Raw genomic sequence first — 56,984 nt, 5'->3', positions numbered from 1 at the left:
AGCGGCTTGCTCGGCCGTAGTGCCTGGCAGAGGGTACAAGCCGCCTACGAGCAATACCGCACAGCCGCCGGCCTGCCGGCGCGTTACGACGTCATTCTTGCCTACGCCAGGAAGTGAGAGAGAACATGCAAGCTGATTCCACGCAGCACAAGCCCGCCTGGTTCATCACCGGTACCGACACGGAAATTGGCAAGACCTTCGTCTCCTGCGCCCTGTTGCATGCACTGCGCCGTGCCGGCTTGAGCGCGGTAGCAATGAAACCGGTTGCTGCCGGTTTCGACGATAAGGGACGCAACGACGACGTCGACCGCCTGCTCGCTGCATCGTCGCTGCAGCCGCCGCTGGAACTGGTCAATCCTTACGGTTTCAAGGCGGCAATCGCACCGCACATTGCCGCCGAGGAGGAAGGCCGGCGCATCGAATTGCCGCACATCATGGCCACTTTTGCGCAACTGCAGGCGCTCGCCGACGCGGTGCTGGTCGAGGGTGTCGGTGGTTTCTGCGTTCCGCTGGGGCGCACATGTGACGCCGCCGATCTGGCGGCCGCACTGCAGCTACCTGTGATCCTGGTCGTCGGCATGCGCCTTGGCTGCATCAATCACGCGCTGCTCACCCAACAGGCGATCGCCGCCCGTGGTCTGACTCTCGCCGGCTGGGTAGCGAACCGCATCGACCCGGCCATGTCGCGCTTCAGCGAAAATCTGGCGGCCCTGCAAGAGCGAATCGCAGCGCCCCTGCTCGGCGTCGTCGAACACGGCACGACACCGGAAAAGGCGGCCCTGGGGCTGCGGCTGCCCGGTCACTCGGAGTAAGGGGCGAGAATCGCCCCGAATGCAAGAAAAAAAAGCCCGACCGCAAAACGGTCGGGCTTTTCTGTTTTCGGAAGCGCTACATCACACAACCATCAGGCACGCTCGAAAATAACCGCGATGCCCTGGCCGCCACCGATACACATGGTGACCAGCGCGTACTTGCCACCGGTGCGCTGCAACTCGTAGATCGCCTTGGTGGCGATGAAAGCGCCCGAGCAGCCGACCGGGTGGCCGAGGGCAATGGCGCCACCATTCGGGTTGGTCTTGACCGGGTCAAGGCCAAGCCCCTTGTTGACCGCGATGGCCTGTGCCGCAAAGGCTTCGTTGGACTCGACGACGTCCATCTGATCGAGCGTCAGGCCCGCCTTCTTGAGGACCAGCTTGCTCGCCGGGATCGGGCCTTCACCCATGATCTCGTTCGGCACACCGGCAACGGCGTAGGCAACCAGACGTGCAATCGGCTTCTGCCCGGCGGCAGCGGCGACATCGGCAGCGGCGAGCACCATGAATGCGGCGCCATCGTTGATACCCGATGCGTTGCCGGCAGTCACCGTGCCGTCCTTGATGAAAGCGGGCTTCATCTTGGCCAGCGACTCCATGCTGGTCGCCGGCTTGATGTGCTCGTCGGTATCGAAAATCACGTCGCCCTTGCGGGTCTTCATCACGATCGGCACGATTTGCGACTTGAAACGCCCCTCGGCGACGGCCGCCGCGGCGCGGCGATGCGACTCGACAGCAAGCGCATCCTGCTCGTCACGGCTGATATCCCACTTCTTGGCGAGATTCTCGGCAGTGACCCCCATGTGACCGACACCGAAGGGATCGTTGAGGGTTGCCACCATCATGTCGATCGCCTTGACGTCACCCATGCGTGCGCCCGAGCGCATCGCCGGCAGCATATAGGAACCACGCGACATGACCTCGACACCACCGCCGACGCCATAATCGGAGTCACCGAGCAAGATGTTCTGCGCGCTGCTCACGATGCCCTGCAGACCCGATGCGCACAGACGGTTAACCGCCATGGCCACTGAATCCATCGGCAGTCCGGCCTGAATCGCCGCCACCCGAGCAACATAGGCGAAGCGCGCATCGGTCGGAATGACGTTGCCAACCGCCACGTAGTTGATCTGCTGCGGATCAACACCCGAACGGACGATTGACTCTTTCATTACCGTGCCAGCCAGCTCATGCGGCTCCATGTTGGCCAGGGAACCGCCGAAAGTGCCAATGGCCGAACGGACCGCGCTTAGTACAACGACTTCTCTGCTCATGAAGAAACTCCTGTAAATAATCGATCAACCGCCTACCGGATTGGCAAGCCCAAACAACAACAGCCACAGTGGCAGTGCACGCCAAATCAGACCGACGCCACTCTCCATGAAATCCACCTCTGCTTCGTCACCGACGCCGCTGTCGGCCTGGCCGGCAGCATCGCCGCATTCGCCGAGCGGCAGGCCAAGACGCAGCCTGAGTACACCCGCAGCGCTGGCCATCAGGAACCCCACCAAATCAGCATCGGCTTTCTGCTTGGCCTGCGCTCGCCAACAGGATAACGCAGGCTCGAAATTGCCGACAATGGCGAAAGCAACAGCAGTGCCCCGCAAAGCCTAGCCAGTCAATAATACCAAAGCTTCGCCGTGCGAAGCTTTCTAAGTCGCCGATTTCTCGATCACGGCTCCTCGCCGCGGCAACGGAAAAGAAAGCGCTCGCCCGCTCGCGGATCGCCCTCCAGGGAGCGCTGAGCGGCGGGAAAGAACGAAGCAAGCGAAAAAACGACCGCTGTAGCGCGCAAATCGCATCTTCTTGCCTCTTCGCTGGCCTGCCGGGCGATCTCGGTGGCCAACAAGCGAGCGCTGGGCGTCGCGCCACTCGACAAGCCGCGTGCGCGCCAGCACCAGCTTACCCATGCCAAGCGCCTGCCGAATGCCCGTATAATAGTGCGCGGACTGCCAAAATCCCATCGTCACATTGCGCACGAGGCTCAGCCCGGGAGGCTCGTGCCGATAGATTGCGTGAGCGGCATCACGTACGCCAGCCAGCTGGCGACGACGGAGTAGTCAAACGAGGACACTACCACAGGTATGGGAGGGCTTGCAGAAGCGCGGCCCTTCTCGCAAAATCGCTCCAGCGCTTCCAAAAGGCTTTTCAGGATGGAACTATCGTCTGTATTCAGCAAGACAGCGAAGGGCCAGGATGAGATATCCACCCGCGCTCATCGCTTGCCGTCACGAGTACGAGCAATGCTGATCATGATCGACGGGCAACGTACGGGACAGCAGTTGCTGGCCCTGTGCACCTCATCCGCGGAGGGCCAGCGGCACCTCGCACAATTGCTGAACGGTGGCTTCGTGCAGCAACTGTCAGCGACCACCGGCGCCCCCCTTTCGGCGGCACTGCCCGACGAGGACATCAGCCTCGCCAAGAGCTACGTCATTCGCACCTTGCACGAATTGCTGGGTAAGGATGCGCTCGTTCTGGCAGCAGAAATCGAGAAAACGGAAACCCTGGACGAACTGCGGCGCCACTTCGGTCAACTCCATCTGGCGCTCGGCATGGTCCCTGACCGGCGGAAGGTGGAGCAATTCCTCGAGAAAGTCGCCCTGGTTCTGGATTAGCGTCCAGCGACCTCAAGGGCCCGGTAGAGGGACATGATGATCCCTGCCGTAGCGCCCCAAATGAAGTAATCGCCAAAGGGCATCGCGTAGTAGTGGCGCAGCTTGCCCCAGTAGTGAAGCGAATGCCGCTGGTGATTGGCGGGATCCATCAGGAATGACAAAGGCACTTCGAAGGCTTCCGCCACCTCGAAGGCATCGAGCTGCAAATCGAAAGGTGGCGTCACCATCGCCACCACCGGCGTGACACGGAAACCCGTCGCAGTGCGGTACTCGGGTAGATAGCCAATGATTTCGACATGGGCCGACGACAAACCAATTTCCTCGCTGGTCTCGCGCAGCGCGGTATCGGCCGGCGATGGATCGCTCGCTTCGCAACGCCCCCCCCGGAAAGCTGACCTGCCCCGGATGATCGCGCAAATGGGCCGTGCGCTGAGTCAGCAAAACCGTCGGCTCGCCATTACGTCGAACAATCGGAAACAGTACGGCTGCCGGCAGCAGTTCTTCGTCGCCAACGCCGTCTTCAAGAACACAGGGAGAGCTCGCAGGCTCGACAGACAAGACCTGCCGCAATTGATCCAGGTCGACGGCGTTGCCGTTGGCCTCTGTCGTAGAACCCGGCAAGACCTCAATGGCTGCCGACACGCTCGCCTTCTCGTGCACCGCCCGCATCGTTCTCTTCCTCGATTTCTGCGCGCACGGCGGCAAGGGCGTCGCGCAAAGTCTCTTCCGACAAAGCGTTTATTGTCCTTGCCACCAGATCTGCCGACTTGACGGCAGTCGGCGGCAGCGCCCGGCTGTCGAGCGAAGCGATCAGCGCTGCGGCGGCACCGACGACTTCCAGCAGCGTTTGCCGCTCGCCCATCAGAATATCGAGCTCACCGCTCAACATGCTTGCTTCGTCCTCGTGCTGACCCATCATCGACTCCTCTTAATAGCGCTTTCTGAGGGTCATCGTCTGACCGTCACGCTGCATTTCCATACGGTTCAAGAAAGTCATGCCGAGCAACACGAACGGCATGTCCTGTTGATGTACCAGTGCGTCGATACCGTGCAGGACGATCTCGCCAACACGTACACTATCCAGCTGAACACGAGAAACTCGGGCTTCGCCATTGGCCGTACTCACCATCGCCGACTGGCCCTTGCTGGCGTCAATGCCGATCCGCCGCGCGTCACTGGCACCGAGCGAGACCATCGTGGCCCCGGTATCGACCAGAAAACGAACGCTCGTTCCGTTGATGTTCCCCGTGGTCAGGAAATGGCCGTTGCCGTCAGCCGTCAATACCGCCCTGTCACCGCCCTGCGACGAAGAGCTGGACACCACGTTCTGCCCAACGCGCAGGATACGCTTCTTTCCGTCACTCTCGATGGTTGCCGTTTCACGGTCAACGGCCAGTACCCGAATGCCCTCGCTGGTTTCCGTGCCGACAGCCACCGTTCTTGGGGCGCCGCCGCCGATGGTCAGTAGTGCCTTGCCCGGAAATACGCCGGCCAAGCCGACATCAACCGCCTCGACAGCAGTACAACTGGCGGCCAGGCCGAACGCCAGAAGCGTCTCCCGGCAACGCCAGCCAACAACTTTCGTGAAGCGTTGCATGCGCATTACACCTTTTCCATCGCCAGCCATATTTAGCCAGCGGACGCCCAAGCGTCCAAGGCATTTTTCCACACTTCGCCAGCGGCGCTCGCCGTGGACCAGGGCAGCACTGCCAGGCGTGCCTGCGAGCCTCCCTCCCAACGCCAGGAAGCCCCCCGGCGATCAGCGATAGACGAGAACGGGAATGGTCGAGTGCGTGAGCACCTTGTGCGTCTCGCTGCCGAGCAACAAGGCGCTGATTCCGCGGCGGCCATGCGACGCCATGAAGATCAGGTCGCAGCCTGCTTGCGTCGCCGCATCGATGATCGCCTCGTACGGAATGTCACTGGTCAGCGACAACTTTTCAACCGGGACGCCAGCCTCCTTGCCCAAATCAACGACGAAGTCGAGAACCTGTTGTGCTTGCTGCTCGGCAAATTCATCGAATTTCTCTGGTGTCGTCGGATCGATCAGAGCCCCTTCGCCGTAGTAGCTGACAGGGTACTCCGGCTTGGCAAAAAATGCCGTAATGCGCGCGCCTGCTTCCTTGGCGAACGAAACCGCGCGCCGGGCCGTTGCCTTTGAAAGATCGGATCCATCCGCAGGAACAAGGATGTGCTTGAACATGGCGCTTCCTCCACAGTGACGTCAATTGGCAATTGACTATAGGTAACAAAGGTCACACCAATTTTGACGGAAGTCAAACGATGGGCCGGCTTTCCGCCCAGATCGATGCCCGGACACGGTCAACATCCTGGCATCGAAACAGACTTTCGGCGATACAGTCAGCCAAGAGCAAGGGAAACCGAGAACTTTTCCGCCCTATCGCCGTCAAAGCGCCGGCCAGGAAATCTGCTGCTGCGAGCCGACACCCGTCGTTGCCGGCCCCCGGGAAAATCAGCTCGTGTGCCAATGCACGACCAGTTCAAAACTATTGCAAAACTATTGTTTGATGTCGATCAACGCTAGCGATGCCGCCGCCGCCGACAATGGCAAGCTTAACTCTACGAGGCGCCTCATGCACGAGATCAGCGAATTGATGACCAAAGATCATCGCTCTTGCGACGATTTTCTGGCGGTCGTCGAGAAGGCCGTGACCGACCAGAACTGGCAACTGGCGCAAAGCGCATTTCCGCGCTTGCGAGGCGCTCTACTGAATCATTTCGAGGCCGAAGAAAGCATTCTCTTTCCGCTCTTTGAAAAGCGCACCGGCATGTACCAGGGGCCAACGCAGGTCATGCGCGGCGAGCATGTGCAGATGCGGCAGCTGTTGGCCGCGGCCGAAGCCGCCCTGGCCGAGCGCGATGCCGACGACTACAACGGCAACGCCGAGACCCTGTTGATCATGATGCAACAGCACAATGTCAAGGAAGAGAACATCCTGTATCCGATGTGTGACCAGCAATTGGCTGACCAAGTCGATGCTCTGCTGCCGGAACTGCAACAGCAACTTGCTGGCGACGTGCAAGCGCCAGCCTGATACCGATAAAGCCGATCGCCCATGAAACCCTCTATCGTTCTTGATGCCCGCGACCTGGAGCCACCGGAACCGATGGTGCGCACCATGGAAGCGCTCGACAAGCTCGCGATGTCGGAGAAACTGTTGGTACTCCTGCCGCGAGAGCCTTACCCGCTGTACAGGGCGCTCGAACTCAACGGGTTCACCTGGCAGACCAAGCGCCAAGCCGACGGCACGGTGGAAGTCCTGATCCAACATCAAGAGCCCTGATGCAGGCGCTGCTGTCGTTCGACCAGGCTCCCCCGCTTGCCGCACCGCTTCGTTTTTTTTCTGACTGCACCGCTGTTTGCCATCCTCGCCGCCCTGCTCCTGCTGTGGAGTGGTCCGGATCTGTTCGCCTCACGCTGGACCGGCGCAGCCCTGGCACTGACGCACCTGATCACCGTTGGCTTCATGCTGCAGGTGATGCTCGGGGCGATGCTCCAGATTCTTCCGGTGGTCGCCGGAGCGAACATCTCGCGACCACAGCTGCTAGCCACCCTGGTTAACGCGGCAGTCGCCACTGGCGCGCTGCTCTTGGCGAGCGGCTTCCTGAGCTACCAGCCGCTGCTGTTCGAACTGGCCGCCGTGTTGATCGGCGGCGGTGTCGCGCTGTTCATTGCTGGCGCTGGGCACGCCTTGTATGGCGTGCCTTCGACGAACGCGACCATTCGCGGCCTGAAGCTGTCCTTGCTCGGCTTGACGGTGACGGTCTGCCTCGGCGTGCTCCTGGCCGTGGCCATCGACGGATCGCTGGCACTGCCGCTGCTGCAGCTGACATCGATCCATCTCGGTTGGGGCTTCGTCGGCTGGAGCGTTGTCCTGCTGGCTGCCGTCGCTTTCGTGGTCGTCCCGATGTTCCAGATGACGCCAGCCTACCCGGAGTGGTTCGCAGGCCGTTTTTCGTGGACGCTGCTCGCGCTGCTGATCTTGTGGAGTGTCGCCGATAGCGCTGGCTGGCAATGGCTGTCGCCCTGGCTCGCGGCAACGGCGGTGCTCGCGGTCGCCGCTTTTGCAGCGCTGACGCTGCAGCTGCAAAGCCGCAGCAAGCGAACCCGTTTCGATGCCACGCAACACTTTTGGCGCCTGGCGATGCTGAGCACTCTCGCCGCTTGCGCGCTATGGCTTGCGGCAAGCAGCTGGCCAACCCTGGGCGAGCGCAGCGAGTGGCCCCTGCTGTGCGGCATCCTGGCGCTGTTCGGCGGCTTCATGTCGGTAATGATCGGCATGCTCTACAAGATCGTGCCTTTTCTGGTCTGGTCACACTTGCAGAATCTCGGCCGCGGGCGAGTGCTTCCTCCGAACATGAACAAGGTCATCGCCGGGCAACAGCTCAACCGGCAGATGCACGCGCACTTCGTCGCCCTGGCGCTACTGCTGGCAGCCGTGCTCTGGCCTGAGTGGTTCACTTATCCGGCTGGACTGGCGCTGTTGGTGGCCAATGCCTGGCTGCTGCGCAACCTGCTGGCCGCCGTCGCCTTCTACCGCCAACAGCGACTGACTATCGAAGAAACCCTGACGCTCGTTTCAGCTGCGCCTGCGGAGACCCGGTAATGACCTATCTGACGCTGAAATACCTGCATGTCGGCTGCGTCGTGCTGAGCGGTAGCGGCTTCTTCGTGCGTGGACTCTGGATGCTCGGCAAGTCGCCGCGGCTGCAGCAACCGCTGGCACGAGTCCTGCCCCACATCGTCGATACCGTCCTGCTGGCCAGTGCCGTGGCCATGGCCGTGATCAGCGCTCAATACCCCTTCGCCGTCGGCTGGCTGACCGCGAAACTGATCGGCCTGCTGATCTACATCGGCTGCGGGACGATGGCCTTGAAGCGCGGGCGCAGCCAAGGGCAGCGGGCGTTTTTCTTCGTCGCCGCGCTACTGGCCTTTGCCTACATCGTCACCGTCGCCGTCAGCCGCAGCGCGCTCGGCCCGCTGGCGTGGATCGCTTGAAACAGCAAGCAACACAAGCGCCTTCTTGCGCAGCATCAAAGGCGCTGGTGAGACATCAGTTGCTTCAAGCGTGACGTGTTGAGAATACGGATCTTTCTCTGGTGAACGGACAACAGGCCTTCGTCCTGAAAGCGCGAGAACGCGCGGCTGACGGTTTCCAGTTTGAGGCCGAGATAGCTGCCGATTTCGTCACGCGACATGCGCAGGTTGAATTCGGCCGGCGAGTAGCCACGCGCCTTGAAGCGCTGCGAAAGGTTGAGCAGGAAGGCCGCCAGGCGTTCCTCGGCGCGCATGGTGCCGAGCAACATCATCACCCCGTGATCACGAACGATCTCGCGGCTCATCACCTGGTGAAAGTGGTGCTGCAGGGTATGGATTTGCCGCGACAAACCTTCGAGATGCGAAAAGGGAATGGCGCAGACTTCGCTATCTTCGAGAGCGATGGCGTTACAGGTATGCATTTCGCTGCTGATCCCGTCCAGGCCGAGCAACTCGCCGGTCATCTGGAAGCCGGTGACCTGATCGCGACCGTCCTCGATCAGCACGTCGGTCTTGAAGAAACCGCTGCGCACCGCGTAGATCGACTCGAAGCCTTGACCCGCACGGTACAGGTAATCGCCACGCTTGAGGCGCCTGCGCGTCGAAACCAACTCGTCGAGTTTCTTCAGTTCGTCCGCCTCGAGGCCGATAGGCAGACAGAGCTCGCGCAGGTTACAGTTCGAACAGGCGGTCTTCACCACCTCAAACGCGAGTCTCGCGGTCGCATCTCTGGTCGACATCGACATCCTTTTCACTAAACTCTGCGTTTGATCCACGTCAACCCGCTTACTTCAGGGCAATCCGATAATGCACGCAACCAACAATGAAGTGGAAACATGAACGCTGGCGCTGAAAACCTCGTGTTTGATCCGCAGATCATCCGCCGCTTCGACATCAACGGCCCCCGCTACACGTCCTACCCGACAGCGGATCGCTTCGTTGAGGCCTTTGGCCCGGATGCATACCAACTATGGCTCGGCAAGCGCAACATTGGTGCCGTCAGCCGGCAGTTGTCATTGTACTTCCACATTCCCTTCTGCAACACCATCTGTTACTACTGCGCCTGCAACAAGATCATTACCAAAGACCATGGTCGTTCAGCCAAGTACCTGAAGTATCTGGCCCGCGAACTAGCGCTGCAGAGCAGCCATCTCGAAGGGGGCGATCAGGAAGTGGCGCAACTGCACTGGGGTGGCGGTACGCCGACCTTCCTCGCGCACGATGAAATGCGCCAACTGATGGCGGCCACACGCCAGCACTTCAAGTTGATCGAAGACGGCGAATACTCGATCGAAGTCGACCCCCGCAAGGTCGATCGCGCAACCGTCGAACTACTGGCAGAATTGGGCTTCAACCGCATGAGTGTCGGCGTCCAGGATTTCGACCCGGCAGTCCAGCAGGCCGTAAATCGTGTTCAGAGCGAGGAAGAAACGCTGGCGGTAATGGACGCAGCGCGCGCCAGCGGCTTCAAGTCGATCAGTGTCGACCTGATCTACGGTCTTCCCAAACAGACGGTGATCGGCTTCAGCCGCACGCTGGACCGAGTCATTGCCGCCAGCCCGGACCGCGTATCGATCTACAACTACGCGCATTTGCCGAGCCTGTTCAAGCCGCAACGGCGCATCCTCGACGTGGATATGCCGAGCGCCGATGCACGCCTGCAGATTCTTTCACTGGCCATCCGCAAGATGACGGAAGCCGGCTATGTCTATATCGGCATGGACCATTTCGCCAAGCCCGACGATGAACTGGCAACGGCTCAGCGGCAGGGGCGCCTGCATCGCAACTTCCAGGGCTATTCGACGCATTCGGACTGTGACCTGCTGGCCTTCGGCATCTCGTCGATCGGCAAGGTCGGACCGACCTACAGTCAGAACGTGAAGACCCTCGACGAGTACTATGACCTGCTTGACAGCGGCACCCTACCCGTCTATCGCGGGATCGAACTGAACGCCGACGACCTGCTGCGGCGGTCGATCATTCAGTCACTGATGTGTCACTTCGAGTTGTCCATCGAGTCGATTGAAATTGCTCACCTGATCGACTTCAAGAGGCATTTCGCCACCGAGCTCGAAGATCTGCACGAGTTGGTCGATGCCGGACTGGTGCGCATCGACGACCGCTGGATCACCATTCTCCCGAAAGGACGGATGCTGGTACGCGCAATTTCGATGGTTTTCGACCGCTACCTGCGCGCCGACCGACAGCGTACCCGCTACTCGAAGGTGATCTGAAACCAAGGCGCAGCCGGGCGCCGAGGAGGAAGGAGTAAAATCCCGGCTCATTCAGCTCGGCGTTCGCACTCATCCCCAAGAGTCATGTCATATAGGTTCTCCCCGACATGAAGAGCATGACCGCCCCCCTCTTTCCCAACCCTTCTCCCGCGCAGGGAGAAGGGAGATTCGTCAGGCGCAGACGCGACTTTCATGGTCATGCCAGAATCGTCTTATCTCGCCCTGCTGTTGATCGGTCTGCTCGGGGGGACGCACTGCGTCGTCATGTGCGGCGGAATCGTCAGCGCGCTGTCGATGGGCGGTCCCGCGCGCGCCTCGCTGCTCCTCGCTTACAACGCCGGACGAATCCTCAGCTACGCGGCAGCCGGCGCCGTCGCCGGTGCGCTCGGCGAAGCAAGCCTCGCCTTGTCCGGGCAGTTGCCACTACGCAGCGCCCTCTTCCTGCTTGCCAACCTGATGCTTATCGCCCTCGGCCTGTATCTCATGGGCCTGACCAGGGCGCTGGCGTTCACCGAGCGCTTCGGCCAGAAGCTGTGGCGGCATCTGCAACCACTGACCCGGCATTTCCTGCCCGCACGCAGCATGGCGCAGGCTTTTCCACTCGGCCTGCTCTGGGGCTGGTTGCCCTGTGGACTGGTCTACAGTGCGCTCGCCACAGCATTGACCAGTGGTTCCGCCGTGCACGGCGCCGGACTGATGCTCGCCTTCGGCGCTGGCACCCTGCCGAATCTGCTGCTCGCCGGCCTGCTTGCGTCACGCTTGCAGGCCTATGCACGCAATTCAAGGCTACGCCTGGCATCCGGATTGCTGATTCTCGGCTTTGGCGTCTGGGGCATGATCGGGCTGGCGCGCATGCTTATCGTGACGTCAGCATACACCCCATGATTAAGGCGACTTCTCAAACGATGAGCGAACAGAAAAAAAAACTCGCCACGCCTCGACCTGCCGATCGCGGGCATGACTTGCGCGGCCTGCGCAACGCGCATCGAGAAAGTCCTCAACCGCTTGCCCGGCGTCATGGCTAGCGTCAACCTGGCCAGCGAACGCGCCCAGGTCGCCCTTTCGCCGGGCACCAGCTCGCCGCAAGAGGTCGTCGCGGCGATCGCGAAAGCGGGTTTCAGCGTCCCGCAACAGACCACAGAACTGGCCATCGAAGGAATGACTTGCGCCGCCTGCTCGACGCGCCTTGAAAAGCTCCTCAACCGGCTACCAGGGGTCGAGGCGGTCGTCAACCTGGCGACCGAGCGGGCGACGCTCCGCCATACGCCGGGCATGGTCGATCCAGCGCTGCTGCTCGCCACCGTCGAACGTGCCGGCTTTGTTGGGCGCCTCGCCGATAATCGCTGCCGCAACGAGGAGAAGGCCAAAAAAATAGCCGCCGAACAGGCTGAACTGCGCCGCTTCTGGATGGCGGCCGCGCTAACTCTGCCTTTGGCCGCGCAGATGCTGACCATGTTCGATGTGGGCGGCGGGCAAGCTCACCCGGACCTGCTGCCGCGCTGGCTGCAACTCGCACTGGCGACGCCGGTGCAGTTCTGGCTCGGCTGGCGTTTCTACGCTGGTGCGTGGAAGGCCTTGCGTGGTGGCGGGGCGAACATGGACCTGCTGGTCGCCCTGGGAACCAGCATGGCTTATGGCTTCAGCCTCTTCGTCACCGTCTCCGGCGCTGCCCATCTGCATGTCTATTTCGAAGCCTCGGCGGCCGTGATCACCCTGGTCCTGTTGGGCAAATTGCTCGAAGCACGGGCCAAGGCCAGAACCACCGACGCGATCGAAGCACTCGTCCGCCTGCAGCCGAAAACAGCACGCGTCGAGCGTGACGGCAGGCTGATAGAACTCGACGCCGCGCTGCTCATCCCCGGCGATATCTTTGTCGTCCGCGCGGGCGAAAACCTGCCGGTCGATGGCGAAGTCATTGATGGTGCGTCGACGGTCAATGAAGCGATGCTCACCGGCGAGAGCATGCCGGTGGCCAAGGAGCCGGGAGCACGCGTCTTCGCGGCCACGGCCAACGGCGAGGGAATGCTGCGCTGTCGAGCCAGCGGCGTCGGGGAACACACCCTGCTCGCCGGAATCATCCGCATGGTCGCCGAAGCACAGGGCTCAAAAGCGCCCGTGCAGCGCCTCGCCGACCGCATCTCGGCAATTTTCGTACCCATCGTCTGTGCCATTGCCCTGTGCACCCTGCTTGGCTGGTGGGCGTTTGGCGGCGACTTCAGCGTCGCCCTGATCAATGCCGTGGCGGTGCTGGTGATTGCCTGTCCTTGCGCCCTCGGGCTGGCAACGCCGACGGCGATCATGGTCGCCACCGGACAGGGTGCCACGGCGGGTATCCTGATCAAAAATGCCGAAGCGCTGGAACGTGCCGAGAAAATCAGCGTGCTGGCCGTCGACAAGACCGGCACACTGACCCGTGGCGAGCCGGTGCTCACCGATCTGCTGCCGCTCGCTGTGTCGGCGGACGAAGCACTGACCCTGGCAGCCGCTCTCGAACAGGGTTCCGAACATCCCCTGGCCAAGGCCATCCTGCAGCATGCGCAAGCCAGCCAGCTGACGCTACCGGCGCTGACCCAGTTCCGCGCCCTTCCCGGTCGCGGGGTGGAGGGTCGGGTTGGCGAACGTCTGCTGCGCCTCGCTGCCCCCAGCGAGTTTGTCGCCATGAGTTTGCCGCGCGACCAGATTGCCAAGCTGCAGCGCACGGGCAAGACCGTGGTGATCCTCGCTGAACGAGGCCCGGGCGGCAGTAACGCCGAAAGCAATCAGGCAGACAGCGAGCGGGCCCTGGCGCTGCTGGCCATCGCCGACCCCTTGCGCAGCACCTCTCGCGCCGCCGTGACCCGGCTCAAAGGCATGGGTATCCGGGTGGTGATGCTGACCGGCGACCACGCTGCGACAGCAGCAGCGATCGCCAACGAAGCGGGAATCGAAGAGTTCCGGGCCGGCATACTCCCCGGCGACAAAGCCGCGGCAGTCAATACGCTGAAGTCGGGCGGCACTGTCGTCGCCATGGTCGGCGACGGAATCAACGACGCCCCGGCGCTGGCGGCGGCTGATGTCAGCTTCGCCATCGGCGCCGGATCGGACGCAGCCATCGAGGCCGCCGACGTGACGCTGGTGCGTGGGGACCTGAATGGAATTGCCGACGCCATCCTTCTTTCGCGTGCGACGCTACGGAAAATCAGGCAGAATCTCTTCTCTGCCTTCATCTACAATGTTCTCGGCATACCGCTGGCCGCACTCGGCATGCTCAATCCGGTCATTGCCGGCGCGGCGATGGCGATGAGCTCGGTTTCGGTGGTCACCAACTCGCTGCTCCTCAAGCGCTGGCATGCGGGCCGCAGCTGATGGCCGGCGGTGCCGGCAATGGAAACGGGACTGACTGCGGCGCGCGCCGGCGAGCAAGGGCGCCGACAACATGAAAGGGAAGCGAAATGGAGACCATCGCCATTGGCGTTGTCGGAATGCACTGCCAGTCCTGTGTAAAAAGCGTCAGCATGCTCCTCGAGAGCTTGCCCGGAGTTGCCCGAGTCGAGGTGTCGCTGGACGCCGGCCAGGCCAGAATCAGCTACGACCCGAAGTTGGCGAGCATCGCCGACTTCACGGCGGCGATCGATGAGGCGGGCTTCGAAAGCAGCTGAAAAGCCTCGCCGGTAGAGACCCCGGCCACACCACCACCTTGACGCCCCAGCCCCCCTAGCGGACTTATCATGACCAAAAAAAAAATCCCGGACCAACGCGCCCGCAACTCCGGAAAACGTCCACAGCGAGCCGCTCAAACTGACCCAGTTTGCACACGGCGGCGGCTGCGGATGCAAGATCGCTCCGAATGTACTCGAACAGATCCTCGCCAAGACCGTTCCCGCCATCGTCCCCAAGCAATTGCTGGTCGGCATCGAGACCAGTGATGACGCAGCCGTCTACCAGCTCAACACCGATCAGGCGCTGGTAGCGACCACCGATTTCTTCATGCCAATTGTCGATGACCCCTTCGATTTCGGCTGCATCGCAGCGACCAACGCCCTGTCCGACGTCTATGCCATGGGTGGCGTACCGCTGCTGGCGCTGGCCATCGTCGGCATGCCGGTCAACAAACTGCCGCTCGCGACGATCAAACGCATTCTCGAAGGGGGCGAGTCGATCTGTGCGAAGGCGGGTATTCCAATTGCCGGTGGCCACACCATCGACTCCCTCGAACCGATTTACGGTCTCGTCGCCATTGGTCTGGTGCATCCCGACAACCTCAAGCGCAACTCCGGCGCCCGCCCCGGCGACAAGCTGATTCTCGGCAAGGGATTGGGCGTTGGCTTTTACAGCGCAGCGCTCAAGAAGGGACTGCTTTCGACCAGCCACTACACAGCAATGATCGCTTCGACGACGCAGCTCAACACGCCCGGACGGGCGCTCGCCTGCCTGGCCGGCGTACATGCGATGACTGACGTCACAGGCTTCGGCCTGCTCGGTCATCTGGTGGAAATCTGCAAGGCATCGCGAGTCTCGGCGGTCATCGATTACGCGGCCTTGCCGCTATTGGCCGACGCCCTCGATTATGCCGAAAAAGGCTGCATTACCGGTGCCTCGGATCGCAACTGGACGAGCTACGGAGACTACGTGGCCGAAGCGACGACGAAGCACCTGACTGGGCTTGAACAGGCCCTGCTGACCGATCCGCAGACCAGCGGCGGCTTGTTGATCGCCTGTGCGCCGGAAGTGGTCACCGAAGTCCTGTCGGTTTTCCTGCAGGAAGGCTTCGATCAGGCGACGGTGATCGGTGAGTTGAGCGCCGGGAAAACGCAGGTTTCCGTCGTCAAGAGCGAGACCGGGACGGGCTGAAGCCGACGCACGGACGCCAGCTACCGACCCCCTGCTTGCTTCGTCGGCTCACCCGGTTGCGAAGCTCAATCCAGGACGTGCGACACCAGGCCGTCGGCGAGTTTGGGTTCGAACCACGTCGACTTGGGCGGCATCACCTCGCCGGCATCGGCAACCGCCATCAGGTCGGCCATCTGCGTCGGATAGAGCGCAAAGGCAACCGCCATCTCGCCACTATTCACCCGTCGTTCGAGTTCGCCCAGGCCGCGCATGCCGCCAACAAAATCGATGCGCGTATCGCGGCGCAGGTCGGTGATTCCCAGCACCGGAGCAAGGATCTGCTCGGCGAGCACGGAAACGTCGACGCGCCGTACCGGATCGGCCGCCGGAAGCAAACCAGGCCGCAGTTCCAGGCGATACCAGCGAGCGCCAAGATACATGCCGCAGACGCCGCTACGCTCCGGCTTCACCGGGCTGGTCGACGGCAGAACGTGATAGCGCTCGCCAACCGCCGCCAGGAAAGCTTCCTCGCTCAAGCCATTGAGGTCGCGAGCGACACGGTTGTAGTCGAGGATGCGCATCTGTGAAGCGGGGAAGATCACCGCCAGGAAAAACTCCGCGCTAGCCGCTGCACCCGCCTGGCCACGCCGCGCCGCGGCTACTCGCGAGGCCGCTGCCGAGCGATGATGACCGTCGGCGATATACAGCGCAGGCATGGCTTCGACGAGCGCACTGATAGGCGCAACACTCTCCTCGTCGTCGATCATCCACAGGGTATGCCGGATGCCGTTGTCGCCCGTCACATCAGCGACGGGCACACTTTCGGCGGCCTCCCGGAGCAGGCGCTCAAGGGTCTCGTCGTCGCCATTGACCAGCAGCACGGGACCGGTTTGTGCATTCAGTGCTTCAATCTGCCGAACACGGTCGTCTTCCTTGTCCGGGCGGGTGAACTCATGCTTGCGGATACGGTTGCTGTCGTAGGCGGCTATCGAAGCAGCGGCCACCAGTCCTGTCTGGACATGTTCGCCCATCACCAGTCGATAGGCGTAATAGCACGCATGCGGGTCGCGGCAGAGCACGCCGTCGTCGATCAGACGCTGAAAATTTTCCGCCGACTGAGCATAGACCTCGGGCGCGAAGTGATCGATCTCCGGCGGCAGGTCGATCTCGGCCTTGGACACATGCAGGAAAGACAAGGGCTTGCCGCTCGCCGCCGCGCGAGCCTCATCGCTGGAGAGGACATCATAAGGCGGCGCGGCAACTGCCGCGGCATCCTGGCGACGCGGACGGAGACCGGCAAACGGCCGAATAAGGCAATGATCAAAAGACAATGAGCTCTCCTGTGGGAGTTTGATTCTGGAAATTACGGTCGCAAATTCTCACCCTTGCGACGGCGATGTTGCCACTGCAGCCGCGATTATAGTGCTCACTCGGCTGCGCTGACAGGAGCCGCACTTGATACTGCCTGGCACAGCCAGCGCTGCGTACGTAGGGATTAACCATAGGCTCGCCAGGGAACAACGCGTGGGACGACTCTTCGACCCTTCAGATGCTTCGGTACAGGGCCTCGTAGCGCCTTGCCGAGTCATCCCAGGAAAAATCCTGCGCCATGCCGTGCTGCTGCAGGCGGTGCCAGGTCGCGGCGTCGCGGTAGAGCACGCAGGCCTTGCTTATCCTTGCGGCCAGCTGACGGCTGCTGGCATCGTCAAACGAGAAACCGTTGGCCGTACCTGCTTTGAGGTTTTCCACCGTCGCATCGATCACCGTATCGGCCAGGCCGCCGACTCGCCGCACCAGTGGCACGGTGCCATAGCGCAGGGCGTAGAGCTGCGTCAGGCCGCAGGGCTCGAAACGCGAAGGAACGAGCAAGATGTCGGCGGCGGCCATGATACGGTGTGACAAGGGCTCGTCGTAGCCGAGATGGACCGACACAGCGGCGGGATGAGCCGTCGCCGCGGCCCTGAAAGCGGCTTCGATGTCGGCCTCGCCGCTGCCAATGACCACCAGCTGCGCCCCCTCGGCCAACAGCGTCGGCAAGGCACCAAGGACCAGATCCATGCCCTTTTGCGAGGTCAATCGACTGATGATCGCGAACAGCGGCGCCTTGGCACGGGGAACGAAATTGAGATCTTTTTGCAGCCTGAGCTTGCAGACCAGCTTGCCGCGCAGGCGTTCGGGACGGTAGTTCATGCTCAGGGCGGGGTTGCTGCTGGCGTCCCAGACGGAATAGTCAACACCATTGAGGATGCCAGAAAGATCGTCGCCCCGACCACGCAGTACGCCGTCCAGCCCCCCAGCCGAATTCCTGCGTGCAGATTTCCCGCGCATAGGTCGGGCTGACGGCGTTGACCCGTTTCGCATGCACCAGCGCAGCCTTCATGAACGACAACTGTCCGTGAAACTCGATGCCACTCTGATTGGCACCAGAAATCTGCAAACCCAGGTCGTGGTGGTAGTCGAGAGGGAAAAGGCCGCGGAAGGAGAGATTGTGGATGGTGAACACGGTGGCTGTGGACAGGGCCGGATTCTGCGCGATGTAGGCGGGCGCCAGTCCAGCGTGCCAATCGTGCGCGTGCACGACTTCGGGCTGCCAGTATTGATCAAGCTCTCCGGCAGCGAGGTGTGCCGCAACCCAGCCGAGGAGCGCAAAGCGGCGATGGTTGTCGCGCCAGTCGCAAGCGTCCGGGCCAAGGTAAGGATTACCGTCGCGCCGGTAAAGAAAAGGCGCGTCGATGATGTAAGCCAGCAAGCCGCTGTCGGGCAGGCGGCCAAGGCGCAGGGTAATGAGCGCAGCGCCAAAGGCCGGACCGATGTGGATCACTCGCTCGAGATCGGTCACGCCCTTGAGCATCGCCGGCATCCCTGGCAACAGGATGCGAACGTCGAGTCCGCGCGCGGCCAGGGCAGCCGGCAAGGCGGCCACGACGTCAGCGAGGCCGCCGGTCTTGACCAGCGGGTAGATCTCCGCGGCAACGTGCAGAATGCGCACGGACTATCGAGCCTGCCGCGTCAGGTGAGTCGCTCGATCATTTTCTGCGTAATCAGCGTAACGCCGTTCTCGGTATGCCGGAAACGACGCGCATCGTCTTCCGGGTCTTCGCCAACGACCATGCCCGGCGGAATCTGACAGCCACTGTCCACGACGCAGCGACTCAGACGAGCTCGCGACCCGATGACCGTACCGGGAAGCAGGACCGACAGGTTCACCCTGGCGTAGGAATGGACGCGAGAACTGGAAAACAACAGCGAACGATTGATTTCGCCAGAAACGATACAGCCGCCGGAAACCGTGGACTCGATGGCCGTGCCGCGCCGGTCGAGATGGTTATGGACGAATTTGGCCGGTGGCAACTGCTCTTGATAGGTCCACACCGGCCAGTTGCTGTCATAGAGATTCAGCGCCGGGACCGTGCCAGTCAGATCGATGTTGGCGTCCCAGTAGGCATCAATCGTCCCCGCGTCACGCCAGTAGTGCTCCCTGAAGGGTTCATCGGGAGCCATGACACAGCTGCGCGAAAACGAGTGTGCGACCGCGCAGCGGTTGGCCACGGCGCGTGGAATGATGTCCTTGCCGAAGTCGTGATTGGAGGTCTCGTCGGCAATATCACGGGCCAGTTCGGCATACAGGTACTTGGCATTGAAGACGTAGACGCCCATGCTGCACAAGGACATCTCCGGATTTCCCGGCATCGCCGGTGGATCGGCCGGCTTCTCGATGAAGTCGGTAATCATGCCGTTCTCATCGACGTCGACGATACCGAAACCACTGGCTTCCTTGCGCGGCACCTCGATGCAGGCGACGGTGCATTCGGCTCCGCTCTCGACGTGATCGACAAGCATAATGCCGTAGTTCATCTTGTAGACATGGTCGCCGGCCAGGATCACGACGTACTCGGGCGCCGGATTATAGGTTTCGAGGATGTCGATGTTCTGGTAAACGGCGTCGGCCGTGCCACGATACCAGGACTCCTCGTCAATCCGCTGCTGCGCCGGCAACAGGTCGACGAACTCGTTGACTTCGCCGTGCAGGAAACTCCAGCCGCGCTGCAGGTGACGCAAAAGGCTGTGTGATTTGTACTGGGTCACCACGCCAACGCGTCGAAACTGCGAATTGACGCAGTTCGACAAGGCGAAATCGATGATCCGGAACTTGCCGCCAAAGTGCACCGCCGGTTTGGCGCGGCGATCAGTGAGTTCGTGCAAGCGACTGCCGCGCCCGCCAGCGAGCACCAAGGCGATCGCCTTGCGCGACAACTGGAATGTTCTCCTTTCAACCATTTTCTCTACCCCTTTTCATACTGCATTCACTGCATTTGGTGGCCAACAGCCATCACCCTTTCTAGCTGATCACGTCCGGGCCTTTTCTCCCGGTGATCACGGCAATCTGTGCGACCGTCTCGGCAAGTTGCACGAGCGGGGCGAGCGCCTCCTGCGTCGGCACCTCGTGGAGACTTGGGTCGGCCACGAAACGTTCGAGATAGACGCGCAACGTCGCCCCTTCCGTACCCGTGCCGGAGAGCCGGAAAACCACCCGCGAGCCGTCGTCGAGCATGATGCGGATGCCCTGGCGTTCAGAGCGTGAGCCATCGACCGGGTCGGTATAGGCAAAATCATCGGCGGCCTCGATACGCAGTTCATTGCACAGCGAGCCCGCCAGTTGCGGCAGGCGCGCGCGCAAGCCATCCATCAGGCGATCGGCCGCGGCGGTCTCGATGCCCTCGTAGTCGTGGCGCGAGTAGACGTTGCGCCCGAAACGCTGCCAGTGCTCACGCACGATGACATCGGCCGGCATATCGCGCACCGCCAGAATGTTGAGCCAATAGAGCACCGCCCACAGGCCATCCTTCTCGCGCACGTGACTGGAACCGGTGCCCGCGCTCTCTTCGCCGCAGATGGTGGCCTTGCCGGCATCGAGTAGCGAACCGAAGTATTTCCAGCCGGTCGGTGTTTCGTAACAGGGAATACCCAGGGCTTTGGCAACGCGGTCCACGGCACAACTGGTCGGCATCGAGCGCGCCACGCCCGCCAGGCCGGCCGCGTAAGCGGGTACCAGCGCATGGTTCGCGGCGATCACTGCCAGACTGTCACTCGGACTGACGACGAAACCGCGACCGACGATCATGTTGCGATCACCATCGCCGTCCGAGGCCGCACCGAAGGACAGACCCGAGCGGCTGTCGGCCAGCGCAGCGACCAGTTCGGCCGCATAGACGGGGTTCGGATCGGGATGGCCGCCGCCAAAATCCGGCAACGGCGTGCCGTTCACCACCGTACCCGCTGGAGCGCCGAGACGGTCTTCGAGAATGGCCTTCGCGTAGGGGCCGTTGACCGCGTGCATGGCGTCGAAACGCATGCGGAAATCCGGACGTGCAAGTAGAGCAGCGATGCGATCGAAGTCAAACAGGGACTCCAGGAGTTCGGCATGATCGGCGACCGGATCGATGATGCTGACGGCCATGTCGCCCACTTGAAACTCGCCCAGCTGCCCGAGGTCGATATCTGCCGCCTCGATAATGCGATAGGCACTGATCTCCTGCGTGCGCTGATACACCGCGTCGGTAAAAGTTTCGTTCGCCGGTCCGCCATTGCCGAGGTTGTACTTGATGCCGAAGTCGCCATCGGGACCACCCGGGTTGTGACTTGCGGACAGGATAAGGCCACCAAAGGCCTGCCATTTGCGGATCACGGCGCTGGCTGCCGGAGTGGACAGAATACCGTCACGACCGACCATGGCGCGGCCAAAGCCGGCCGCTGCCGCCATGCGTAGAATGGTCTGAATAGCGACATCGTTGTAATAGCGGCCGTCGCCACCAACGACCAGCGTTTTGCCTTGCTGGCCGCTCAAGCTGTCGAAAATGGCCTGCACGAAATTCTCGAGATACCGCTCTTGCTGAAATACCGTCACTTTCTTGCGCAGCCCGGATGTCCCCGGCTTCTGGCCCGAGAACGGCGTGCTGGGAACGCTGATCACCTTCGTAGTCATGTCATGCCTCATGGCAAATTGAGCGCCCCGGCCGGCGACCGGAGCAAAATCGGTTCAGGCAATATGCTGCCGGGTGAAGGCCAGCAGCCCTTGCGTCGATGCATCGAGTTTTTTCGCCAGCTGTTCATCGCTCAGCGCAGGCAGAATGCTGTTGGCCACCGCCTTGCCAAGCTCGACACCCCACTGGTCGAAGGAATTGAGTCCCCAGATAGCGCCCTGCACGAATACCTTGTGTTCGTAAAGTGCCACCAGGGCACCGAGCGTTTGCGGGTCAAGCCGCGACATAAGCAGCGTGGACGACGGCTGATTGCCGGCAAAGACCTTGTGCGGCAGGAGTTCCGCGAGTTTCTCGGGCGACAGGGTGCCACTCAGCTCACTGCGTGCCTCATCCTCGGTCTTGCCGAACGCCAGGGCCGCGCTCTGTGCGAAGCAGTTGGCGAGCAGCGCCTCCTGATGTCCTGGCAAGGGGTAGTCCGAGCGCACGGCGGCGATGAAATCGCAGGGTACCAATCGTCCACCCTGGTGGAGAAGCTGGAAGAACGCGTGCTGGCCGTTGTTGCCGAGCTCCCCCCAGACGATGGGATTCGAAGCATGCGCGAGCGGCTGGCCATCAATCCCGACGGACTTGCCGTTGCTCTCCATTTCGAGTTGCTGCAGGAAGGACGGGAAGTAGCGCAGTGACTCGTTGTAGGGCAACACGGCGTTGGTCGTCGCGCCCAGGAAGTTGGTGTTCCAGATCCCGATCAAGGCCATCACCACAGGCAGGTTGCGCTCGCAGGGCGTGCTGCGGAAATGCTCGTCCATGCGCTCGGCGCCGGCCAGCAGCTCGTCATAGGCCTGCGGACCGATGGCGATCATCAAGGCCAGGCCAACTGCCGACCACAGCGAAAAACGGCCACCGACCCAGTCCCAGAGAGGAAAGACCGAGTCCTCGTTGATCCCGAAGTCGACCGCCCGCTCGGGTTTGGCCGTCAAGGCCGCAAAATGCAGGGCAACGGCGGCGGCATCACCGAGGTTGGCGACCAGCCAGCTGCGCGCGGTTTGCGCATTGAGCATCGTTTCCTGAGTGGTGAAGGTCTTGCTGGCAAGCAGGAAAAGCGTCGTGCGCGGGTCAAGCGTTTGCAGGAGCGGCGCCAGCTGGGCGCTATCGAGGTTGGAGACATAATGCACCGCAAGTGCCGGATGCGAAATTGAACGCAGGGCGTAAGCGAGCATTTTCGGTCCGAGGTCAGAGCCCCCGATGCCGATATTGACGACCGTACGAATCGGCATGCCGGTAAAGCCAAGCGCCTGGCCAGCACGAATACGCTCGGCGAAGGCGGCCATGCGCTGGCGCGTCGGCAAGACCTCGGCCATGACGTCGAAGTCGGCACTGGGAAACGGCGCGTCCGATCGCCGCAAGGCGACGTGCAGCACCGAGCGATCTTCGCTGACATTGATCTTCTCGCCGCTGAACATTCGTGCCGTTGCCTCGGCAAGTCCAACTTCCTTGGTCAGCTCGAGCAGCAGGGGGAGCGTCGCCGAATCCATGCGCTGCTTCGAGAAATCATAAAGGATGTCAGCAAAGCTTAGCGAGAGTGCAGCGACGCGATCCGGGTTGCTGGCGAAGAGTTGTCTGAGATGCACCGGCGAGAGCGATTGCCGGTGCGCTTCAAGGGCCTTCCAGGCAGCTGAAGAGGTAATGTTCATGGTCGGTACGGGCTCATCAAAAAAGTGGTCAGGCCATCTACAAATGGCCGATTAAAAGGGGCCTGCAATCAAATATGACAACATATGCTGTTCCGCTTATCAGCTTGCCAGAATGCTCGAAAGAACGCAAAAAAAGAATGCGCGGCGAGCGCCTCGAAAGCGACTTCCAGGGGCACTCCACAGGAGCGTTTCCGGGAAGTCTCGCAAGGCATATTCGATCGTAGTGGAGCGTCATTCCGCAGGCTGGCGACGACAAGCCGCGAGCAGCTCAAGGCCTCAGGCAATACGCTCCCGTAGTCTGGCGGCGAAAGGCTTGTCTTCGTCGGTGATATGACGCTCGAACCAGTATTCCGCATAACGCAGGAAGGAGTGAACATCCTGCAAACCGTCATGCACGGCGGCGAGTCCCTTGCGTAGCATACGCAGGTTCTCGTCATGGGCGCTGGTATGATCGGCAAAGTCGACGCCGAGTTGGCGCGCAAGGCGCTCCTCGCTGGCGAAGTGCCACTCCAGATAGTCGAGCAGGCTGTGAAACTCGTCGAGGGATACGGGTCCGCTGCCAAAGGATGAGTTCTTGAGGGTCTCGATACGGCGAAAGATCTCCTCGTGCTGGACATCGATTTCGGGCAGATCGATCAGAAGAGCCGTCGGTAACAAGCCAGTAAGGGGGTACTCCATGCTCAGGCTCCGCGAGTGGACGGTCGATTGCAAGAATAATCACAGTATAAAAAGGGTGATCGAAAAGCACCAGTTAAATCGCGCGTTTTCAGGCAAACACGCCGTGCAGAAACCACCCTGCCCGGCAACGAAAAATCCATAGCCACTCGTTTCGCATCGAAATGGCAACAAAGTAGTCGCGACGCACATCGCCAAGCGCAGCAGGCTCGCTGGCATCCCACCAGCCACTTTCGATACGCTCCGGCCCGGCAAGCAGGCGCAAGGAGCCTCCACACTGCGGCCGACCGGCCATTTCGCGCAAGGCCAGGGGTCTGGCCAGAAGCCACAAGGGACGGGGGCCAGACGCTTTCTCCGATAGATCTGGAGCAGCAGACAACTTCGCTGCCGTTTTCTCTCCGGCCGGCAGAGCAGGCTTGACTGGTCGCGAGGCGTTTTCCGGGCGGTGCTCGTCCACCGCCGCAAGCGCATGCACGCTAGCGCTGCCAAGACGCGCCTGCAGGCGCTCGACCAAGGCGGCCAACGACTCACCGCCAGCGCCCTCGCCGCGCTCGCCGAACAGGCTGTTCGTACGTCCGGGTAGTGCCTCCGGCGCCTCGGCTCGCAAGCTGATCGACTCGACAGCGGCGGGCAGTTGGAGTCGTTGCAGGCGCTCGATAAGTAGCCGGGAGATGCGTTCGCGGTCGCGCGTGGAAGTGCTCAAGCCGAGGCTCAGAACAGTGCTCGATCGCCGCCTCGCAGAGTGCTCGTGCGCAAACTCGAAATGGCATTCACTGACCCCCTCAGCACGTGCCGCAAGCCAACCACATAAACTGGCGATCAAGCGACCCCCGGCAAAACCGAGAGCAAGCGCATTGTCTGTCCGCGTCGGCAGTTCCAGTCGCTCGGCAAAACGCTCCGGAAAAACAAAGCGCGCCCGCGGATCCGGCAAATCGCCGAGCGCACGCGCCAGATCAGCGACAAAACCGGCACCGAGTCGGCGTGCCAGGCCTGCGCGCGGCAGAGCCAGCACATCAGCGAGCAGGCGCGCACCAAAACTGCCGAGGCGAGCCTGGTTTTGCGGCGAGAAGTCGAGAGCCGCCAGCGGCAGTCTGCCAAGGCGCAGCGGCAATTCGCCGATGTCGAGACAGGGCTCATGGTCACCGGCAAGCGCCAGCCACTGCGCAGCGAGCGGCGTCGGCGCCAGTGCCGCTTGCGGAGCAAAGCCCTGCTCGGCGCAGCCACTGACAACGCCTTCGAAGAGCGCCGTGGCGCCGCCGAAAAGACGCAAGGATCCTGCCACTTCCAGCAGCAGTGTCTGGGGGGGGAAGGCAGCAGATTTCCGAGGTGAAGCCGCCTGCCCAGCAGGCGAGCCGGGTCAAGGCTTGCTGCTCACGCGCGAAGTCACGCTGCTGCACAGCCAGCGTGGGCACAAAAGCCCACGCCTCGGCCAAGCGCAACCCAGGCAGTACGCCAGCCAAAGTCGCCGCCTGGTCGGCGACGACAATACGTTCACGGCCGACGATGGCTTTAGGCGACGGCAGGCTGGGAAAGACTTCGAGCGGCAGGCGTGACAGGTACAGGGCAAGCCAGAGCATGATGCCGGCACAGCGGGCGTTGAATGCTAATCGGCAGGGACGCTGACAGCGCACCGCCACGGCGTTTGAGAAGACGAACGATCAGCTTATCCCCCTCGCCTTCGAGCGCCAGCCGCAGCGGCGCCGGCGAGGATTGGCTGGCACAGGCTGCCGGACGAAAAACGAACAGAAGTGTGCGACTACTCTCGGCAGCAAGCTGCAGCCGACGCAGTGTGCTGCTCTGAACTTCCGGTAGCCAGGCGACCACTGCGCCAACACCATCGGTAGCGAGTGAGCGTTCGCAGACCCAGGCAGTGTCCCGACCGGGCGCGCTGGCCACCAGCAGACGCGACAAATCAATACCGGATTCATGCAGTGCTGGCGCATGCAGCGGATGCGGCGAGGCGACACAAACGAGCCAGGCAAGTTCGTCGCTCGACAGTCGCGCCAGCGCTGGCAGTAGCAAACTCAGTTCGCCAATGCCCCGACGCAAGGGCAGAATTTCGGTCAAGCCGCCACGCGGCCAGCCGCCGCCGGGCAGCTCGCGGTCAAGTTCGGCAAAGCCCGTCGGCACACCGGGTAAGGGTGTTCTGGCCAGCGTATCGCCGCGCCAGACATCCGGGCGATCAAGAACATGCGCAAGCGTCAGCGATGAAGGCATGGCGGGGCTCGAAGGTATGAAAGACTGGGAGAGGCCAACGGGCTCTCACATCGTTTCGCTGCCGCGGATCACGCCGACAGCGATGCCTTCGATAGCCAGTGTTTGCGCTTCAGAATCGACGACGATCGGTTCGAAATCGGGGTTTTCGGCGATCAGCTCGACCGTCCCTCCCTGCTGGCGAAAACGCTTGACCGTCACCTCGTCATCGAGCCGAGCAACGACAATCTGGCCGTTGCGCGCTTCGCTGCTGCGGTGCACGGCGAGCAGATCCCCGTCCAGAATGCCGGCGTTGATCATCGACAGGCCGCGCACGCGCAAGAGAAAGTCGGCACGCGGCTTGAACAGACTGGGATCGACCGTATAACGGCGCTGTACGTTTTCCACCGCCAGAATCGGACTACCGGCAGCAACGCTGCCGATCAGCGGCAAACCGAGCTGTTCGACCAGGCGAATGCCGCGCGCCGAACCTGGTTCGAGAATGATGATGCCTTTCTTGGCCAGCGCCTTGAGGTGCTCCTCAGCGGCATTGTGCGAGGCGAATCCGAAGGCGTTGGCGATTTCGGCCCGGGTCGGGGGCGCACCAAGAATCTCCAGCGTGTTACGGATGAAGTCGAGAATTTCCTGTTGTCGCGGGGTAAGCGATGCACCTCTGGTCATGGTCATGAGCTCCTGTCGTCAAGACTGTAGTTTTATACAGCTTTCAGCAAAAAGGCAAGCCCCAAAAACCCGGCAAGGAAAATTTTTGCCGAGCACTTGCCCGGGCTCTGGCGCACGCAGAAGCCCCGTGCAGCAATGATCCATCAAGCAGTACTAGCAGGTTGGCTACTCCAGAATCAACAGACTACCGAGGCCAAGCATCGTCATGCTGATCATTGAGTCGAGGATGCGCCAGGAGAGGGGTTTGGCGAACAGCGGGGCCATAAAACGCGCCCCGTAACCGAGCGCAAAGAACCAAACAAAGCTCGCACCAACAGCTCCCGCGCCAAAACTCCAGCGTCCTTCTTCTCTCTGGCTGGCCAGCGAGCCGAGAAGAATCACCGTATCCAGATAGACATGCGGATTCAGAAAGGTAAAGCCGAGACAGGTGGCCATGGCAACACCAAGCGGTAAGCGGGTCCCGGCGTCGAGGATCAGTTGTTCTGGTTTGCAGGCACGCCGCGCCGACAGCAGTCCGTAAACGAGCAAGAATGCCGCCCCGCCGTAGCGAGCGATGCTGAGGAACGCTGGCTGGCTTTCGATCGCCACCCCCAATCCAGCAATGCCGGCCACGATCAGCAGGGCGTCGGCGCTGGCGCAGAAAAGCACCAGTGGCAGGACGTGTTCGCGTCGGAGACCCTGGCGAAGCAGGTAGGAGTTCTGAGCACCAATGGCGACGATGAGGACAGCACCGGACAGGAATCCGGCAATCAGGTCAGAGGGCATGATTTGTCAGTGAAGTTGGTCAAGGCATCAGCTTATGGTTCGTCACGAAGCAAATACAGTTAAACTTATTAACCATTCATTAGATTTGTTAACTTATGAAGATCGACAACGCGCAATTGGCTGCCTTCGCCGAAACCCTCCGCGAAGGTAGTTTCGACTTGGCTGCGCGGAAATTGAACGTGACCCCATCGGCAATCAGTCAGCGGATCAAGTTGCTGGAGGAGCGCATGGGGCAGGTCCTGATCCAGCGCTCCACGCCCTGCCAGGCGACAGCCGCCGGACGCCCCCTGCTACGCTACGCGGAAGAACTTGCCCTGCTGGAATCCGAGGCGCTCTCGGCACTGGGCGTGGTCGATGCCGGCGCTGGGGCCCCATCCAGCGTGCGCATCCCGATGGTGATCAACGCCGATTCTCTCGATAGCTGGTTCCTGGAGGTGTTCGATGATCTGGCCACCAGCACGGCCATTACGCTTGATCTCCGCGTCGAAGATCAGGATCACTCGCTGCTCTTGCTGCGCGAAGGCACGGTGATGGCGGGTGTCAGCGCCAGCCCCAAACCGATTCAGGGTTGCCGGGTCGAAGCGCTCGGCGTGATGCGCTATCTGGCTCTGGCCTCACCGTCATATGTCGAGCAGCACTTCTCCGCGGGAGTCAATGCCGAGTCGCTGAACGCTGCACCGATGTTGATGTTCAACAAGAAGGATGCCCTGCAACAGGCTTTTCTGGCGCAGCTGACCGATGCCGTCATCAAGCCGCCGACGCACTACCTACCGACCACCCGATCTTTTGGCGAAGCGGTGTTGCGCGGCATGGCCTGGGGAATGATCCCGGAACAACTGGCCGAGGCGCAGCTGCAAGCGGGGCAACTGATCGAACTCGCTGCGCCGCGTTGCCTGGACGTTCCACTGTTCTGGCATCGCTGGCGGATTACTTCGTCGGCGCTAGAGTCGCTAAGCCGACTGGTGCATAAGGCGGCAGGAAAGGCGCTACGCCAAGCACAAGCCAGCTAGCGTAGCGTAGCGTAGCGTAGCGTAGCGTGAGGCCCAGCCGGCGGTGGTCGCACGGACAACCTGCGCAGTGGGCTGGCGACTTACTTACCAACCCCACAAAAGGCGTTTCGCCACCCAGCCCTTGACGCCGTCGGAGCGTTCGACCTGCACCCAATCGCTCTTGGCGGCACGGGTGCGCAGCAGATCGTAACGTTCGGACTTGCCGACGATGCGATAACGGGTGCCCGGGCCGCTGCGCATATTGGCCACCGACGCCTTGACGATATAGTGTGGCTCGCGGTTGGTGAGTGCCTTTGCCACCCATCCCTTGTCGTTTTCGAAGTCCCGTACCTGCAGCCAACTGCCCTTGCGCTTGAGCACCTGCAACGGGTATCCACGCTGGAGTTCCCACATGACTTCGGATCGAGTGCTGGGCGCCGAACGCATGTTCACGATCGAGCCCTTAATGCTGACCATGTCGCGAGCCAGCGCGGGGGACTGAACAAGTGCCATGCAGCAGGCTATTGAGAAGAAACGTATTGCAGCGTGCTTCAAAACCATGCAGTAAAACCTCCTGTGTTGTGGTGACTAGCGTGGCAGTCGGACGCGGACCCGGCGCGCAGCAGCAAGAAGCACCTGGCGACGGAAGGGGTGGCAAGGCTTGTCGAATGATCTCACGATCAAGACAAGCCGAATTGGCGTGAATAGGCGCGAACAGGCGATTGTCGTCGCCCTGCTGCGTGGCGCCAAGCCGAATGGCGCGCCTGCACCTGCCAGATCCGGAGGCGGGTCCGGGGATGTTGCGGAGCATTTATCGCGCATGAAAGATAGGAAACTCAGCGCCAGCAAGGGCAGTATATGAGCACCTGTCAAGCGGCGTCAATCGCGAAGCCCTGGCACCGCTCACTCAGGTGCGCGCTGGCAACACCCAGTTCGCACGCGGGTAGTGGCAGGTGTAGCCGTTTGGCACGTGCTCCAGATAATCCTGATGATCGGGCTCCGCCTCCCAGAAATCGCCGACCGCTTCGAGTTCCGTGACCACCTTGCCCGGCCATAGGCCCGAGGCGTTTACGTCGGCGATGGTGTCAAGGGCGACTTGCTTCTGCGCCTCGTCAACATAATAGATTGCCGAGCGGTAAGATGAACCTCGGTCATTACCTTGGCGGTTTCTGGTTGTCGGATCGTGGATCTGGAAAAAAAACTTCCAGAATGCGGCGATACGAAATCCGTTCCGGATCGAACAGGATCTCGATGCCTTCCGCATGCGTGCCGTGGTTGCGATAAGTGGCGTTGGGAACATCGCCGCCGGTATAACCCACCCGGGTGGCCGCAACCCCCGGCAGCTTACGAATCAGGTCTTGCATACCCCAAAAACAGCCGCCCGCCAGAACAGCGCGTTCCTTGGCCATTACTTGTCCTCCACTTGATCAAGGTACTCGCCATAGCCCGCAGCTTCCATGTCATGGCGATGAATGAAGCGCAGCGAAGCCGAGTTTATGCAGTAGCGCAGACCACCACGATCCCTGGGGCCGTCCGTAAACACGTGCCCCAGGTGGCTGTCGCCATGAACGGAGCGGACTTCGGTGCGCAGCATGCCATGGCCGGCATCCCTCAGCTCATTGATATGCGCGGGCTCGATGGGTCGGGCAAAGCTGGGCCAGCCACAACCTGACTCAAACATCTCTGACGACGCGAACAGTGGTTCGCCCGACACGATATCCACGTAAATACCAGGCTCGGTATTGTGAAGATACTCACCTGTTCCCGGTTTCTCGGTGCCGCTCTGCTGAGTGACACGAAACTGTTCCGGAGTCAGGGCGGCAATGGCGGCATCGGACTTTTTGTAAGATTTCACTCGATTCTCCTCGCAAGTGTAGTGTTGCACGCAGTATGGAACCTATAAATTCCGGCTAGCGCGTGGGTTTCGCGCCACTGGCATGCTTGCTGAAGGCTGCGTCGGAAATGGTGAATGCGGCGCCACACCCGCCCCCACGTCATTGCCACGTCGGCGGCGCCTCCTCGCAATGACGGTGGGTGGGAGATGCTTGTCAAAAGTCTCATCAAGAACGCAACGCCACACTAGACTGCTATGAGGGTGTCAGATCCACACTTGGTTCCCCAAGCGTCAAGCAGAGAGGTCTGGCTAGCTTGCGGGGCTACTTCGACTGATCGACTCGTTCGCTCAGATCCCGGGCGGCAAGCTCGCGGGCGAGCGCCTCCTCGACCGAGCGTTGTACCGTGGTGAAACCCTTGGCTTCGACAATCAGCCCGTTCGACGTAAGCACGGAAAGCGTGACGGTAGCACCGGCAAGCGCGGTAAGCTCCTTCGCCACCCTGCCCACCTCGGCCGGCTGGAGGACCCTGGCGCTGACCACTTCCGCTCGCACCTCCCATTTGTCGCCATGCTTCGCCGCATCAATACTGTCGACAAAAGTATTCTGGACATGCTCCAGCACAGTCTTCCCACGGGTTTCAACTTTTTCCTGGAGCGCCCGGTCGGCTGCAGTCATCGGCGAGAACTGTGCGTCACCGAGCAGCACACGCCCCTTGGCGGTGACATCGCTGGTGGTTGTAGCACGCACCAGCAAAGTGGCGGTCTCATCGCCGGCCCGCTGGCGAATTCGTTCCTGGGCAAGCTTGACCTGCGAGGGAACCGGCGGACGCGCACCGGAAACGGTCGCAACGATCACCGGACCGGTCGGCAAATGGACAAGTTGCACATCCAGCAAGTCGAAGTTTTGCCGGCGGCTCACCAATTCCCGGAGCGTCTGCTCGGCAGCTTCCGTCAGCCGGACATTGGGCGTCACGCTGGCGGCAATGAAGTCGCCATTGAGGTTGACCGTCGGCAGGAGATTCGCCGAACCCGCTGCCGCCACGTCATGAGTGATGGCACACCTGACGAACAGGCTGATCGGCCGATTGACGCTATCGGCAATGGCATGCTGTATGGCGTCGACCTTCTGCGGGGTGAATGATCGCGGCGTATTGACCGTCGCCAGCACATTGACCGAGCCGTTCGCGTCCTGATCATAGATGACTCTCGCCAGCCGGGCGCCAGGATTATCCGCAATGGCGTGCTCGATGGTGGTGACGATGGCCTGGTTGAGGCGCCAGTCGTCGATAGTGACAATGAGTTGACGGGTGAGGATGGTGGCAACGGCGAGCAGGCCGATGCCGGCAGCGGAAAAGCGCTTCAGGAAGTCGGTTCGCGTGCCAATCTCGGCGCGGGTGACGAATCCAGCCAGAATGAAAATGGCCGCCGAAACAGCCAGTATCGTCAGGAAGTTGGCAAAGAACAGCAGGAAGGCTCCCCAGGCGCCATCGAAAGCTCCGAAGGCCAAAGACAGACCGGAGGTGGCGAGCGGCGGCGTCAGCGAGGTGGCAATCGCCACTCCTGGCAGCGCCGGACTGGTGCGCTCATCGACCATCGCCAGGCCACCGGCGAGACCCGCCAGGGCCGCCACGAAGACATCGAGCAGTGATGGCCTGGTGCGCGCCAGCATTTCCGGCGTCACTTCCAGGGCAAACGGCAACAGACCCAGGAGCAAGGCAAAGGCGACGATCAGCAGTACACCGCCGAACTCGGCGACCAGCGCATTTCGCAACAAATGCAAATCACCGCGGGACAGCGCCAGGGCGATGCCGAAAATCGGCGCCATCAGTGGCGAGACGAGCATGGCGCCGATGACCACGGCCGCGCTGTTGGCCAACAGGCCGAAGGCCGCGATGCCCCCCGACGCCAGCAGCAGCACATAGTAAAGCGGCCGCGGTATGGAGCCGCTCGTCGTATCGTCGATCACCTGCGTCTTGCGTTCCGGCGATACGGACCACAAGGCAATCAGCGGCAAATCGAGATTGCTCCGCTCCGCACTCAAATCGGGACTGACGGGATCTCCTGCAGCGCCATGGCTATTCATGACGAAGGGTGTCGGTAACTTAGTAGGGATTGAAAATCGACGGCGCGAGAGTACCCGTCGAAGGTGTGCTCGATGGCGCCACGGCCGCTGGTGACGGCGGCGCTTCGACTGCTTGCGGTGATGGCGACGCTGGCGGATCGACCGCTTCCGGCGACGGCGGCGCGGCTGCTTCGAGCGCTGGCGGCGAACTTGGCTGCACCGCCGGCTTGCTCGCCGCTTCGTGGGCCGCTTGCGGCGAGTTTTGCGTCGGCAGACGCCAGAGAAGCTTCGCGTTTTCTACCCAACCAGTTTCGCCTGTCGCCTCGACACGCACGTGCGCAAAGCCTCTATCGAGTTGGTCGCGGTAGAGCTTCGTGTACGGTGGCAGCTGCGTAATGATGGCACCGCCGATGCTCTTGTGCAGTGGCAGATTGGACGCACCGGTGTAATAGACGCCGCCCTCTTCCCTGGCCCCCGAGCCGCTTCTCTCGGGAGCACCCGCGCCCATATCCGGGAGGTACTTCGTCACCGTCGAACACGCGCCCAATCCCGCGACGAGCAGAGCAGAGACGAGTAGGGAAAGGAGGCGTTTTGAGTTGTCGATCATTCCAGTAGCCCCAAGAAACCACGCTATCGGCGATGCTTCGAGGCGTCAACGGATAGCAGAAGCGTCGCGCCGGCAGCATAATGCCGCGCTTCGCAAGAAGCCGCAAGAGGGCCATTGCTGGCCGCTCGGACGGGTCTGTACAAGCCCCGAAACCTAAGCTTGAAGCACCCCAGGACAGGCGACTGGTGCAGTAAGTGCTCGGCGTTCTCGACGAGGCTTTCAGGAGGCTTTACAGCAGCAGGGCAAGGTGAGCGCAGGCCTTTGAGAGACATCGCCTTACTTGAGGTTGCCCGACAGGAATTGCTGCAGACGTTCGCTGTTTGGCTTGCTCAACACTTCCCCGGGGTTGCCTTCTTCCTCAACCCGCCCCTGATGGACAAAGATCACGTGGTTCGCGACTTCGCGCGCGAAGCCCATTTCGTGGGTGACGACCAGCATCGTGCGTCCTTCTTCGGCAATCGAGCGCATCACCTTGAGGACGTCACCAACCAGTTCCGGATCAAGTGCAGAGGTGGGTTCGTCAAACAATAGCGCCTCGGGTTCCATCGCCAGGGCACGCGCAATCGCCACCCGCTGTTGCTGGCCGCCGGACATGTGCGCCGGATAAGTGTCGCGAAATTTCCAGACGCCGACGCGTTCGAGGTAACGTTCGGCACGTTCCATGGCCTCTCTTTTTGGCAGGCCAAGCACATGGATCGGGGCTTCGATGATGTTTTCCAGCACCGTCATGTGAGCCCATAGATTGAAGTGCTGGAAGACCATCGACAGACGGGTGCGGATTCTCTGCAGTTGCTTAGGGTCGGCAACCTTGAGTTCATCTTTCTTGCCAGGAAGCAACTTTACCTCCTCACCGGCGACAATGATCCGTCCGGAAGTCGGCTGCTCAAGGAAATTGATGCAGCGTAGCCAGGTGCTCTTGCCGGAACCCGACGAACCGATGATGCTGATCACGTCACCGGCATTGGCGGTGAGCGACACGCCTTTGAGGACTTCGTTGTCGCCGTACTGCTTGTGCAGGTTCTCGACACGGAGGAGTTCTTTGCTCGCCTTGTGGGTCATGACAGTCTTTCCGATCAGTCTTTTTGAGCACTGGCGCTGCGGCGCGGCTGCAGATGGGCCAGCCACCGGTTTTCAGCGACTCGGAACAGCCCAACCAGGACGAAGGTCACGGCAAGGTAGAGCAGTCCGGCAAAAATGAAGGCTTCAAAAGGTGCGTAATGGCGTGAATAGACGTTGCGTGCCGCACCGGTCAAGTCGACCAGCGTCACCGCGCTGGCTATCGCGGAGCCTTGCAACATCAGAATCACTTCGTTGCTAAGCGGCGGAAGCGCCCGACGCAAGGCCGATGGCAGAATGATTCGGCGCAGTGCCGTGCTGCGCGTCATGCCCATTGCCGTGGCCGCCTCGACTTCGCCGTGCGGCGTGTTGCGGATCGCGCCGGCAAACATTTCGAGCTGGTAAGCGCAGGTATTCAGGGTGAAAGCCAACAGGGCGCAGAAATAGGCGTCGCGAAACAGCAGCCAGAACGGGTTGCCGGCCTCCCACATTCCTTGCATCCATTCGCTCTGCCCAACGCCGTAGTAGATCAGCAGCAACTGGACGAGCATCGGCGTGCCGCGGAAGAAGTAGGTGTAGGCGCGCACCGGAGCACTCACCCAGGGGTTCTTCGACAGGCGAGCGATCGACAGCGGCACGGCAAAGCCGAAACCGACGACGAGGGCGATGGCCGTCAGATGCAGAGTCATCCACAGCCCGCGCCAGAATTCGGGCAAGCTGCCGGTAACGACGGTCAGATCAAACCATTCCATGCGTCGCTCCTTGATGTGAAAGTCGCGCATGCGACTCACGAACCTCCCTTCTCCCCCTGCGGGAGAAGGGCCGGGGGGAAGAGGGGGTGCGGTCATGATTTTCATGATCAGGGGTGTCTCGACATGTCATGACCGCTAAACGTTGGCTTCCCGGACGCCGACGTTGTAGCGACGCTCCAGCCGTTGCAGCACCGCGTTCGAGACGCTGGTCATCGTCAGGTACAGCACGCAGACGGCAAGATAGAAGGCGAAAGGCTGGTGCGTCGTGCGGCCGGCCTGATCGGCCAGCCAGGTCATGTCGGACAGGCCGATCATGGAGACGATGGCGGTGCTCTTGAGCAGGACCAGCCAGTTATTACCCATGCCCGGCAGCGCGTAACGCAACATTTGCGGAAAGAGGATGCGCCGGAAAACCTGCCAGCCGCTCATCCCGTAGGCCCGGCCGGCTTCCATCTGGCCCACCGGGACGGCTTGAAAGGCGCCGCGAAAAGTCTCGGTGAAATAGGCCCCAAAAATCAACCCGATGGTCAACACGCCGGCGGCAAAAGCATTCAGCTCGATCATGTCCCATTCCAAATAGTCACTGATCTGATTGAGCAATACCTGACCGCCGTAAAAAACCAGGAGCATCATCACCAGATCGGGGACGCCGCGGAGGATCGTGGTATACAACGCCGTCCACCAGCGCAGTGGCGCGATCTTCGACAGCTTGCAGGCGGCGCCAAACAAGCCTGTGCTGACCGCCAGCAACAGCGACAGGACAGCCACCTGGAGAGTGACCCAGGCGCCGGCCAGCAAGCTCGGTGAGTATTCGATCAGGGCATCCATGGGCGGCAGCTTCCTCAGGTTGCGCGGCTGCGAGGGCCGGGGCAGCAACAGGAAGCGCCCGCCGCGTTGGCGGCCGGCGCTTCACAGCGAGACATCACTGGCCGTAGATATCCATCGGGAAGTACTTCTTGCGGATCTCGTCATAGCTGCCATTGGCACGTACCGCATCCAGTGCCTTGTTGAGCTGCTCCTTGAGTTCCTTGTCCTTCTTGCGGATCGCGATGCCGATCCCTTCACCGATGACCGCGCGCTCTTCGGCGTTCTTGCCGAAATACTGATCACCAGCAACCGCGTAGCCAGAACCCTCAGGCTGGGTCAGGAAACCACCATAGGCTTCCCAGTAGTCGACAAAGCTGGCATCGACGCGGCCCGATTTGAGGTCCAGGTAGGCTTCATCCTGCTTGCCGTAGCGAACCACTTCCACACCCTTGCCATCCCAGTATTTGGTGGCGAAGTTGTCGGAAACAGTGCCGCGCTGAACAGCAATCTTCTTGCCCTTCAGGGAGGCCAGCTCCGGTCGCAGCGGTGAGCCATCCTTGGCAATCAGGACAACCGGCGAGGCGTAGTACTTGTGGGTGAAGTCGACCTTGGCTTTTCTTTCCGCAGTGATCGACATCGAGGCAACAATGGCGTCGAACTTGCGCGCCATCAGGGCGGGGATCATGCCGTCCCATTCCTGCTTCACCCAGGTGCATTTGGCCTTCATCTCCGCGCACACGGCGTTGCCGATGTCAATGTCGAAACCCTTCAAGGCGCCATCGGCAGACACTTCATTGAACGGCGGGTAGGCGCCTTCGGAGGCCATGCGAATTTCCTTCCACTCCTTGGCCGAAACACCAACAGACGAGAGCGCCAGGAGCGCTGACAGCAGCAGGGCTTTTTTTCATTCTTTTACTCCTCCAGAGTTGAGACCAGCAAATGGTGGCAAGAAAGCCCGTCTTGAGCAACGGTTTTCGTTGCGCATATTACAACGCTGCAGAGCTGCAGCAATGAAGATTGCGACAAACGAAGAAATGCGAAGCGCTTGCCAGCCGCAGGATGCGTGCCGAGAAATCGCGACGACTGTTGCCAAACGCAGCGCTCCGGCGCCGGCAGAGCTCGCGCAGAGGCGCATAGCCGAACCGGGAACTGCCAACGAGGAATTGCAGACCTCCACCTATCCCGTCGCGCACGCTCTCGAGTCGCCGCGGCACGGCATCGACGGCGACAGCCGCCGCCACTGGACAGTCACTACGCCGACTTGGGTGAAGAGGGCTGCCTGCTCCTCGCCAAGTTGCGCAACGCTGCCGCGCATAGTGCCCCTCTGATTGAAGACCTGCCCGCCTATTCCCGACTGTAAAGGCGTAAGCTGCAGGCGCGAGGGGTGATCGTCGAGAGGAACTTGAGCGGACTGAGGCTTACGCCGACGCGACGACTGAGCATGGTGCTGCGTAATCTGGTGGACAACGGGATCGGCTTTGACATGCGCTTTCACGATCGTCTCTTCGAGTTCTTCCAAGGCCTGCTGCACCCGCTGACGCCGCTCGGTGCGCGACTCAGGAGCAAGGCGGCAGCGTTGCTCGTCGCGGCACTGCTGCTGGCCGTTTTCGCCGCGCCGGCGCACGCCGAACCAAGGACCCTGCGTGTCGGCGTCGGCAGCAATCCACCGATCGCCTTCCGCGATTCGAGCGGCGAAATGAACGGCATCGCCATCGACGTTTTGAAATACGCTGCCGAACAAGAGGGCTGGCGGCTGGAGTTCGTGCACGACGACTGGCAGGCGATCTACGGCATGCTCGAGCGCGGCGAGATCGACCTGCTGACCGGCATCGCCTATACCGCTGAACGCGCCGAGCGATTTCAATTTAGCCGGCAGACCTTGCTCAGCAACTGGGGCGTCGTCTACGCCACGCCAGGCAGCAAGATCCAGTCGCTTCTGGCGCTGAAGGACAAGCGTGTCGCGCTCATCCCTGGGGCGACGCATAGCGACGAGCTGAGCAAGCTGGTCGCCAACTTGGGCGTGCCTATCGTCCCGGTTCCTGCCGACAACTATGAACAGGTCCTGGCCATGGTTGCTGCCGGGGACGCTGACGCTGGCGTCGTCAGCCGCGTTTTCGGCACGCTGCATTCGGCCGCCTACCAAGTCGAGTCCACCGGCATCGTCTTCAACCCGATCTCGGTCCGCTATGCCGCACCGCTGGAAGCCAATCCCGTGATCATCAGGGCACTCGACCGCCACCTCGAAGCGCTGCTCGATCGGAGCGACACGGTCTATTTCGAGTCGCTCGATCGCTGGCTGGGCATCGGCCAGGTGGCGACCTTGCCGACGTGGGTCGCTTGGGCCTTGATGGGGACCGCAGGCACGCTGGCTCTGGCAATTTTTTTTCGTGTTTCTGCTTCGCCGTCAGGTCCGGATACGCACCGCGGCACTGCACGAAAGCGAAGAATCGTTCCGGGCAACCTTCGCGCAAGCCGCCGTCGGCATCGCGCAGGTCGCCCCCGGACGGCAGCTGGCTTGAGGTCAACCAGCGGCTTTGCGACATCGTAGGCTACAGCCGCGAGGAACTGCTGCAACTCAGTTTTCAAGATATCACCCATCCCGACGACCTGGCGAGCGATCTGCAACTGGTCGGGGAAGTGCTGGCGGCAACCAGGAAAACCTACACCCTTGAGAAGCGTTACCTGCACAAGTCCGCGGCGGTGGTCTGGATCAGGTTGACCGTCGCCCTGCTGCGCGCCAGCGACGAAGCACCGAAGTACTTTATCGCGGTGATCGAGGACATCACCGATCGCAAGCTGGCCGAAGCAGCGCTTCGCGAAAGTGACGAGAAACTACGCATGTTCATCAACCATGCGCCGGCCGCGTTGGCCATGTTCGACCGCCAGATGCGCTATCTGTCGGTCAGCCGCCGCTGGTTGGAGGACTATGGACTGGCAGACTGCGCCATTGTCGGCCGATCGCATTACGAGATTTTTCCCGAGATAACGGAGGTGTGGAAGGACGTCCATCGCAGGGCCATGGCTGGCGAGGTGGTGCGTGCCGACGAAGATCGTTTCGAGCGCTACGATGGCAGCGCTCAATGGCTGCGCTGGGAGGTGCGCCCCTGGCACGCCGCCGACGGCACGGTCGGCGGCATCATCGTTTTCTCCGAGGACATCACCGCACGCAAGCTTGCCGAGGCCTCGGCGCGACAGGGTGAACTCCTGCTCGATTCCGTTTTCCAGGCCCTGCCCGACCTGTTCTTCCTGATCGACACGGACGGCACCATCAGCGACTACCGCGCCCGGCGAAGCGCCGACCTCTACCTGCCGCCCGAGGCCTTCCTCGGCAAGCGCATGCAGGACATCTTGCCCGCTGAAATTGGCACCATGGCCGAGCGCAAGATGGCAGAGATCCGCGAACGGGGCGGCTTGGCTACCTACGACTACGACTTAGCGATCGGCGACGCCGTGCACCACTTCGAGGCCCGGCTCGCCCGTTTACCCAATGACGGCCCGTTCATCGCCGTCGTTCGCGATATCACCCGCGAACACCAGGACCGTTTGTTGCTGGCGATCAGCGAGGCACGCTACCGCACGCTGTTCGAATATGCGCCGGACGGCATCGTTATCACCGACCAGGAGGCTACTACCGCGACGCCAATCCGGCCCTCTGTCGGATGCTCGGGTACACGCGCGAGGCACTGAATGGTCTGCACGCCTCCGCCCTTGTCGTGGCCGCCGAGCACTCCCATATCGCTCCTGCATTGGACGCCATCAGGGCGAAAGCTGACTACCACCGGGAGTGGCAGTTCCAGCGCCAGGACGGTTCGACTTTCGTGGCCGACGTGATCGCCACGACGATGCCCAACGGTAGTCCGCTCGCCATGATCCGCGACATCACCGCGCTCAAGCAGGCCGAGGCCAGCTTGCGCGAACAGGAGCAGTTCTTCCGCCTGATTGCCGAGAACATCGGCGACATGGTGAGCGTGCTCGATCTCGAAGGACGCCACCTCTACAACAGCCCGGCCTACCGTACGCTGTTTGGTGAGTCGGCAGATCTGAAGGGAAGCGACGCCTTCGCCAACATTCATCCGGATGACCGGGAGCGCGTGCGCCAGGGCTTTCGGCAGACCATAGAAACCGGCGCCGGTCGGCGCGGCAGCTTCCGCGTCGTGCTGGCGGACGGCAGTAGCCGTGACATCGAATCGCAGTATGGTGTGATTCGAGCAGCCGATGGCCGCGTCGAGCGGGTAGTGCTGGTGTCCCGTGACGTCACGGAACACAAGGACATGGTGGACAAAATCCGCCAACTCAACAGCGAACTGGAAGAGCGCGTACGCCAGCGTACGGCTGAACTGGCCTCGGCGAACAAGGCCCTGCAGACCTTTACCTATTCCGTGTCGCACGATCTGAAAGCCCCGTTGCGCGGTATCGACGGTTACAGCCAACTGCTGCTCGAAAACCATGACCGCCTGCTCGACGAAGAAGGGCGAGTGTTTCTCGGCAATGTGCGCCAGGGGGTCGCGCAGATGACCCGTCTGATCGAGGATCTCCTGGCCTATTCGCGCATGGAGCGGCAGAGCCTGCATCGACAGACACTCGACTTGTCGAGCCAGTTGGCCCTCGTCCTGGAGGCCCGTCGCGCCGACATCGAGGCGAGCGGCGCGGTTGTCGACGTGGCATTGCACGGGCTGACGGCGCACGGCGACGCGGAGGGCCTGACCATGATTTTGCGCAATCTGGTGGACAACGCGCTCAAATTCGCCGCCAACCGTCAGCCACCCACCCTGACGATCAGTGCTCGCCAGAGCGAGCACGCGGTCCTCCTCGCCTTCAAGGACAACGGTATCGGCTTCGACATGCAGTTTCACGATCGCATTTTCGAGATTTTCCAGCGTTTGCAGCGCGCCGAAGACTATGCCGGAACCGGTGTCGGACTGGCCATCGTCGCCAAGGCCGCGCAACGGATGGGCGGGCGGATCTGGGCCGAGAGTGCTCCCGGTCAGGGCGCTACTTTCTATCTCGAATTGCCGCGCTGATGCCAGCGGCCGCCATCGCCGGCTTGCCGTGGTCTGGCCCGGAAAGGGTAGAGCCGGACAAAATGCCGGTTCCCTTCGTCAATCCTTTATCGTAAAGTGGTGAAGGGGTGGAAGCAGGTGGAAACGGGTGGAAGCGGGCCTGACCGAAACGAGCGGCAGGTTTGCCCCGGCGTCGGACTGGCCATGTTCCGCGAGGCGACGTAAGACACAAGAATCAGAGGCTGGGCAAAGCGCACGCCGACCTTGGCGACGACGTTGCATCTGGAGGTTTCCGTATGAATGCTGTGGACTTCAACCGACCGATCCTCCTCGTCGAGGATAATCCGGCCGACGTCGATTTGACGCTGCGCGCCTTTGCCAAGCGGCGCCTGGCCAATCCGGTGCACGTAGCGCGCGATGGCGAGGAGGCGGTCGCCTGGATTCCCCGCTGGGAGGCCGGAGAAACGCTGCCGCTGTTGATTCTGCTTGACCTCAAGCTGCCGCGAATCGACGGCCTGGAGGTGCTGGCTCGATTGAAGTCGCATGCGGTCAGCCGGAAAACCCCGGTGGTCGTTCTGACCACTTCGGAAGAAGAAATGGACATCGCGGCGGCTTACAGCCTGGGGGCCAATTCGTACATCGTCAAACCGGTCGACTTCGGCAAATTCATCGATGTCGCGGCGCAGGTCGAGATGTACTGGTGCATGTTGAACACGGCGCCGCGCTGAAGCGGGCAATGGAGCCATCAATGAATACAGCGCCTGGCCGTGTACTGTATCTGGAGGATAGCGCGGTCGACGCCGATCTGGGTCGCCGCGCACTTGCCCGCAGCGCGCCCGACACGGTGCTTGAGATCGTGGCCACCGTCGGCGCCGCCATTGAGCGCCTGCGGGCTGCTGCGCCGAGCATCGACGTGATTCTCGCCGACCTCCAACTGCCGGACGGGAGTGGCCTCGACCTGCTGGCGCATGTGCGTACACAAGGCTTGCCGTATGCCTTCGTCGTCCTCACCAGCTTCGGCGATGAGGCTTCTGCCCTGGCCGCGCTGAAGGCCGGAGCGGACGACTACCTGGGCAAGCATGGCGACTACGCCGATCGCCTGGCGCGCGTCTTGTCGGGCGCCCTCGAACGTTTCCGTAGCGTCTGGGCACGCAAGCAACGGCCTCTTCGCGTGCTCTACGCCGAACGCAGCCGCTTCGACATCGATCTCACGCTGCGCCATTTCGCCGAGCACGCGCCGCAGTTCCGGATCGATGTCGTGCCCGACGGCGAGGAGGTGCTCAAGCGCCTGCCGCAGCACGGCGGCGAAGCCCCGGACTATGACCTGTTGATGCTCGATTACCGGCTGCCGGTCCTGAACGCGCTGGAAGTGGCCAAGACGCTCCGCAATCAGCGCGGGCTCGACCTGCCGATCGTGCTGGTGACCGGCCACGGAGATGAAGACGTCGTCGCCGCCGCCTTGCGCCTTGGCCTCGAAGATTACGTCGTCAAGAAGGGCGGCTACATCGAGAGACTGCCGACGATCCTGGAGAACGCGCACACGCTGGTCCAACTGCGGCGTGAACAGTCGCGCCTGCGCCAGAGCACGACCCGTTTCACGTATCTGCTGGCGGCCAGTCCGACGATCCTCTACGCACTGCGGGTGGACGGCGAAGAACTGTCGCCAACGTGGGTCAGCGACAATATCAACCGCGTCATGGGCTATACGCCCGCCGACTGCCTGGCGCCGGACTGGTGGCTCGCGCACCTGCATGCCGACGACCGTGCGCGCGTGCTCGCGGTACAGACCGATCTGCTGCGCCGCGGCTCGCTGACGCACGAGTACCGTTTCCACGATGCCAAGGGCGCGGTCCGCTGGCTGCGCGACGACCTGCGGGTGATCAAGGATAGCCGCGGCCAAGCGATTGAAGTGATGGGCAGCTGGAGCGACCTGACCGTCGAGCGCGAGTTTACCGAACGCCAACGGCTGCATGCCGCCGCCCTGGAAAGCACCCGCGACGGCGTCATCATCACCGACCTGACGGGCGCCATCATCAGCGTCAACGCGGCGTTCTGCGCGATCACCGGCTACGCTGCACCGGAGGTGATCGGCCGGAACCCGCGTCTGCTGCAATCGGGACGACATGATCGCGCCTTCTACCAGGCACTGTGGACCGGCCTGCTGCAGAGCGGACATTGGCAGGGAGAAATGTGGAACCGCCGCGCGAGCGGCGAAATCTATCCGCAGTGGGCGACGCTGAACGTCGTCAAGGATGAAGCGGGCTGCCCGTCCCACTACGTAGCCGTTTTCACCGACCTCACCCAGCTCAAGCGCAGTGAAGAAATGATCGAGCGCCTGGCCCATTTCGATCCCTTGACCGCCCTGCCGAATCGCCTGCTGTTGCGCTCGCTGTTGCAGCACGGGCTTAACCACGCCGAGAGAGAGAACAGCATGGTGGCCGTGTTGCTCATCAACCTGGATCAGTTCAAGCGAGTCAACGAAAGCCTGGGCCACACCCTCGGCGATGAATTGTTGCTGGCTGTTTCCGCTCGCCTGAAGGGGCGCCTGCGCGATGAGGACAGCTTTGGACGCTTGGCAGCCGACGAGTTCGCTGCGGTCCTGGAAGGCACAAAGGCTGCCGAAAATGCAGAAAACACCGCCCGCGACCTGCTCGCCACGCTCACCGCGTCCTTCGCGCTGAGCGACGGGCACGAAGCCTATGTGCGTGCCAGCATCGGCATCAGTGTGTTTCCGCAGGACGGGGCGACGGCCAACGACATGCTGCGCAGCGCAAGCGCAGCGACGCAGCGCGCCAAGGATCGCGGCGGCAATCAATGCGCCCTGTACACCGGTGAGCTTGGGCAGGGTGCGCTCGAACGCCTGGAAATGGAAAATGCGCTGCGACGCGTGTTGAGCCAGGACGAATTGCGCCTTCACTACCAGCCGAAGGTGGACCTGGCGACGGGGCTGGTCGTTGGCGCCGAAGCGCTGCTGCGCTGGCAGCGACCCGGCGTTGGCCTGGTGCCGCCGGCCAGCTTCATTCCCTTGGCCGAGCGCAGCGGCCTGATCGTCCCGATCGGCGCCTGGGTGATCGACGAGACCTGTCGTCAGATCCGCGCCTGGGCCGACGCCGGCTTGCCGGCCGTGAAAGTGGCGGTCAACGTCTCGGCCCGACAGTTCGCCAGCGGCGACCTGGAATCGACACTCACCGCAGCCTTGCGCCGCCACGGCGTCGATCCGCAAATGCTCGCGCTCGAACTGACCGAGAGCATGCTGATGGCGGCACCGGAGCAGGCCATCGAGCGACTGCACAGCCTCAGAGCGCTGGGAGTGGGCTTGTCGCTGGATGATTTCGGTACCGGCTATTCCAGTCTCAGCTACCTCACTCGCTTCCCGGTCCACGAACTCAAGATCGATCGCGCTTTCGTCAACGACATCGTCACCGACCCCAAGGCGGCCAATATCGCCACCTCGGTGATCGCTCTGGCGCATCGCATGCAATTGAAGGTGGTTGCCGAAGGCGTCGAAACCGACGCGCAACTGGGTTATCTGCGACAGCACCGTTGCGACCAGATGCAGGGCTATCTGTTCAGCAAACCCGTTGCCGCGGACGATTTCGCTCGTCTGATCACTGAGGGTCGATCGCTGGCGATCGCCAATGCGCCAACTGACCAGCGTACTTTGCTGGTGGTGGACGACGAAGCGAACATCCTGTCGGCGATGCGCAGGGTGCTGCGCGGACAAGGCTACCGCGTCCTGACTGCAGAGCGCGCAGAAGATGGCCTGGTGTTATTGGCCAGCAACGCTGTGCAGGTGATCCTCTCCGACCAGCGCATGCCGCAGATGAGTGGCACGGAGTTCCTGGCCCGGGTAAAACTTCTCCATCCGGACACCGTGCGCCTGGTCATTTCCGGCTACACCCAGCTTGACTCGGTGATCGATGCCGTCAATCAGGGAGCGATCTACAAGTTCCTGACCAAGCCCTGGGAGGATAATCAATTGCGCGAGCACATCCGCGAGGCCTTCGCCTACTACGAAGCGCTCGTCAAACCGCGCAGCACCCGCAGCGAAGATTGATTGACCGGCGGAGGCGTGCGGGCAGCGCTCCGCAAGACAGCGACCGACGCAGCCCGGCAGCCTTCCCGTCCCGGCTTCGCCATCACCAGATCGACCCTGCACGACTACTGGCCCGACATCAGGCAGCGCCAGCGTATGGCGGCGAATAGCGGCGGATAGCCGCTGACAGCCGCTGACAGCCGCCTCAGCGCAGCGAGCGCAGCCAGCGAACAATGCTCGCTGCATCCATCGCCCCGGCCTGACGAGCGACCTCCCTGCCCTTCCTGAACACCACCAGCGTTGGAATCGAGCGGATGGCGAAGCGAGCAGCAAGCGCCTGCTCTTCCTCGGTGTTGACCTTGGCCAGGCGAGCGGCAGGTTCCAGTTGCTGCGCAGCCGCCGCGAACGCTGGCGCCATGGCTCGGCACGGAGCGCACCAGGGGGCCCAGAAGTCGACCAGGATCGGCAATTCAGAGCGTTCAATATGGCGGTCGAAACTGGCCGCGGTGAGCGTCGTCGGCGTACCGTCAAAAAGTGGTGACTGACAGTGACCACAGCGGCCCTGCTCGCCGAGGCGCGCTTCAGGCAGCCGGTTCGGCCGGTGGCAATGCGGGCAGACAACTATTTTCGATGCGTTCATGGCGGCAGCGCTCCAGGATCAATGGCTGCTAGATGGTGGCATCGGGAGCACATTCAAGCCTTGCTTGCCTTTGCGTCTAGCGACCACCCGCTGTACCGCCTGACGCGTCAGGCCCATGTTGCGCGCTATGCTGGCTACCGGTTGTGGCGCCCCTGACAAGGCGACGGCGCCGAGCACCTGCCAGCGCGCGCTGGTCAAGCCGAGCTCGGCCAGCAGCTGGTCGCCAGCGGGAAAGCGCCAGAATTGAATATACTTACCGCCATATGGCAGCACTCGGAGTGACGACATGACCCTCGCTCTTTCGCTCGAAGATCTGCTCGGCGACAAGGAAGCTTTGCCTGCCAAACCACGTCCCCCCCTGCAATGGGTGTCACTCATCCGGCAGGGAATTCCCTCGGCTGCCGTAGATTCCCTGGCGACGACCCTGGCGATCTCTCAATCCGAGCTGGCGACGGCACTGGCTATCCCGGACCGCACCCTGACGCGGCGCAAGAAGGAGGGAACACTGAACAGCGAGGAATCCGCCAAGCTGCTGCAGCTCGCCCGGGTGGTCAAGCGTGCGGACGAGGTGTTTGGCGCCATCGAGCGTGCTCTGGACTGGCTGAAGTCGCCTAATGCCGCATGCTCAGGCGCCACGCCACTTTCTCTACTCGACACCGACATTGGCACGGAAAGCGTCCTCGACACCCCGGGCCGAATCGAGCACGGCATCTTCGCCTGATCCTCACGGTGTGGCGGCTACTGACCACGCCCGCTTCGCGGCATTGGCCCTTTCCCGAGAGGCCGCCGAACGTTTTGGCGGGCGCTGGAATCGCAAAGGCATGCCCAAAAAGCGCATCAGCGACTCACGAGTCTCCCTGCTCCGCTTGCGGGAGAAGGGTCGGAAAAGAGGGGCGCACTCATGACGTTCATGACCGTCAGTCGAAAATCAGCACGACATAGGTGAGGAAGAGGACCAGGTGAACGACCCCTTGCAGCATGTTGGTACGCCCGCTCTGAATGTTGACCACCGACACCGGCAAGGTGATCAGCAACAGGCAGGCCTCGGCATTTTCCAGCCCCAGTTCCACCGTCTTGCCAGTGAACAGGCTGATGGCGAGGATCGCGGGAATGGTCAGGCCGATGGTGGACAGCGCCGAACCCAGGGCAATATTCATCGTGCGCTGCAGCTGGTTGTCCAACGCCGACTTGACCGCCGCCATGCCTTCCGGTGACAGCACCAGGATCGCCACCAGGAAGGCCCCCAGCGGCAGCGAGCGCGGCAGCGACCGTGCCGGGCGGTGCCCCCCCCGTCCCTCGACAAATAGCTCGCTCACGAGAGATGGCGGCGGCGAAGGAAAGATGTCATGCGGCGAACGATGTCATGCGGCTGGCGCCGACGAAGCTCGCGTGAACTTTCAACGGCTCTGTAACAGCAGAGTTGCCATGAATGGTCAGCGCATCGTCAAGCCACAGCGTTTCCCACCGGCATGACGACGGTAGTCGGAGGGATCATCGTGCCGGGAAGAACGGCGGCCACGGCACCCCCGCGCGCGATTCAGAAGACACGCCAAAGCGCTCGTAGGCACCCGATTCATCGGGCGATGTCGAGCGTCGCCTGCCCAAACGCGAGTCGTCGTCGCGGCGCATGCCGCCAGCCGACATCGTGCAGGCTGAGCGGCCGTTGCCAACGACCCGTAGTCGTGGCCTACCCATCACTCAGGCGAACGCCTCTGGCCACGGCAACGCCACGACAACCCGGCGACGGCCCAGAGGAAAAGCGCGGCAGCCGAGTCTGTACAGCCGATTGTTGCCGTTGGTCGGCGAGAACGGGTCGAAAGGCTGCGACCTCAAGGATGACGTGAAAGCCCGCGCCACGGCTTAAAGGAGACAGGTGCGTGGTCCGCGCCAAGACTCCGCGTCGGCCACTGCGGGATATGGGAGCATGTACCTTGAGCGTCGTCTGTACTGCGCATTGCCAACGTTCGACCGGGGTCGCGGGAAGAGTCAGTCTGCGCCGACGACTACGGGCGACCGCTTGGCGAAGAGCGCTACTCACCCTTTCGACCCTTTGCAGCCGGCCGAGCGGCGTCAGAGCGGCCGCTCGCAAAAAAGACCGACATGCCAAAGGCGGTCATTAAGTGGCCTCGATGGCTGGCGTTGTGTCCCGCTCTACGTAAACAAGGTCGACGAAGCTTTTCAAGGAGCGAATCGGCAGGACAGAACACGCGAACGGTTTAATTGGCCAATTCGATGTTGCCTGGTCTCCAGGTCTTGTTGATCCAGGGCTCAAGCGGACCATACATGCGCAAGATGACGAACCAACTCTTGCCCGGTACCGACTGCAGCCAGTTGCCTTCCATGCCCTTAGGCGCTTCCGGCGCGAAATAGACGTCGTAGGAACCGTCGGCATTCTTCTTCATCCCCTTGGTCAGGCTGCCAACCGTTGGAAACAATTGGCTGGTCTGTAGTTGTGTGCGCGTCTGGGTGTCGTACATCGTGACCGCCCAAAAGTTGTTGACCGGCACGTCGGGAGGCAAGTGCAGCTTGTAAGCCTTCGAACCATCGAAAGGCTTGTCGTCGCCGTCCAGAAAGGCCAAGGCGTAATCAGAACCCTCACCGACATGGGTCGTCGCCATGGCCGGCGTCACACCACCGGCGTTGTAGTAGAACAGCACTCGCGCATCGAGGTTCATCGTGCCGTCCGCTTCGAACGAAGTGTTCTTGTTCGCATAGGCTGTAACCCAGTTGCTCTTCGTATCGGGATAGATGTACACCCCCCCAATGCGTGGGTCATAAGTGATGGCGCGCCCAGCAGCATTGCCAAGCGTTGCTGCCTCGGCAAGCAACTTCTTCATCCTGTCATCGGGATTGAATGGCTTGCCTTTGACGATACCAATGGCACTCATGGAACCGCGAACCTCCGGCCCGACTGCATCAATCGGCTCTTCCTGAACGATGGTGTTCAAGATCTCGAAATATTCCAAAGTGCTCGGAAAGATGGTGCTGAACGATCTGCCGGACATGTTGATGAACTGAGTCGGCGCCGGATTGGCGGCATCCTTCAGCGGATAAATCCGCAGCCCGGATTTGAAATTATCGACCGCTGCCGTCAGGCCATCCTTGATCGAACCCCGCAGAAAGAGGAAGTTCTTGTTGGTTGAAGGCTTCAGCAGGAAATACCCATCTGGCACCTTGCCCTTGTAGCCTGGAGGCAGGACGAGGTATTTGCCGCCCTTGCCCTTGTCCGGCCCGGTGACACCCATGTTGCCGACAAAGCGCTGCCAGGCATCATCGAGAAAGCCCAGCATGCCGGGCGGGATTTCGATGACCGTCGGGCCATCGTTGGCCAGGTCCGTGGGGGCGTAGGCATACATCGTTGACGTGTTGGACGTAATGACCGGCGTCCGGGAATCCATCAGCTGTTCCCAAATCGCGATCTTGTTGGGTGCGTCTGCGCCTTGCTGCGCCATCCCCAAGAGTACGCTGTAGATCGATACGGCGCCGACATTGTCGAGATAGACCCCGAGTGCACGCGAGCGGTCCAGATAGTCATAGACCAGATCGTTGGTCTTGCCTGTCGGTACGCCGTCGAAGAATGTCAGCTCACCGGCTACTGTCTGGACTTTGTCCGGTATCGATGCCGCCTTCGTTTTCATGGCTTCCCTGGAACTGTCTGCCTGTGCATTGGTACTCGCAATCGTGAGCGCGGCGGTAAGTGCGAGAACGATAGTGTTTGCTTTCATGGAAGTAACCCTGTGTTGTTGGACGGATTTCTGGCTTTCTTGCGTGATGTTCCTGCCGGGGCTTAAGCTGCCGGGGCGAGCGGCAAGCGACGGGTTGCTGGGGCTGAAGTAGACCGTATCACGCCTCGTCCGGTCAAGGGTTGCATGTGGGAACGAAGGCGGTGGTAAAAAGTTCACTGCCTTGCAGAGCAGCGCTTCGGCACTCGGATGTCATCGTAATGAGGGCCCCAGCATGGTGACATGGACGTCGTCATCTCAAGCTACGCTTCTTGCGCTTTGACGCGCGCTGACCAATGGCTGCTTTCGGTTCGCTGAGCCTGTTCAATGGCCGGTTTCAGGCTGGCCGCGGCAAGGCGGGATCCGATCGGCGCCAGCCGGCGCGTACGCCTCGGAAGCTTTACGGCAAGCCTTCGACGAGCCGTGCCGACTCCGGGAGGAATGACTTTGCATCTTTGCGGCGCACTGCTGATTTTCTGCGTCATGAGCTTGCGTCTTTGCGATTCACCGCTGATTCTTTGCGTCATGCAGTTGATTCTTTGCGATTTCCAGCCGACTCTCTGAATCATGGTGCTGGATCTTTGCGACTTCCCGCTCACTCTCTCAGTCATAAAGTTTGGTCTTTGCGACTCACTGCTGATTTCTCTGCATCATAAAGTTGAGTCGTGGAGATTCACTGCTGACTCTCTGCGTCATGAAGTCGAGTCACGAAGATTTACGTTTGAGGCGCTGCGTGATGAACTGCAGTCGCTGCCTTTCGCGCCCGGGCGAGAAGGGAGATTCGTGACCAGCCGCTGCCTGGCTCATCTGCTTCTTCGTTGCGGACGACAAGCACGGGCGATAGCGCAGGATCCTTGGCCCGGTGATGGCGCAGCGCTGCCAGCCGATTGCACAGGACGGCCGCTGAGGTGGAGGAATACTGGGGCGGATCACGAAAAAATGGACGCTCACGGTTGTCGCTCCATCGGTCGTCCTCGACCAGCGCTTGCTTTCCTTGGTGAAAAAAGCAGCGTCGTCGCCGACAGCGAGCGTTGTCGACAGTCGGATATTCACGGTGATGACAATCGAGGCGCCCCGGGCGATGAGTGCGATGACCGTACCCCCCTCCTTCCCCGACCCTTCTCCCGCGAGGGAGAAGGGAGTTTCGTGAGTCGCTGGCGCGAGTTTTGCATTGATGGCAAACCCGGCCTGTCGCGAATGGCGAATGGTGAGTGGTGAGTGATCAGAGGTGAACGCGGCGCCACACCAGCCCCCCACGTCATTGCGAGGAGGCGCAGCCGACGCGGCAATCCAGTTCCATCCTCTTACTATTTCCCGCCGCATCGCCCCATTGACATCGTGAACACTGAACACATGAAAAGCCAAACCTCTGGATTGCCGCGTCGGCTGCGCCTCCTCGCAATGACGGAGGCCGGCGGTGGTAGGATCATGGCTGATGCCCTGCAACTAGGCATGCCTGTCGTCATGCCGACGACGTGCTTTCAGAAAAGGAGTCAGCAATGACCGATCAAGCAACCAACACCCGACTGCTCGAAAAGCTGCGCCATCAGCGCGACCTGGGGGAGCAACCATTGGCCGGAAAGAAAGGGATCGTCCTCGGCATCGCCAACGACCAGTCGATCGCCTGGGGCTGCGCGCAGGCCTTTCGCGGGCTCGGCGCCGAGCTGTGCATCACTTATCTGAATGAGAAGTCGCGCAAGTTCACCGAACCACTGGCGCAGGCACTCGATGTTCCGCCGGCTCTCTATCTGCCTTGCGACGTGCGCGAGGAAGGCCAACTGGAAGCCGTCTTCGCGGCCATCGGAAAAGAGTGGGGCGAGCTTGACTTCGCGCTGCATTCGATTGCCTTTGCGCCGCGCGAAGACCTGCATGGCCGCGTCACCGACTGCTCGCGCGAAGGCTTCCTGATGGCCATGGATGTCTCCTGCCATTCCTTCATCCACATGGCGCGGCTCGCCGAACCGCTGATGAAGAACGGCGGCACGCTGTTTACCATGAGCTACTTCGGCGCCGAGAAAGTCGTCGAGAACTACAACGTGATGGGGCCGGTGAAAGCCGCCCTCGAGGCGACCTCGCGCTACCTGGCGGCAGAGCTGGGTCCCAAGGGCATTCGCGTCAACCCGATCTCGCCCGGCCCGATCGCCACCCGCGCAGCGTCGGGTATCGGCCGTTTCGACGAATTGATGGAGAAAGCCGCTGCACGCGCACCGTCGCGCGTGCTGGTGAGCATCGAGGACGTGGGCATGGCGACCGCCTTCCTGGCCACCGACTATGCGAAGCTGATCACCGGCGACACCACCTATGTCGACGGCGGCTACCATGTACTTGGCTGAGCACCCGGATTGGCGGTGAGCGCAGATCCAGGCAGTACTGGCGCACCCGCAGCGCAGGCGCAGCCGCCGCTAGCTGCCGGGCGGCGGCGCCTGCTGGTCGGCGCTGCCGCGGCGGCGGCGCTCCTGGCGCTGGCCATGGCCCTCGCCATCGCGCTCTTCGATATCAATCGCTACAAGCCGGAAATCGAAGCAGCGGTGAGGACGCACAGTGGTCGTACGCTGCACCTGAACGGCGATCTGGCGCTGTCGTTCTTCCCCAGGCTGGCCGTCGACCTGCCGGCGAGCAGTTTGTCGGCCCGCGACAACGAAGCCGAGTTCCTCAGCTTTTCGTCGGCGCGCATGGAAGTCGCCCTGCTCCCCTTGCTGTGGCAGGAAGTCGTCATCGAGTCGCTGCAGCTGCGCGAAGCGCGGGCGACGATGACGCTGCCGGACAAGCACAGTAGCGCCGCCGAGATGGACGAGGTGAGCAGCGGGGCCAGCGGAAGCAGCGGGAGCAGCGTGGCCAGCGCGGACGCCGCCGTCCCCGCCACCACCGCGGCGGCCAACCGCGAGACCCGCTGGGAAATCGAACAGTTGCTGCTCAGCGATGCTGCCCTCACCGTGCACAATGCCGTCAACGGCAAGACGATCGTGCTCTCGGCGATCCATCTCGAAACCGGCCGCCTGGCGGCGAAGACGCAACTGCCGCTGGGGCTGAAGGCACAGGTCGCGCTGATGAGCCAGCCCGAAGTGCTCGGCGAGATCGAAGTCACGGCCCGCGTAGACATTGACATGAGCGCTGCGCGGCCGGCGCTGGCCGCCAGCGACTTCAAGCTCGGCTTCACCGGCAGGCGCGATGGGCACGATAGACAGCCCTGGCGGGCAGCGCTCAGCGCCAGACATTTGTCGCACCAGGGCGAAACCTTCAGCGCCGCGCAAGTCGAAGTCAGTGTCCAGACCGACGGCGAACCCGCCACCGACGCCTGGACCTTCGCGGCCAGTGCGGAAGAGATCGCCTTCGACGGGCAATTGCTGAGCCTGCCGCGCTTCGACGCCGAGATCGCCCGCGAAGACCCGCGCTTGCCCGGAGGGCAGGCACGCCTGCCCCTGTCCGGCGCCCTGACGCTCGATACCAGGCACGAACGCGCCAGCCTGCAGCTGGCCGCGCAGGGCAGCGATGCCCGTTTCGAGGCCAGCATCGAGCTGACGAACTTTGCACAGCCGGAAGTCGGCTTCGACCTGCAGGCCGATCGACTCAATCTGGACGCTTACCTGCCGCTCGCCCAGCCGGTCGCAGGAAAGGCGGCCGCCGGAGCGAAACCGGCAGCCGCCGCGCCCGCCGCAGGCAGCGAGCCCGGACAGGCCCGGCCCGGCCGCGCGGCGCTGCCCATCCTGCGGACTGCCGCGGCGGCGCCAACACCCAGGCCGGCCCCGGCCTCGGCCCCGGCCTCGGCTGCGGCCGAACCCGCCTTCGACCTGGCCGGCTTACACACGCTGCGCCTCGACGGCCAGCTGCAGATCGCGCAGCTACAGGCAGGCGGCATCGAGGCGACGGCTGTGCACGCCCGTGTGCACAGCGCCGACGGTCGCGCCACACTCGCCCCGCTGAGCGCACGCCTCTACGGTGGTCAGGCGGACGGCGAGTTGACCCTCGCCGCACAGAACACCCATGGCGCAACGGGTCAGGGCCAGGGCCAGGGTCAGGGCCCACAGCTAAGCATGAAGCTGGCGCTGAACGATGTCGACTTCGGTGCCCTGGCACGCGCCGCACTCGGTCGCAGCGATCTCGCAGGCCGCGGCAATGTGGACCTGGCCTTGTCGAGCAGTGGCCAGTCGCGCGCCGAGCTGACCCGTGCGGCGCAGGGGACGGCAGGCTTCGCACTGCGCGAGGTGGCGCTGGTCGGCATCGACCTGGCGGACGTCCTCGGCCAGGTGAAAGACATTCTCAACGCCGGCGGCAGCCAGTCGGGCCGGATCGACACGTCCAGAGTGACCCGGCTGTCGCACCTCAGCGGCACCGTCAAACTGGCTGCGGGCGTGGCACGCAATGATGATCTGGATGGCGCCGCGGCAAAGCTCGCGCTCGGCGGTTATGGTCAGTTTGACCTGCTCTCGAGCGAGCTCGATTACACGCTGCGCGTGATGATGGCCGCCAATCCTGACGAAAGCTCGAAGTTGCTGCGCGCGCTGGAGGGCCTACCGATACCGGTGCACATCAGCGGGCCTGCGGATGAGCTGCGCTACTCGATCAGCCTGAGCGATGTCGCTGCCGATGTCCTCAGGCGTCACAGCGACGACATCGGCGCCGCGCTGGTCGACGAAGCGGAACGCTTTTTCGACAGACTCTTTGGGGGCAAGAAGAAGTAAGGTCGCGGACGGCGGACGGCGGCCGGCCCCCCCCCTTTAACCGCCAATCCTGAGGCCGGTCTTCTTGAGAATGGCGGTCGAGAAAAGCACGTCGTAAGCGCGGCAATCGGCACCGAGAAGAGCGGCGATTTCGGCCACCTTGGCCTGCACTTCGGCACGCGAACTGCCATGCACCATGGCAAACAGGCTGTAAGGCCATTCCGGCAACTTGCGCGGACGGTGATAGCAGTGGGTGACGAAATCGAGGGCACCGATGCGCGCGCCGAGTTCGTCGATGCGCTCGTCGGGGACATCCCAGACGCTCATGCCGTTGGCGGTGTAGCCGATGGCGTAGTGGTTGGGCACGGCGCCGATGCGGCGAATGACGCCACTGTCGAGCATGCTCGCCAGCCGCGCCATCACCTCTTCCGGCGCAATGCCCACTTCTTCAGCGAGCTGGTGATACGGTCGGGCGACGAGCGGCAGGCCGCTCTGCGTGGCCAGGATCAGGCGGCGATCGATGGCGTCGACCGCGGGCGCCGGGGCGCCGCTCATGTGCGCACCGCCAGCTTCATCTCGACGAAATACTCCTGCAGCTTGGGAAAGGGGAAGACCGGCAAACCGCTGGCTTCCTCGATGCTGCGTACCGCGGCCGCAATGCCGTCGGCCGTTTCGGTGGCCAGCACGAACCACATATTGAAGTCGCAGTGGCGGTCGCTTTCGCGGCGGTAGTTATGCGCCACCTGCGGGAAAGCATTGACCACCTCGAGCACGCGCAGCCAATCGGCTTCGGGAACGCGCATCGCGGCGAGAACGAAAGCGCCTCCCATGCGCTCGACCTGAAACATCGGCCCGAAGCGGGTCAGTACGCGCGCCGCGAGCATCGCCTGCAAGCGTTCGAGCAGTTGCTCCTCGCCGATGCCCAGCGCCTCGGCGACTGCGGCATAAGGCCGCTCGCAGAGCGGGAAGCCGCCCTGGAGCGAATCGATGATCGCCCGATCGATGGTGTCGATGCCGGCTGCCTCAGACATAGCGCGCGCCGCCCTGCTTGAAGCGGGTCAACGAGAAAAGGACGGCATGCGCGCAATCCTCGAGGTGCAGGCGGGCGCGCAACTCGGCGATGCGCGCCTCGACCTCGGCGCGAACCTGCCCGTGAATCATGCAGAACAGGTTGTAGGGCCAGTCCGGCAAGACCCGCGGACGCTGATAGCAGAGGGTCACTCCCGGTTCGCCGGCCAGGATTTCGCCCATCTCGGCGACTGCCGCGTCGGGGATGTCGTGCACCAGCATGGCGTTGGCGGTGTAGCCGAGTTCGTGATGGCGGACGACGACGCCGAAGCGCTTGATGATGCCCTCGGCGCACCAGCGACGGATACGTTCAAGGACTTCGCTCTCCTCACAACCGACACGACTGGCGAGCACCGAAAACGGCCGCATGAACAGCGGCAAGCCTTCCTGCAAGGCCATCACCAGGCGGCGTTCGAACTCGTCGAGCGGCCGTGGCGCCACGAAGGCCTGCCTGCGCACCGGCGCCGGCAGGCCTTCCTTGCCTTTGCCGTCGAGCGAAAAACCGAGGTCGATGTGAAATTCCTGCAGCAAGGGCAGGCGCAGCAGCGGCTGGCCAGCCGCCTGCTCGATGGCCCCCAAAGCTGCCTGCAGGCGGCCTTCGGAACCGGCGGTGACCACGAACCAGAGGTTGTAGCGATGCTCGCGCTCGTAGTTGTGGTTGACCTCCGGAAAGCGATTGACCGCCTCGGCGACGGCGGCCAGTTTCTCCGGCGCTACAGCCATCGCCGCCAGGGTGCTGGCGCCAATGCGCTTGGGCGCAAAGACGGCGCCGACGCGGGAGATCTTGCCATCGCGGCGCAGCGTCTCGAGCAGGCGCAGGACGGCGTTCTCAGCCACACCAAGGCGCTCCGCCAGTTCAGCGAAGGGCGCCGGGCAAAGCGGGAAGTCCCTCTGGAAGTCGTTCAGCAAACGAAAGTCGAGCGCCTGGTCGGTCATTGCGATCTCAGAATCCCGTGCGCTGCGCGCGGCTGGTAAAGAAGATGCCGCTCGGCGCTTGCGCCGCAAACTCGCCGACCTGGGTCAGCGTCGCGGTATCGTAAATCACCACCTTGTTGTCGTCACGGGCGGACAGCCAGACCTGCTCGCCACGTGGCGTGAACTCCATATGCAGAATCGCCTTGCCCGGTTCGAGGGTCTGCACCACCTTGCCGCTCAGGGTGTCGATGACCTGCACCCAGCCGTTGTCGGGGAAGGCGAAATTGACCCACACCTGCCGGCCATCGGGCCGCGCCATGACGAACACCGGCTGTCCCTTGACCGCAATGCGGCCAACTTCCTGCCAATCGCTGCCGGAAACCACCAACACCTCGTGCCGGCCGATTGCCGGCAGATAGGCCTTGCCCTGCGCCATCGACCAGCCGCGCAGGTGCGGCATCTTGAAGACCGGCAGTTTTTTCTTCGCCGCGCCCGTAGTTGCCCAGAATCCGCCGCGAGCCCTTCTCCGGCTGCCAGGTATCGAGCAGCGCCACGCCATCCTCACCGAAGAGCCCGGCCAGGTAATAACGCCCGTCGGGGGTCACCAGCCCGTCATAAGGCTGCAGGCCAGCCGGGTAGCGTTGAGTGGTCGGATGGCGGGGATCGGAGAAGTCGCTGACCCAGATCTCGCCGCCGTCGAAAAGCGCATAGGCGAAGCGGTTGCCGGAAAGGTCGGCCAGGCCAACCACTTTGGAAAAACTCCCCGGCGCGTATTCCGCCGGCACTTCGGAGAGCAGTTCCAGGGTCTCCGCGTCGAAAGCCTTGATGCCGCCCGGCTTGTAGTTCTGCGCGACGACGATGCGGCCATCCTGCGAGATCGAACCGCCAATGGCATTGCCCGACTGCAGCACGCGCTTGACGATCCGCGCCTCAAGCAGATCGACTTTCGTCAGTCCGCCATCGCGGCCAAAGACGTAGGCGTAGCGACCGTCGCGCGAGTAGACGACCGAAGCGTGCGACAGGTCACCGAGCCCGCCGATGCGCGCGTAGGGTTTGCCGGCACTGGTATTGACCAGGCTGACGTGACCGCTGGCGCGCTCGATCACCAGCCCGAGGTCGCCGGTGCCACGCAAGGGCGGCGCCGCACAGCCAGCGAGCAGAACAAGCGACAGCAGGGCGAACAGTTTTCTCATCATCGTCATCATCTTCACTCAAACCGCGCCAGCGGCGCATCCACAAAATCGTGCCCGCGAGCACCATCAAACCTCGTCGGTCGCCTGAACTCCCCTCCCCCCTCGCGGGNGAGGGGCCGGGGGAGAG

51 protein-coding genes and 5 pseudogenes (1 of these 56 running past the window's edge) are annotated in these 56,984 nt (G+C 62.2%); 21 read left to right on the top strand and 35 right to left on the bottom strand.

The window, feature by feature from the left end; genetic code table 11:
- A protein-coding gene (gene bioC, locus E4Q23_RS14200) for a malonyl-ACP O-methyltransferase BioC (protein WP_169067234.1) crosses the window boundary here: on the top strand, positions 1-117 show its end. The gene continues 657 nt to the left of window position 1, outside the view; the window shows 117 of its 774 coding nt (coding positions 658-774); its start codon lies off the left edge, out of view; the stop codon is at positions 115-117.
- Positions 118-125: 8 nt separating this feature from the next.
- A complete protein-coding gene (gene bioD, locus E4Q23_RS14195) occupies positions 126-812 on the top strand; it encodes a dethiobiotin synthase (RefSeq protein ID WP_169067233.1) in 687 nt (228 codons plus the stop codon).
- Positions 813-904: 92 nt separating this feature from the next.
- Here bioD and E4Q23_RS14190 read toward each other — a convergent pair whose 3' ends face one another.
- Entirely contained in the window at positions 905-2,086 is a 1,182-nt protein-coding gene (locus E4Q23_RS14190) for an acetyl-CoA C-acyltransferase family protein (RefSeq protein WP_169067232.1), read from the bottom strand.
- A gap of 24 nt (positions 2,087-2,110) precedes the next feature.
- On the bottom strand, positions 2,111-2,308 hold the full coding sequence (locus E4Q23_RS14185) for a hypothetical protein (RefSeq protein WP_169067231.1): 198 nt from the start codon (positions 2,306-2,308) through the stop codon (positions 2,111-2,113).
- A gap of 747 nt (positions 2,309-3,055) precedes the next feature.
- Between E4Q23_RS14185 and E4Q23_RS14180 the strand changes: the two genes are divergently transcribed.
- Positions 3,056-3,430 carry a hypothetical protein gene (locus tag E4Q23_RS14180; RefSeq protein WP_169067230.1) on the top strand — a complete coding sequence of 125 codons (375 nt, stop codon included), beginning with the start codon at positions 3,056-3,058 and terminating at the stop codon, positions 3,428-3,430.
- On the opposite strand, the pseudogene E4Q23_RS14175 reads toward E4Q23_RS14180, so the two are convergent.
- The 4 genes and pseudogenes from E4Q23_RS14175 to E4Q23_RS14160 form a co-directional block, all read right to left on the bottom strand.
- A pseudogene (locus tag E4Q23_RS14175) lies at positions 3,427-4,099 on the bottom strand (CoA pyrophosphatase). The gene E4Q23_RS14180 and the pseudogene E4Q23_RS14175 overlap by 4 nt on opposite strands.
- Positions 4,056-4,346 (bottom strand): hypothetical protein, encoded by a 291-nt coding sequence (locus tag E4Q23_RS14170; RefSeq protein ID WP_169067229.1) that lies wholly within the window; start codon positions 4,344-4,346, stop codon positions 4,056-4,058. Before E4Q23_RS14170 ends, E4Q23_RS14175 begins: the two are co-directional and overlap by 44 nt.
- A 12-nt stretch (positions 4,347-4,358) precedes the next feature.
- Positions 4,359-5,027: a retropepsin-like aspartic protease family protein gene (locus E4Q23_RS14165; RefSeq protein ID WP_169067228.1), complete on the bottom strand. Its 669-nt coding sequence runs from the start codon at positions 5,025-5,027 to the stop codon at positions 4,359-4,361.
- A gap of 162 nt (positions 5,028-5,189) precedes the next feature.
- Positions 5,190-5,633 carry a universal stress protein gene (locus E4Q23_RS14160; protein WP_169067227.1) on the bottom strand — a complete coding sequence of 148 codons (444 nt, stop codon included), beginning with the start codon at positions 5,631-5,633 and terminating at the stop codon, positions 5,190-5,192.
- A 391-nt stretch (positions 5,634-6,024) separates the two neighbouring features.
- On the opposite strand from E4Q23_RS14160, the gene E4Q23_RS14155 reads away from it, so the two are divergent.
- From E4Q23_RS14155 to E4Q23_RS14140, 4 genes are read left to right on the top strand one after another with little or no spacing between them, the layout of a single operon-like run.
- On the top strand, positions 6,025-6,486 hold the full coding sequence (locus E4Q23_RS14155) for a hemerythrin domain-containing protein (RefSeq protein WP_169067226.1): 462 nt from the start codon (positions 6,025-6,027) through the stop codon (positions 6,484-6,486).
- 21 nt (positions 6,487-6,507) lie between these two features.
- Positions 6,508-6,735 carry a DUF2249 domain-containing protein gene (locus E4Q23_RS14150; protein WP_169067225.1) on the top strand — a complete coding sequence of 76 codons (228 nt, stop codon included), beginning with the start codon at positions 6,508-6,510 and terminating at the stop codon, positions 6,733-6,735.
- A 36-nt stretch (positions 6,736-6,771) separates the two neighbouring features.
- A complete protein-coding gene (locus tag E4Q23_RS14145; RefSeq protein ID WP_248595448.1) occupies positions 6,772-8,058 on the top strand; it encodes a hypothetical protein in 1,287 nt (428 codons plus the stop codon).
- Positions 8,058-8,450, top strand: coding sequence for a SirB2 family protein (locus E4Q23_RS14140; RefSeq protein ID WP_169067224.1), 393 nt, complete (start codon positions 8,058-8,060; stop codon positions 8,448-8,450). Before E4Q23_RS14145 ends, E4Q23_RS14140 begins: the two co-directional genes overlap by 1 nt.
- Before the next feature lie 35 nt (positions 8,451-8,485).
- Here the strand turns inward: E4Q23_RS14140 and fnr are convergent, their stop codons facing one another.
- Positions 8,486-9,229 (bottom strand): fumarate/nitrate reduction transcriptional regulator Fnr, encoded by a 744-nt coding sequence (gene fnr, locus E4Q23_RS14135; protein WP_169067223.1) that lies wholly within the window; start codon positions 9,227-9,229, stop codon positions 8,486-8,488.
- A 96-nt stretch (positions 9,230-9,325) separates the two neighbouring features.
- On the opposite strand from fnr, the gene hemN reads away from it, so the two are divergent.
- From hemN to selD, 5 genes are all read left to right on the top strand, one after another.
- Positions 9,326-10,723 carry an oxygen-independent coproporphyrinogen III oxidase gene (gene hemN / locus E4Q23_RS14130; RefSeq protein ID WP_169067222.1) on the top strand — a complete coding sequence of 466 codons (1,398 nt, stop codon included), beginning with the start codon at positions 9,326-9,328 and terminating at the stop codon, positions 10,721-10,723.
- A 198-nt stretch (positions 10,724-10,921) separates the two neighbouring features.
- Positions 10,922-11,608 (top strand): sulfite exporter TauE/SafE family protein, encoded by a 687-nt coding sequence (locus tag E4Q23_RS14125; RefSeq protein ID WP_169067274.1) that lies wholly within the window; start codon positions 10,922-10,924, stop codon positions 11,606-11,608.
- Positions 11,609-11,680: 72 nt separating this feature from the next.
- Positions 11,681-14,068: a heavy metal translocating P-type ATPase gene (locus tag E4Q23_RS14120; RefSeq protein ID WP_169067221.1), complete on the top strand. Its 2,388-nt coding sequence runs from the start codon at positions 11,681-11,683 to the stop codon at positions 14,066-14,068.
- Between the two features lie 86 nt (positions 14,069-14,154).
- Positions 14,155-14,361 carry a heavy-metal-associated domain-containing protein gene (locus tag E4Q23_RS14115; protein WP_169067220.1) on the top strand — a complete coding sequence of 69 codons (207 nt, stop codon included), beginning with the start codon at positions 14,155-14,157 and terminating at the stop codon, positions 14,359-14,361.
- 139 nt (positions 14,362-14,500) lie between these two features.
- Positions 14,501-15,553 carry a selenide, water dikinase SelD gene (gene selD, locus E4Q23_RS14110; protein ID WP_169067273.1) on the top strand — a complete coding sequence of 351 codons (1,053 nt, stop codon included), beginning with the start codon at positions 14,501-14,503 and terminating at the stop codon, positions 15,551-15,553.
- A 65-nt stretch (positions 15,554-15,618) separates the two neighbouring features.
- Here selD and E4Q23_RS14105 read toward each other — a convergent pair whose 3' ends face one another.
- From E4Q23_RS14105 to E4Q23_RS14060, 10 genes and pseudogenes are all read right to left on the bottom strand, one after another.
- Positions 15,619-16,863, bottom strand: a complete 1,245-nt coding sequence (locus tag E4Q23_RS14105; protein ID WP_169067219.1) for a DUF1015 domain-containing protein — start codon at positions 16,861-16,863, stop codon at positions 15,619-15,621.
- A gap of 214 nt (positions 16,864-17,077) precedes the next feature.
- Positions 17,078-18,521, bottom strand: a pseudogene (glgA, locus tag E4Q23_RS14100) (glycogen synthase GlgA).
- 20 nt (positions 18,522-18,541) lie between these two features.
- Positions 18,542-19,810, bottom strand: a complete 1,269-nt coding sequence (glgC, locus tag E4Q23_RS14095) for a glucose-1-phosphate adenylyltransferase (RefSeq protein ID WP_169067218.1) — start codon at positions 19,808-19,810, stop codon at positions 18,542-18,544.
- Between the two features lie 61 nt (positions 19,811-19,871).
- A complete protein-coding gene (locus tag E4Q23_RS14090) occupies positions 19,872-21,515 on the bottom strand; it encodes an alpha-D-glucose phosphate-specific phosphoglucomutase (protein ID WP_169067217.1) in 1,644 nt (547 codons plus the stop codon).
- A gap of 54 nt (positions 21,516-21,569) precedes the next feature.
- Positions 21,570-23,204: a glucose-6-phosphate isomerase gene (gene pgi / locus E4Q23_RS14085; protein ID WP_169067216.1), complete on the bottom strand. Its 1,635-nt coding sequence runs from the start codon at positions 23,202-23,204 to the stop codon at positions 21,570-21,572.
- A gap of 276 nt (positions 23,205-23,480) precedes the next feature.
- Positions 23,481-23,882, bottom strand: a complete 402-nt coding sequence (locus E4Q23_RS14080; RefSeq protein WP_169067215.1) for a bacteriohemerythrin — start codon at positions 23,880-23,882, stop codon at positions 23,481-23,483.
- Between the two features lie 88 nt (positions 23,883-23,970).
- On the bottom strand, positions 23,971-25,149 hold the full coding sequence (locus E4Q23_RS14075) for a DNA polymerase Y family protein (protein ID WP_169067214.1): 1,179 nt from the start codon (positions 25,147-25,149) through the stop codon (positions 23,971-23,973).
- A 239-nt stretch (positions 25,150-25,388) separates the two neighbouring features.
- Positions 25,389-26,096, bottom strand: coding sequence for a translesion DNA synthesis-associated protein ImuA (imuA, locus tag E4Q23_RS14070; RefSeq protein WP_169067213.1), 708 nt, complete (start codon positions 26,094-26,096; stop codon positions 25,389-25,391).
- Between the two features lie 45 nt (positions 26,097-26,141).
- Positions 26,142-26,753 carry a transcriptional repressor LexA gene (gene lexA, locus E4Q23_RS14065; protein ID WP_423753345.1) on the bottom strand — a complete coding sequence of 204 codons (612 nt, stop codon included), beginning with the start codon at positions 26,751-26,753 and terminating at the stop codon, positions 26,142-26,144.
- 165 nt (positions 26,754-26,918) lie between these two features.
- Positions 26,919-27,518, bottom strand: a complete 600-nt coding sequence (locus E4Q23_RS14060; RefSeq protein ID WP_169067211.1) for a LysE/ArgO family amino acid transporter — start codon at positions 27,516-27,518, stop codon at positions 26,919-26,921.
- A 95-nt stretch (positions 27,519-27,613) separates the two neighbouring features.
- Here E4Q23_RS14060 and E4Q23_RS14055 point away from each other — a divergent pair, with 95 nt between their 5' ends.
- The gene (locus tag E4Q23_RS14055; protein ID WP_169067210.1) at positions 27,614-28,528 is read left to right on the top strand and encodes a LysR family transcriptional regulator ArgP; all 915 of its coding nucleotides are present in this window, start codon (positions 27,614-27,616) and stop codon (positions 28,526-28,528) included.
- An 84-nt stretch (positions 28,529-28,612) separates the two neighbouring features.
- On the opposite strand, the gene E4Q23_RS14050 is transcribed toward E4Q23_RS14055, so the two are convergent.
- From E4Q23_RS14050 to E4Q23_RS14010, 9 genes and pseudogenes are all read right to left on the bottom strand, one after another.
- Positions 28,613-29,068, bottom strand: coding sequence for an SH3 domain-containing protein (locus E4Q23_RS14050; protein WP_169067209.1), 456 nt, complete (start codon positions 29,066-29,068; stop codon positions 28,613-28,615).
- A gap of 346 nt (positions 29,069-29,414) precedes the next feature.
- Positions 29,415-29,916 (bottom strand): annotated as a pseudogene (gene msrA, locus E4Q23_RS14045) (peptide-methionine (S)-S-oxide reductase MsrA).
- Positions 29,916-30,362 carry a peptide-methionine (R)-S-oxide reductase MsrB gene (gene msrB, locus E4Q23_RS14040; RefSeq protein ID WP_169067208.1) on the bottom strand — a complete coding sequence of 149 codons (447 nt, stop codon included), beginning with the start codon at positions 30,360-30,362 and terminating at the stop codon, positions 29,916-29,918. Before msrB ends, msrA begins: the two are co-directional and overlap by 1 nt.
- Before the next feature lie 301 nt (positions 30,363-30,663).
- Positions 30,664-32,424, bottom strand: a complete 1,761-nt coding sequence (locus E4Q23_RS14035; protein WP_169067207.1) for a DUF389 domain-containing protein — start codon at positions 32,422-32,424, stop codon at positions 30,664-30,666.
- A gap of 19 nt (positions 32,425-32,443) precedes the next feature.
- Positions 32,444-33,010, bottom strand: coding sequence for a hypothetical protein (locus tag E4Q23_RS14030; protein ID WP_169067206.1), 567 nt, complete (start codon positions 33,008-33,010; stop codon positions 32,444-32,446).
- Positions 33,011-33,286: 276 nt separating this feature from the next.
- Entirely contained in the window at positions 33,287-34,069 is a 783-nt protein-coding gene (locus E4Q23_RS14025; protein ID WP_169067205.1) for an ABC transporter ATP-binding protein, read from the bottom strand.
- Positions 34,070-34,083: 14 nt separating this feature from the next.
- Positions 34,084-34,818: an ABC transporter permease gene (locus E4Q23_RS14020; RefSeq protein WP_169067204.1), complete on the bottom strand. Its 735-nt coding sequence runs from the start codon at positions 34,816-34,818 to the stop codon at positions 34,084-34,086.
- Positions 34,819-34,953: 135 nt separating this feature from the next.
- Positions 34,954-35,646: an ABC transporter permease gene (locus E4Q23_RS14015; RefSeq protein ID WP_169067203.1), complete on the bottom strand. Its 693-nt coding sequence runs from the start codon at positions 35,644-35,646 to the stop codon at positions 34,954-34,956.
- Positions 35,647-35,740: 94 nt separating this feature from the next.
- Positions 35,741-36,514 carry an ABC transporter substrate-binding protein gene (locus tag E4Q23_RS14010; protein ID WP_169067272.1) on the bottom strand — a complete coding sequence of 258 codons (774 nt, stop codon included), beginning with the start codon at positions 36,512-36,514 and terminating at the stop codon, positions 35,741-35,743.
- A gap of 552 nt (positions 36,515-37,066) precedes the next feature.
- Between E4Q23_RS14010 and E4Q23_RS23935 the strand changes: the two genes are divergently transcribed.
- From E4Q23_RS23935 to E4Q23_RS13990, 5 genes are all read left to right on the top strand, one after another.
- Positions 37,067-38,173: a transporter substrate-binding domain-containing protein gene (locus tag E4Q23_RS23935; RefSeq protein WP_248595457.1), complete on the top strand. Its 1,107-nt coding sequence runs from the start codon at positions 37,067-37,069 to the stop codon at positions 38,171-38,173.
- Positions 38,167-39,312 carry a PAS domain S-box protein gene (locus E4Q23_RS23925; RefSeq protein ID WP_336511697.1) on the top strand — a complete coding sequence of 382 codons (1,146 nt, stop codon included), beginning with the start codon at positions 38,167-38,169 and terminating at the stop codon, positions 39,310-39,312. Before E4Q23_RS23935 ends, E4Q23_RS23925 begins: the two co-directional genes overlap by 7 nt.
- On the top strand, positions 39,285-40,646 hold the full coding sequence (locus tag E4Q23_RS14000; RefSeq protein WP_169067201.1) for a sensor histidine kinase: 1,362 nt from the start codon (positions 39,285-39,287) through the stop codon (positions 40,644-40,646). Before E4Q23_RS23925 ends, E4Q23_RS14000 begins: the two co-directional genes overlap by 28 nt.
- Before the next feature lie 275 nt (positions 40,647-40,921).
- The gene (locus tag E4Q23_RS13995; protein ID WP_169067200.1) at positions 40,922-41,353 is read left to right on the top strand and encodes a response regulator; all 432 of its coding nucleotides are present in this window, start codon (positions 40,922-40,924) and stop codon (positions 41,351-41,353) included.
- A 20-nt stretch (positions 41,354-41,373) separates the two neighbouring features.
- Positions 41,374-44,682, top strand: coding sequence for an EAL domain-containing protein (locus E4Q23_RS13990; RefSeq protein ID WP_169067199.1), 3,309 nt, complete (start codon positions 41,374-41,376; stop codon positions 44,680-44,682).
- Positions 44,683-44,866: 184 nt separating this feature from the next.
- Here E4Q23_RS13990 and trxC read toward each other — a convergent pair whose 3' ends face one another.
- Together trxC and E4Q23_RS13980 are read right to left on the bottom strand one after the other, a co-directional pair.
- Positions 44,867-45,301, bottom strand: coding sequence for a thioredoxin TrxC (gene trxC / locus E4Q23_RS13985; protein ID WP_169067198.1), 435 nt, complete (start codon positions 45,299-45,301; stop codon positions 44,867-44,869).
- An 81-nt stretch (positions 45,302-45,382) separates the two neighbouring features.
- Positions 45,383-45,589: pseudogene (locus E4Q23_RS13980) on the bottom strand (hypothetical protein); the annotation flags it as partial.
- Between E4Q23_RS13980 and parS the strand changes: the two are divergent.
- Positions 45,588-46,022 (top strand): type II RES/Xre toxin-antitoxin system antitoxin, encoded by a 435-nt coding sequence (gene parS / locus E4Q23_RS13975; protein WP_169067196.1) that lies wholly within the window; start codon positions 45,588-45,590, stop codon positions 46,020-46,022. The pseudogene E4Q23_RS13980 and the gene parS overlap by 2 nt on opposite strands.
- Before the next feature lie 196 nt (positions 46,023-46,218).
- On the opposite strand, the gene E4Q23_RS13970 is transcribed toward parS, so the two are convergent.
- The 3 genes from E4Q23_RS13970 to E4Q23_RS13960 all read right to left on the bottom strand — a co-directional run bounded on the left by E4Q23_RS13970 (position 46,219) and on the right by E4Q23_RS13960 (position 50,469).
- Positions 46,219-46,617 carry a hypothetical protein gene (locus tag E4Q23_RS13970; protein WP_336511692.1) on the bottom strand — a complete coding sequence of 133 codons (399 nt, stop codon included), beginning with the start codon at positions 46,615-46,617 and terminating at the stop codon, positions 46,219-46,221.
- Between the two features lie 900 nt (positions 46,618-47,517).
- Positions 47,518-49,026 (bottom strand): DUF1254 domain-containing protein, encoded by a 1,509-nt coding sequence (locus tag E4Q23_RS13965; protein ID WP_169067270.1) that lies wholly within the window; start codon positions 49,024-49,026, stop codon positions 47,518-47,520.
- A 702-nt stretch (positions 49,027-49,728) separates the two neighbouring features.
- Entirely contained in the window at positions 49,729-50,469 is a 741-nt protein-coding gene (locus E4Q23_RS13960) for a hypothetical protein (RefSeq protein WP_169067195.1), read from the bottom strand.
- A 53-nt stretch (positions 50,470-50,522) separates the two neighbouring features.
- Between E4Q23_RS13960 and fabI the strand changes: the two genes are divergently transcribed.
- Positions 50,523-51,356: an enoyl-ACP reductase FabI gene (gene fabI, locus E4Q23_RS13955; RefSeq protein WP_169067194.1), complete on the top strand. Its 834-nt coding sequence runs from the start codon at positions 50,523-50,525 to the stop codon at positions 51,354-51,356.
- Between the two features lie 15 nt (positions 51,357-51,371).
- Positions 51,372-53,702: an AsmA family protein gene (locus tag E4Q23_RS13950; RefSeq protein WP_169067193.1), complete on the top strand. Its 2,331-nt coding sequence runs from the start codon at positions 51,372-51,374 to the stop codon at positions 53,700-53,702.
- Positions 53,703-53,738: 36 nt separating this feature from the next.
- Here the strand turns inward: E4Q23_RS13950 and E4Q23_RS13945 are convergent, their stop codons facing one another.
- The 4 genes and pseudogenes from E4Q23_RS13945 to E4Q23_RS13930 all read right to left on the bottom strand — a co-directional run bounded on the left by E4Q23_RS13945 (position 53,739) and on the right by E4Q23_RS13930 (position 56,857).
- Complete coding sequence (locus E4Q23_RS13945; RefSeq protein ID WP_169067192.1) at positions 53,739-54,236, bottom strand: AsnC family transcriptional regulator; 498 nt, start codon at positions 54,234-54,236, stop codon at positions 53,739-53,741.
- A complete protein-coding gene (locus tag E4Q23_RS13940; RefSeq protein ID WP_169067191.1) occupies positions 54,233-54,712 on the bottom strand; it encodes an Lrp/AsnC family transcriptional regulator in 480 nt (159 codons plus the stop codon). The genes E4Q23_RS13945 and E4Q23_RS13940 overlap by 4 nt, the downstream gene beginning before the upstream one ends.
- Positions 54,705-55,685 (bottom strand): AsnC family transcriptional regulator, encoded by a 981-nt coding sequence (locus tag E4Q23_RS13935; protein ID WP_169067190.1) that lies wholly within the window; start codon positions 55,683-55,685, stop codon positions 54,705-54,707. The genes E4Q23_RS13940 and E4Q23_RS13935 overlap by 8 nt, the downstream gene beginning before the upstream one ends.
- A gap of 7 nt (positions 55,686-55,692) precedes the next feature.
- Positions 55,693-56,857 (bottom strand): annotated as a pseudogene (locus E4Q23_RS13930) (cytochrome D1 domain-containing protein).
- Positions 56,858-56,984: the final 127 nt, after the last annotated feature.

This window comes from Candidatus Accumulibacter phosphatis, assembly GCF_012939955.1.
GTDB lineage: Bacteria > Pseudomonadota > Gammaproteobacteria > Burkholderiales > Rhodocyclaceae > Accumulibacter > Accumulibacter delftensis.
Note: the sequence above shows the minus strand (reverse complement) of the source record. Positions and strands in the feature narration are given on the sequence as shown.

Bases quoted from the DNA above. Each gene is read 5' to 3' on its own strand.
- bioD (WP_169067233.1), top strand. From the start codon at position 126: ATGCAAGCTGATTCCACGCAGCACAAGCCCGCCTGGTTCATCACCGGT.
- E4Q23_RS14190 (WP_169067232.1), bottom strand. From the start codon at position 2,086: ATGAGCAGAGAAGTCGTTGTACTAAGCGCGGTCCGTTCGGCCATTGGC.
- E4Q23_RS14185 (WP_169067231.1), bottom strand. From the start codon at position 2,308: ATGGCCAGCGCTGCGGGTGTACTCAGGCTGCGTCTTGGCCTGCCGCTC.
- E4Q23_RS14180 (WP_169067230.1), top strand. From the start codon at position 3,056: ATGCTGATCATGATCGACGGGCAACGTACGGGACAGCAGTTGCTGGCC.
- E4Q23_RS14170 (WP_169067229.1), bottom strand. From the start codon at position 4,346: ATGGGTCAGCACGAGGACGAAGCAAGCATGTTGAGCGGTGAGCTCGAT.
- E4Q23_RS14165 (WP_169067228.1), bottom strand. From the start codon at position 5,027: ATGCAACGCTTCACGAAAGTTGTTGGCTGGCGTTGCCGGGAGACGCTT.
- E4Q23_RS14160 (WP_169067227.1), bottom strand. From the start codon at position 5,633: ATGTTCAAGCACATCCTTGTTCCTGCGGATGGATCCGATCTTTCAAAG.
- E4Q23_RS14155 (WP_169067226.1), top strand. From the start codon at position 6,025: ATGCACGAGATCAGCGAATTGATGACCAAAGATCATCGCTCTTGCGAC.
- E4Q23_RS14150 (WP_169067225.1), top strand. From the start codon at position 6,508: ATGAAACCCTCTATCGTTCTTGATGCCCGCGACCTGGAGCCACCGGAA.
- E4Q23_RS14140 (WP_169067224.1), top strand. From the start codon at position 8,058: ATGACCTATCTGACGCTGAAATACCTGCATGTCGGCTGCGTCGTGCTG.
- fnr (WP_169067223.1), bottom strand. From the start codon at position 9,229: ATGTCGACCAGAGATGCGACCGCGAGACTCGCGTTTGAGGTGGTGAAG.
- hemN (WP_169067222.1), top strand. From the start codon at position 9,326: ATGAACGCTGGCGCTGAAAACCTCGTGTTTGATCCGCAGATCATCCGC.
- E4Q23_RS14125 (WP_169067274.1), top strand. From the start codon at position 10,922: ATGCCAGAATCGTCTTATCTCGCCCTGCTGTTGATCGGTCTGCTCGGG.
- E4Q23_RS14120 (WP_169067221.1), top strand. From the start codon at position 11,681: ATGACTTGCGCGGCCTGCGCAACGCGCATCGAGAAAGTCCTCAACCGC.
- E4Q23_RS14115 (WP_169067220.1), top strand. From the start codon at position 14,155: ATGGAGACCATCGCCATTGGCGTTGTCGGAATGCACTGCCAGTCCTGT.
- glgC (WP_169067218.1), bottom strand. From the start codon at position 19,810: ATGGTTGAAAGGAGAACATTCCAGTTGTCGCGCAAGGCGATCGCCTTG.
- E4Q23_RS14090 (WP_169067217.1), bottom strand. From the start codon at position 21,515: ATGACTACGAAGGTGATCAGCGTTCCCAGCACGCCGTTCTCGGGCCAG.
- pgi (WP_169067216.1), bottom strand. From the start codon at position 23,204: ATGAACATTACCTCTTCAGCTGCCTGGAAGGCCCTTGAAGCGCACCGG.
- E4Q23_RS14080 (WP_169067215.1), bottom strand. From the start codon at position 23,882: ATGGAGTACCCCCTTACTGGCTTGTTACCGACGGCTCTTCTGATCGAT.
- imuA (WP_169067213.1), bottom strand. From the start codon at position 26,096: ATGCCTTCATCGCTGACGCTTGCGCATGTTCTTGATCGCCCGGATGTC.
- lexA (WP_423753345.1), bottom strand. From the start codon at position 26,753: ATGACCAGAGGTGCATCGCTTACCCCGCGACAACAGGAAATTCTCGAC.
- E4Q23_RS14060 (WP_169067211.1), bottom strand. From the start codon at position 27,518: ATGCCCTCTGACCTGATTGCCGGATTCCTGTCCGGTGCTGTCCTCATC.
- E4Q23_RS14055 (WP_169067210.1), top strand. From the start codon at position 27,614: ATGAAGATCGACAACGCGCAATTGGCTGCCTTCGCCGAAACCCTCCGC.
- E4Q23_RS14050 (WP_169067209.1), bottom strand. From the start codon at position 29,068: ATGGTTTTGAAGCACGCTGCAATACGTTTCTTCTCAATAGCCTGCTGC.
- E4Q23_RS14035 (WP_169067207.1), bottom strand. From the start codon at position 32,424: ATGAATAGCCATGGCGCTGCAGGAGATCCCGTCAGTCCCGATTTGAGT.
- E4Q23_RS14030 (WP_169067206.1), bottom strand. From the start codon at position 33,010: ATGATCGACAACTCAAAACGCCTCCTTTCCCTACTCGTCTCTGCTCTG.
- E4Q23_RS14025 (WP_169067205.1), bottom strand. From the start codon at position 34,069: ATGACCCACAAGGCGAGCAAAGAACTCCTCCGTGTCGAGAACCTGCAC.
- E4Q23_RS14020 (WP_169067204.1), bottom strand. From the start codon at position 34,818: ATGGAATGGTTTGATCTGACCGTCGTTACCGGCAGCTTGCCCGAATTC.
- E4Q23_RS14015 (WP_169067203.1), bottom strand. From the start codon at position 35,646: ATGGATGCCCTGATCGAATACTCACCGAGCTTGCTGGCCGGCGCCTGG.
- E4Q23_RS23935 (WP_248595457.1), top strand. From the start codon at position 37,067: ATGGTGCTGCGTAATCTGGTGGACAACGGGATCGGCTTTGACATGCGC.
- E4Q23_RS14000 (WP_169067201.1), top strand. From the start codon at position 39,285: ATGCTCGGGTACACGCGCGAGGCACTGAATGGTCTGCACGCCTCCGCC.
- E4Q23_RS13995 (WP_169067200.1), top strand. From the start codon at position 40,922: ATGAATGCTGTGGACTTCAACCGACCGATCCTCCTCGTCGAGGATAAT.
- E4Q23_RS13990 (WP_169067199.1), top strand. From the start codon at position 41,374: ATGAATACAGCGCCTGGCCGTGTACTGTATCTGGAGGATAGCGCGGTC.
- trxC (WP_169067198.1), bottom strand. From the start codon at position 45,301: ATGAACGCATCGAAAATAGTTGTCTGCCCGCATTGCCACCGGCCGAAC.
- parS (WP_169067196.1), top strand. From the start codon at position 45,588: ATGACCCTCGCTCTTTCGCTCGAAGATCTGCTCGGCGACAAGGAAGCT.
- E4Q23_RS13965 (WP_169067270.1), bottom strand. From the start codon at position 49,026: ATGAAAGCAAACACTATCGTTCTCGCACTTACCGCCGCGCTCACGATT.
- fabI (WP_169067194.1), top strand. From the start codon at position 50,523: ATGACCGATCAAGCAACCAACACCCGACTGCTCGAAAAGCTGCGCCAT.
- E4Q23_RS13945 (WP_169067192.1), bottom strand. From the start codon at position 54,236: ATGAGCGGCGCCCCGGCGCCCGCGGTCGACGCCATCGATCGCCGCCTG.
- E4Q23_RS13940 (WP_169067191.1), bottom strand. From the start codon at position 54,712: ATGTCTGAGGCAGCCGGCATCGACACCATCGATCGGGCGATCATCGAT.
- E4Q23_RS13935 (WP_169067190.1), bottom strand. From the start codon at position 55,685: ATGACCGACCAGGCGCTCGACTTTCGTTTGCTGAACGACTTCCAGAGG.